Genomic DNA, 56,230 nt, shown 5'->3' with positions numbered 1-56,230 from the left:
GGCTGGCCGGCAACCAGCAGCGGCTGGCCGAGCACCTGGCCGCCCAGGAGGCCCGATGAGCACGCGCGAGGTCGTCAGGGCCTATCACGACGCCCGCTTCCGTGGCGCGGTCGAGGAGGCGGCGGCGCTGGTCGGCGAGCCGTTCTCGTTCAGGAGCCCGTTCATCTCCTCCGCCGACCCGGCCGGTCACCTGGCGGGGCTGGAAGGCTTCCTGCGGGTGGTGACGGAGGTGGAGATGATCAGCGAGCTGTACGGGGAGTCGGAGGCGACGCTGGTCTACGACGTGCACACGGCGACGCCGGCCGCGATCCAGCGCACGGCCGAGCACTTCCGGCTCCGCGACGGGAAGATCAGCGAGATCATGCTGATCTTCGACGCCGCTCCGTGGCAGCCGATGGCGGGCGCGATCAGGTGACCGGCGCGGCGGCCGCCGTCTGGCGCCAGATCCTGCCGTCCCTGATCACCAGGGTCCCGTACGTGGTGACCCGGTTCCCGGCGATCGTCATCAGGGCGTTGTAGAAGATCACGTCGTCGGTCGTCCGCACCGAGACGATCTCCTCCACCTTGGGCTCCGCCGAGAGGTATGCCGTGAACAGCTCCCTGACCTCGGCGGGGCCCCGGGCGACGCGGTCGAAGCGGACGACCGTGGCGTCGTCGTGGTACTGGCCGAGCAGCGCCTCCAAATCGCGGTCGGCGATGGCGGCCAGCTGGCGGTCGAACAGGTCCTTGGCGGTCATGCGGCACCTTCCGGCTGCGGGCGGAACAGGTCGTACGCCACCTGCGCCGCCGCGTACAGGATGATCAGGGGCAGCGCGGCGGCCACGGGAAGCGCCGAGGTGGCGAGCGTGAGCGCCGCCGCGCCGAGGCGGATGACGCCCGCCCGCCGGTCGGACGAGCACAGGTGTTGCAGGCCGAGCACGGCGAGCACCACGGCGGCGGGCAGCCCGACGGACCAGCTCGACGAGGACGGGTGCATGATCGCGTGTTCGATCCCGATGCCGAACGCTACCAGTCCCAGCGAAAGCGGCAGATGCGAGTAGACCCACACCTGTCCGGCCAGCCGGGTACGCAGCACGACGGACTCGTCGGTGTGGCCGAAGTACAGCCACCAGAAGCCCATCGCGATCGCCACCCCGGCCAGGGCGATCAGCAGCGTGCCCGGCGTCACGTCGTGGCCCTTCAGCCCGAGGACGACCGCCGCCACGACCTCGCCCAGGACGATCACCACGAACAGGCCGAAGCGCTCCGGCAGGTGCTCGGTCTGCGGCGGCAGCTTGCCCTGGGCCCCCCTGGTCAGCAGGGGCGTGACGAGGTCGATCGCGAGGGCGACGGCCCAGAACACGTAGCGTTGGGGCGGGTCGACCGCGAGCGAGGCCAGCCAGATGAGCGCCGCGACCGTGAACCCGATGGCGTAGCGGGTGGTCAGGGGCCTGGCCTCGGGTACGTGGCGGCCGGCCCGGACATAGGCCACGATGAGCAGCACCCTGGCCACCGCGTACGCGACAGCGAAAAGCCCGGAGCGCTGGTCGATGTCGCTCACGCTGGCCGCCATGGCCGCCACGGCCAGGATCTGCGGCAGCGCGAGCAGCCGGTGGCTGACGTCGTCGGTGTCGAACCTGTTGGCGTAGAAGACGTAGCCCAGCCAGGCCCACCAGATCGGTACGAACAGGCCCACGAATGCCGGCAGGCTCGTGGGGAGCACATCGGCCAGTTCGGCGACGGCCACGACGAAGACGAGGTCGTACAGGAGCTCGAGCCACGTCGCCCTGCGATGCGTGTCTTCGAACAGCCGTAATCTGGGTGGCTGCCACTGGGTCACAACTACACCTTCCGTTATGTAATTGTGTAATTATGCCCGTGGCCGGGTGGTTACGACACCTTTTTTAGGGTCAGGCAGGCGACGCGGTCCCCCGCCATACCCACCTCCGGGCCCGAGGTCTTGGTGGACTTGGCGTGGATGACCAGCGCGCCGGGCAGCTTGGCCGGGTCGAGGACCCAGTCGTTGCGGGCGGACGAGCGGCCCGCGCCCTCTCCGTCGGTGGTGAAGTCGAGCCAGACCTCGCTGGCCGGGCTGATCTCGCCGGCCTTGTGCTGGTAGTGCGGCCCGGACTCGTCGGGCTTCTTCCCGCAGGGCTTGACGTGGAGGTGGGCGCCGTAGCGGCGGTTGGGGAGCAGGCCCTCGACGACGAGGGTGGTGCGGGTCTGGCCGTCGGCCGACTCGACGTGGGCGCTGCCCTGAGCCCCCTGCGGGACCAGCTTGCGGTCGTAGACGATGGCGGCGGTGTCGGAGGCGGTGAACTCCCCCTCGCCGGACAGCCTGATCGCCCCGCCGGTGGGGCCCTCGCTGGGGCCCATGACCTGCTGGAGCGGGGCGGGCGGGCCCGCGCAGGCTGCGGTGAGCATGATGAGCAGGAGTGCGGGCACGCGCATGAGACCCTCCATGGTTCGAGCCCCTACGGCAGGAGGGCTCCGGGAGGGCACCCACTCTAACGAGTAATCGAGCTACTACGGTGAGTATTCGGCGGTTAGGCGCCGTGTTTCGCCGCGATGTCGTCGATGATCGCCGCCAGCGTGAAGTCGAGGTCGGTGAGCCCGCCCGCGTCGTGGGTGGTCAGGACCAGGTGGAGGGTACGCCAGCGGATGTCGATGTCGGGGTGGTGGTTGAGCTCCTCGGCCTTGACCGCGATCTCGTCGACGATGCGGATGGCGGTGGGGAAGTCGGGCGCCTCGATCGTGCGCCGGATCTCGTCGCCCTCGCGCCGCCATTCGGGCAGGTTCTCGCTCATGGCGCCACGTTACTTCAGCGCCCCCGAGCCGAGCCCCGACTGGATCTGGCGTTGGAAGATGATGTACACGACCATGACCGGCAGGATCGTCATGCTCAGCGCGGCGAACAGGCCCGGCCAGTCCGCCTCGTACCCGGCCAGGGTGGAGATCTTGGCGATGCCCTGAGTGAGGACCCATTTGTCCGGGTCGCCGGCCAGGAGCACGAGGGGCAGCAGATACTGGTTCCACTGGCCGAGGACGTTGAAGATGGTGATGCTGATCAGGCCGGGCCGGGCCATGGGCACCATGATCTGGAAGAACGTCCGGGTGTGCGAGGCGCCGTCGATCATGGCCGCCTCGGCGACGGTTTCCGGCAGCGTCCGGAAGAACGCCGCCAGGAAGAAGACGGTGAAGGGGAGGGAATAGGCGATGTAAACGAGGACGAGGCCGAAGTGGGAGTTCAGCAGGCCGAACTGCTTGACGACGAAGAAGAGCGGCCCGAGAGCCAGGAACACCGGAAAGGCCAGTCCGGCCACGAAGTAGTAGTAGATCAGCCTGTTGCCGATGAACGTGTAGCGGGCCAGCACGTACGCCGCCATCGACCCGAACAACATCGTGCCCGCCGTGCCGAAGAAGACGACCACCACGGTGTTGAGCATGTACTGCCCGATGTGCGCCTTGTCCCAGGCCCGACCCCACGAGTCCAGCCGCAGCGCCCCCGGGAGTTGCAGCGGATCGCCGAAGATCTCGGTGTTGTTCTTGAACGACGCCAGGAACGTCCACAGCAGCGGCAGGACGATCAGCAACGCCCAGACGGCCAGCGCCGCGTGCGAGAGCCCGTTGAGCACGCCGGGCCGCGGCCGGTTTCTGGCCATCTAGAGCTCAACCCTTTCACGCCTGGTCGTACGCAGTGTCAGCACGGCGAAGGTCACGGTGAGGAAGAACAGCGCCACGCCCATCGCGCAGGCGTATCCGACCTTGTTGTAGGCGAAAGCCGTTTTGTAGATGGTGACCGGGAGAATGGTCGTGGCGCCGTCCGGCTCGCCTTTGTCGCCGGCCAGCACCTGCACCAACGCGAATCCGTCGAAGGCTGCGATCCCGAGATAGATCCAGCCGACCTGGATGGTGTCGCGCAGCAGCGGCAGCGTTATCGAGAAGAACAGCCGGACGCGGCCGGCGCCGTCCAGCGCGGCGGCCTCGAAATAGTCCTTGGGAATGGCCGCCATGCCCGCCGAGAACAGCACCACGTAAAAGCCGACGCCCTGCCAGATCATCACCGCGATGATCGACCAGAGGGCGAGGTCCGGCTCGGTGAGCCAGCCGACGGGCTCGGCGCCGAACCTGGCGAGCACGCCGTTGATGACGCCGTCCGCGTCGGGGCGGTAAACCGCCTGGAAGAGCACGCCCACCACGGCGACGGCCAGGACCTGGGGGAAGAAGAACACCACCCGGTAGAACTTCGACCCCCAGACCCCTCTCATGCCGGCGCCGCGCGTGCCGCCGCCCAGGTTCAGCAGGAACGACAGGAACAGCGCGATGACGATCGTCGCGATCGGCAGCACGAGCAGCATGATCCCGTGGTTGCGCAGGGCCTGCCAGAACACCTCGTCGTCGAACAGCCGGCCGAAGTTGTCCAGCCCCACGTACCGCACGATCGAGCTGTATCCGTTCCAGCTCGTCAGGGAGAGCTGGAACGCCTGGACATAGGGGCTGATGACGAAGACCGAATAGAGCGCCACGGGTACGACGAGGAATCCGGCGACGAACCCGTACTTGCGCAGCCGCTCCATCTGCTCACTGGCTCCGCGTCTGCTTGGCGACCGCGTCGTCCTTCTTGATGTCGTCGGCCTTCTTCTGCATGTTCGCGCAGAACTTCTCCGGGGTGATGCGCCCGGCCATGACCACGTTGATCTGCTGGGTGCCGTAGTCGAACAGCTCCTTGTACCAGCCCTCGAAACGCGCGTCGGTGATGATGTTCTGGCCGGCCGCGTCCTGGGCCTTGGCGGCGCTCATCAGTCCGGCGGGCAGGTCGAGTCCGGCGGCGGCGCCGTTCACCACGGTGAGGTTCTGGGTCTTCTCCGTGAATCCGCGCGCGCCCTCCTTGGACAGCATGATGCGCAGGTATTCGAGGCCGCCCTGCGGATTCTTGCCCTTGGCCGCGACGACGAAGTTCTCGCCGACGCCGACCTGGATGGCGCCGTACGGCATCTTGTCGGCGGCGGTGACGTCGGGAATGGGGGCGATGGCGTATTCGAAGTCGTCGGGCTTGTCCTTGGCCATCTCGTTCTCGATCCAGGAGCCCACGGGGTAGAAGAGCAGCTTGTTCTGCAGCTGCTTGACCTGGGTCTGGGTGTGGTCGAGGCCGAAGTACGCTTTGTCGCCATATTTCGCCTGGATGTCCACCCAGGCCGTGACCGCCTGCTTCATCGGCTCGGCGTTCCAGGCGTTGTCGACCAGGTTGTCGATGTCGATGATGACCTGGTTCCCGCCGATCTTGGCGGCCGTGTAGAGGACGTTCCAGAGCTGGTAGTACGGGCCCTTCTGCCCCGGGTACGCGAAGAGCAGGATGCCTTCCTGCTTGGCCTTGTCCCCCAGCGCCGTGAACTCGGCCCACGTCCTCGGCAGCGACCACCCCTTGGACGCGAACAGCTTGGCGTTGTACCAGAGCGCGCGGTGGGAGACGGTGTAGTTCAGGACGAGGTCCTTGCCGTTGATCTTGGCGTTGTCGATCACGGCGGGGGTGACGGTGTCGCGGATCTTCTTGGCCGGGTCGTCGATCGACGGGGCGTCGAAGAGCACGGTCAGGTCGGCGAGGTGGTTCTCGGCGGCCAGCGCGGCCAGGTCCATCGAGTCGGGGCCGGAGTTGTTGAGCACGTCGGGCGCGTCGCCGCCGACGAAGCGCGGGCGTAACTGGGTGCCGATCTGCTGGGTGGCGTTGTGCTTGACCGACACGCCGGGGAACTCCTTCTTGTAGAGCTCCTCGTGCAGGTCCTTGGCGTACGCGTCGCCGTACCCGCCGCTGAAGATGACCACCTCCAGCGGCTTCTTGGGGTCGACGCCGAAGGGGTTCCTGGTGTCGGCGGAGGCGGTGATGCTGGGGGCGGCCGAAGGCTCGCCCCCAGCGCCGCCCGTGGCGCAGGCGCTCAGGAGGCCCGCACCGGGGCCGGCCACGAACGCGGTCATACCGAGGCGGCGCAGCAACTGACGCCGAGTGATCTCGCCCGGAGGGGTCATGAGGGCTCCTGAATTAGGAAAGTTTCCTAAACGTTTGCCCGAACGTACGAACGGCCGCCGACACCCGTCAAGGGGGCGCAATCGAGACGTGACCTTGCCGTGATCCCCTCGCCTGAACAGACCACAGCATCGTGGAAGGGGGACGAGGGCGACAAGTGCCGTTTCACTACTTCCACCACTCGGACGTCTCAAAGGAGCCGGCGGCTTTGGGCAGCGAGTCGGGCGGCACGCCAGGACCGGCATCGACGAACACCCGGACCGCGTCGGACGCCGTCTTGTGGGCGCTCTGGACGGTCCAGTCGTCCTTGATGTGCGCGCCGTCCACGCGGTACCCGCCGCCGCTGCCGTCGGGGCCGGTGGTCCATATCACCACATAGTCGATCTTCAGCCCGAGCCGCTCCATGTTGGCCCTGACGTCGCCGACCCGCTTGCCTCGAGCCTTGTAGCCGTCTACGGGCGCGTCGATGTTCCGGCCGTCAATGCTCGGTGTGGCGTAGGGCTCCCCCGGCGCGGCCGGTCGGCCGATCCCGAAGACGACCTTGCCCTTGTAGTGGACGGGGATGGAGACCGTGCCACACCAGGCGGACGGACAGTGCTTCTTGCGACTGCCCATCATGCCCGCGCCGGGCGGGAACTCTCCGTCCATGATCGGGCCGACCAGCTTGCCCACGTCCTCCGGCGCCACCGGCGCCTTCTTCACCTCGGCGTCCAGCCCGACCGCCCGGAACGCCTCCGTGAACTCCGCCGCCTCGGCCTCCGGGTCGTTGATCGCCACTTCCAGGTAGTCGTCGCCGGCCTTGACCGACACGGCGGCGTTGGCGTACTCGGTGACGGGGCCGCCGAACGGCACCCCGACGACGATCGCGACGGACGCCGCGACCGCCACCGTGGCCAGCCCGAGCCACCGTCCTCTGCGCGGGGAACGCCTTCGCACCGGCACCCGCTCCTCGGCCATGATCGACTCCATCAGCGCCCGCGCCCCCGCACCGGACGCCTGCCCCACCGGGTCCCCGGCCAGATCCTCGTCCCGTACGCGGGCGAGCTCGGCGATGTTCACGGGCTGTTCCCTCCGGATGCTCACAGGCTGCTCCCTTCGATCGCGACGGCATTCGAGTACTCGACCCCGGCCTCGGCCAGGCCCCTGGCGAAGCGTTTTCTGGCCCGGAAGAGCCTGACCCGCACGGCGTTGCGCGAGATGCCGAGGATCTTGGCGATCTGGCCCGGATCGAGCCGCTCCCACGCGACCAGGGCGAGCAACTCCCGGTCGTCCTCGGACAGGGTCCGGAACACCTTGCCCATCTGCGAGAGGTCGTCGCCGGGCAACTCGACGACGAGCGGCGAGGCGGCCAGCTGCTCGCGGAGGGCGGCGGTGCGCTGCTCATGCCGCCGCTCACCGCGCCGCTGGTTCGCCAGCACGTTCCTGGCCACCCCGAAGAGCCACAACCTCGCCTCGTCGCCTTCGGGCACCTGCTCCATCCGGCGCCACGCGACCATGAACGTCTCCGCCACCACGTCGGCGGCGTCGTCCGGGTCTGGGCAGCGGCGTAACGCGTATCCGAGCAGCTGGGGGTATGCCGCTTCGTAGATCGCCTCGAACCGGCTTTCGGGATCGACTCCCATCCGTTCTCCTCACTGTGTGGTTCACCACCACTCACCCCATGTCCGGAATCCCGCCCCCATTACCGGCCACCTCGGCCGGGCGAGCGAGCCGGCTCACGGGCGATCCGGCTCACGGGCGATCCGGCTCACGGGCGATCCGGCTCACGGGCGCGAACGACGAAGGGGCAGCGATGCGAGGACGGACCGCAACCGCGTGCAACGAACGGGCACGCCGGCCGTTGACGGGCGCGCGGCGGATGAGCACGGCCTACGGGCATCCCTGAGGGACCCGGCGCACGAGCAGCACGGCCTACGGGCATCCCTGAGATGGGTCCGCCGGACGAGCGCACCGCACGGGCGAAGGAGTGCGCACCGCCTGGCGTTCTCCGGCGCCGGTGCGGCGAGAAGGCGCACGGCGGCACTCGGCGCAACGCGCACGGCGCGTGGGGTCGGGCGCTCCGACGGCGCAAGGGCGGCGGGTTGAGGGGTGCGCGGGTGGCGAGATGAGGTGTGGCGGCGTGAGGGGTGACGGCGTGAGGGGTGACGGCGTGAGGGGTGACGGCGTGAGGGGTGACGGCGTGAGGGGTGACGGCGTGACAGGGGCGGAAGTGTGGCAGTGGTGTGGTGGTGAGCGGCGATGGCGGGGTGGTGAGGAGCGGGCAGTGCAGCGCTGAGTGCAGGCGAGCGCTGGTGAGGGGTGGGTGCTGGTCAGGCGGATTGGGTGCGGTGGGCGAGGATTTCGGTTATGTGGTCCTCCGCCCACGCCGCCACCGCCGAGATCGGCTCGTGCAGTGAGCGCCCCAGGGGCGTCAGCTCGTACTCCACCCGCGGCGGCACCTCCGCGAACACCTCCCGCGTCACCAGCCCGTCCGTCTCCATGGCCCGCAACGTCTGCGTCAGCACCTTGGGGGTGACCCCGCCGATCCGCCCCCGCAGGGCGGTGAAGCGCATGGGGCCGCGGGAGAGACTGAGGAGTACCAGCACCGACCATTTATCGCCAATCCGATCCAGAACCACCCGGGTCGGACAGTTAGCGTCGAAGACATCGCCAGTATCCATAAGGTACTTATAGCACGATGAAGTAACCAGTATCCAATGGATACTCTTGCGCACATGAAGATCCTGCTCTTTGGCGCGACCGGCATGATCGGCCAGCGCATCGCCGCCGAACTCACGAATCGCAACCACCAGGTGACCGCCGTCAGCCGCAAGGGCCCCGTCAAGGGTGACGTCCACGACGCCGCCACCCTGGCCAAGGGCTACGACGCCGTCGTCTCCGCCATTGCCCCGCCCCGCGACGGCACCGAGCCCGAGCCCCCGTTCCTGGACGCCAACCGCGCGCTCATCGAGGGCGTGCGCGCGGCCGGCGTACGCAGGCTGATCGTCGTGGGCGGCGCCGGCAGCCTCCAGGTCGCGCCGGGGCAGGACCTGGTCGACACGCCCGACTTCCCGGAGATCTACAAAAAGGAGTCCAAGGCCCAGAGGTCGGCCCTCGGCCTCTACCGGGAGGTCGAGGACCTGGACTGGACGTACATCTCACCGGCCGCGGAGATCGAGCCGGGCGATCGCACCGGCGTCTACCGCATCGGCGGCGACACGCTGCTGGCCGACGCCGAGGGCCGCAGCCTCATCTCGGCCGAGGACTACGCGGTCGCCGTCGCGGACGAGCTGGAGAACGGCGCCCACCCGCGCAAGCGAATCACCGTCGCCTACTGAGCCGCCGCTTACTGAGCCGCCGCTTACTGAGCCGCCGCTTACTGAGCCGCCTCCTCCGGGAGCAGCGCCTTCTCGTCGGGCTTGTGGACGAGCACCTTGTCCACGTACGACTTCACGGCCGCCGCCAGCCCCACGTCCGAGCCCGTCTCCTCGGACAGGTACCAGCGGTGGTCGAGTATCTCGTGGAAGAGCTGCGCGGGCTCCAGCTTGCCGCGCAGCTCCGCGGGGATGGCGTCGACCGTCGGCTGGAACACCTCCGCCAGCCACCGGTGCGCCACGATGGCCTCGTCCTCGTGCCGCAGCCCCTTGGCCACCCTGAACCCGTCGAGGTCGTTGAGCAGCCGCCGCGCCTGGTTCTCCTCCACGTCGAGCCCGGTCAGCCGGAGCAGCCGCCGCTGGTGGTGGCCGGCGTCCACGACCTTGGGCCGTACGATGAGCCGCCCGGTGCCGACCTTGCGCCGCACCATCATCTCGGCCACGTCGAACCCGAGCAGGTTCAGCCGGCGGATCCGCTGCTCGACGCGGTGCCAGTCGACCTCCTCGATGATCTCGCTCTGGGTGATCTCGTCCCACAGGCGGTGGTAGCGGTTGACGATGTCCTCGGCGGTCTCCATGGGATCGACGGACGGATGCAGCAGCCCGCCGGCCTCCAGGTCGAGCATCTCGCCGAAGATGTTCGTGTGCGCGGTGTCGATGTCGGCCAGCCGCTGCCCCTCGCTGATCATCGGGTGCATCTCGCCGGTCTCGGCGTCCACCAGGTACGCGGCGAAGGCCCCCGCGTCCCTGCGGAACAGCGTGTTGGACAGCGAGCAGTCGCCCCAGTAGAACCCGTTCAGGTGCAGCCGCACCAACAGCACGGCCAGCGCGTCCAGCAGGCGGGTGAGCGTGTCGGGCCGCAGCGTGCCCGACATGACGGCGCGGTAGGGCAGCGAGAACTGCAGGTGCCGGGTGATCAGCGCCGCGTCCAGCCCTTCCTCGCGGCCGGTGACGTAGGCGACGGGCTCCACGGAGGGCGCGTCGAGGCGGGCCAGGTCCCACAGCAGCTGGTATTCACGCTTGGCGTACCGTTCGCTGATCTCCTTGATCGCGTACACCTTGCCGGACAGCCGGGCGAACCGCACCACGTGCCGCGATATGCCCCGGGGCAGATCGACGAGATGGTACTGCGGCCAGTCTTGGAGGGGGACCTCCCAGGGGAGGCGGATCAGGTCAGGGTCGCCTAGCGCGCCAGTGATCTGCAGGGGCATTTCCACAGGATATGGTGCATCGGTGGACGAGTTTCTCAAGTGGTACTTTTCCGACCGTCCCGTCGTGGCCAGCTCATTGGGGGCCGACGGTTATGATCACACCCTCGGCGACTTCACCGCCTCCGCCTGGACCGCCCGCGAGCGGGAAGAGGCCCGCTGGCTCGACCGCCTCTCCGGGCTCCAGCCGGCCACCCTCGACGACGCCATCGACAGAGATCTGGTCCTCTCCCAGCTGAGAGGCTCGACCGCGCTCGCCTCCTGGCCCGAGTGGCGGCGCGACCCGGCCGTCTACCTGTCCGCGATCTTCGCCTCCATGTACACGCCGTTCCAGCGGCGCCTCAAGCCGGAGCCCGAGCTGGTGTCCTCGGCCCTCTCCCGGCTGGCCGAGGTGCCCGGCGTGCTGGCCGCCTGCCGCGCCAACCTCGACCCCGAGCTGGCCGCCCCGCTGCTGGTCAAGCGCGGGCTCGGCCAGGCCCGTACCGGCCGGAACTTCCTCACCCGTACGATCCCGTCCCTGGTCGAGGACCCGGACCTGGCCGCCAAGCTGGCCGAGGCCGCCGAGCCGGCCGCGCGGGCGTTCGACGAGCTGGTCGCCTTCCTCGAGGGCTTCGAGTGCGGTGGCACCTGGCGGATGGGCGAGAAGCTCTACTCCACGCTGCTGCGCGAACGCGAGATGCTCGGCTACGGAGCCGCCGAGCTGCACGAGAAGGGCAAGGCCGCCTGGGCCGAGCTGGACGCGCGGATGCGCCAGGTGGCGCTGCGGGTCAACGGCGGCGAGGACTGGCGGGCGGCGATGGAGTCCCTCATGGACGACCATCCGCCGACCCTGGCCGACATGCGGGCCGAGTACGCGGCCGAGACCCAGCGGGCCAGGGAGTTCGTGCGGGAGCGGGACCTCGTCACGTTCGCCGGCGGCGAGGAGTGCGACGTGCTCCCGTCCGCCGAGTACACCCGTCCCGTGCTGTCCGTCGCCCACTACCTGGCGCCGCCCCCGCTGAGCGCCTCGCGCAGGGGCGTCTTCTTCGTTCCCTACACGCCCGACGACTTCACCCCCGAGCAGGTACGCCAGCGCCTGCGGACGAACTCGCGGGCCCAGATGCCCTCGATCGCCGTGCACGAGGCCTACCCGGGGCATCACTGGCACCTGTCGTACATGGCGGGCAATCCCCGTACCGTCAGGAAGGTCTTCCGCACCCCGTACTTCACCGAGGGCTGGGCCCTGTACGTGGAGAAGCTCCTGCACGAGCAGGGCTACTTCGACACCCCCGCCACCGAGCTGGCCCACCTGGACTGCCGGATCTTCCGCGCCGCCAGGATCGTCGTGGACACCGCTTTGCACTGCGAGGACATGTCGATCGAGGAGGCGGAGACGTTCATGGCGACCAAGGCGTCGCTGTCGCCGGGCACCGCTCAGGGCGAGGTGAACCGCTACTGCGCGTGGCCCACGCAGGCGCCCTCCTACCTCACGGGCGCGATCGAGATCGACCGCATCCGGGAGTCGTTCCAGGGGTCGCTGAAGGAGTTCCACGACCGGATCGCCGGGTCGGGCGGGCTGCCGCTGGGCCTGGCGGAGCAGGCCGCGCTCTCATAGGCGGCGAGGGAACGCCGGGGGGTTCAGCGCGCGCTCGATCACCGCGTTGAGCTGCTCGTTCGTGAGGATGGCCGGCTTGCCCACGCTGAGCCCCCGGACGTACACCTCGCACAGCCACTCCAGCAGCCGGGTGGCCTCGAACGCCTCCTCCAGCGTCGCCCCGACGGTCACCCCGCCGTGGTTGGCCATCAGGGCGGCCTTCTTGCCCTCCATCGCGGCCCGGACGTTGGCGGCCAGCTCGGGCGTGCCGTACGTGGCGTACTCGGCCACCTTGACCACCCCGCCGAGCAGCAGCGCGTTGTAGTGCACGGGCGGCAGCTCGGTCATCGTGGTGGCCACGATCGTGCCGAACACCGAGTGCGTGTGCACGATGGCCCGGGCGTCCGTGGCCGCGTAGACGGCCAGGTGCATGGGGGTCTCGCTGGACGGCTGCAGGTCGCCCTCGACGAGGTAGCCCTCGACGTCCACGACCGGGCAGATCTCCGGGGTCAGCCGGTCGAGCGCCACGCCCGAGGGGGTGACCGCGACCAGATCCCCCTCGCGCACGCTCAGGTTGCCGGACGTGCCGATGACCAGGCCGAGCTCGACCGCGCGCCGGCCGTACTCGCACAACTGCTCGCGCAGGCTCATGCCCGGCAATTTAGTCGGTCGTCCGAATTCCAGCAATGGGTGTCACAGGCGATCGAGCGCCTGGAGCATGAGGCGCTCGACGTCGACGCGCCTGAGCCGGCCCGGGTAGAGGAGCAGGTGCAGGCTGAGGCCGTCGACCAGGGCGAGCAGGTGCTCGGTCAGGTCGTCCAGGTTGTCGTCGGTGCGCAGCTCGCCGGCCGCGCGCGCCTGCGCCAGCAGGTCGCGTACGGCGGCGCGCAGCTCGTCCGCCTCCGTGCGCTGGACCTCGGCCAGGCGCTCCGAGGCCAGGCTGCGGCTCCAGAAGCTGACCTCCAGGCGCGACTCCTGGGTGCGCTCGGCGTCCAGCGGCAGGTTGTCCAGCAGCAGCTCGCGCAGCGCGGCCAGCCCGCTCGCGCCCTCGACCTTGCGGGTCAGCCGGTCGCGGATGCGCTGGTGCGACTGGCGCAGCGCCGACAGCAGGATCTCGTCCTTGTCGGCGAAGTAGTGGGCGAGCACGCCGTTGGAGTATCCGGCCTCCTTGGCGATGGCCCGCGTGGTGGCGGCGTCGATGCCGTCCCTGACGATCACCCGGCGGGCGGCTGACAGGACCTCGCGCCGGCGCTCGTCGTGATCGACGATCTTGGGCATCGGCTCCTCCATTGACTTTTTATTCGGACGTCTGTCTATTTAGACTATGACCGTCGCCACCGTCGGCGTCCACATCGTCGACATTCTCGCCAGGCCCATCGACCACATCCCCGAGGGCCAGGACACCGTACTGGTGGAGCAGATCCGCCTCACCGCCGCCGGCGCCGCCGCCGGGACCGCCGTCGACCTGGTCAAGCTGGGCAACTCCGTGGTCACCATGGGAGCCGCCGGCGACGACGAGCTGGGCGACTTCCTGGTGGCGGTGCTCACCAAGCGCGGCGTCGACGTCTCGCGCCTCGTGCGCAGGGCGGGCGAGCAGACGGCCGCGTCGATCCTGCCCATCAGGCCCGACGGCGGGCGGCCCAGCTTCCACGTGCCGGGGGCGAACCTCAGCGTGACGTACGCGGACCTCGACCCCGAGGTGCTGCGCGGCGTGCGGGCGATCCACCTGGGCGGGATGGACGTCACCTTCGGCCTCGGGGACCCGGCGTTCTTCGCCCTCCTGGACGAGGTACGCGCGTCCGGCACCATCATCACCATGGACCTCCTTTCGGAGATGCCCGACTTATTGGGAATGGCCCGCGCTTTCCTGCCGCACGTGGACTACGTGCTGCCGAACGAGTCGCAGGCCCTCCTCATGACCGGCGCCTCCGACGTCGGCGAGGCCGCGCGGACCCTGCTGGCCGACGGGCCGCGCGGGGTGCTCGTCACGCTGGGGGCCGCGGGCAGCCTGGTGGTCACTCCGGAGGGTGCGGAGCCGGTGCCCGCGCTCAAGGTGGACGTCGCGGACACGACCGGCTGCGGGGACGCGTACTGCGCGGGGTTCCTGACGGGCCTCCTGCACGGGCAGGACGTGCTGACCGCCGCCCGCTGGGGCACGGCCGCCGCCGCCCGCGTCGCCACGGGGCTCGGCTCGGACGCCGGCCTCATCGATCTCGACTCGACTCTAAGGACTCTCGGATGACCGACGCAGAACTCCGTCAGCGCGCACTGAAGGTCCTCCCCGGCGGCATGTACGGGCACCTCAACGCCGCCCTCTTCGCCCCCGGCTTCCCGCAGTTCTTCGAACGCGGCGAGGGCTGCCGCCAGTGGGACGTCGACGGGCGCGAGTACATCGACTTCATGTGCAGCTGGGGCCCGGTCGTGCTCGGCCACCGCCACCCGCGCGTGGAGGAGGCCGCCGCCCGGCAGGCCGCGCTCGGCGACTGCCTCAACGGCCCCGGCTCGATCATGGTGGAGCTGGCCGAACTGCTGGTGGACACCGTGCCCAGCGCCGACTGGGCGATGTTCTCCAAGAACGGCACCGACGCCACCACGCAGGCGCTCATGGTCGCCCGCGCCGCCACCGGCCGGACCAAGGTCCTGATGGCGCACGGCGCCTACCACGGGGCGGACCCCTGGTGCACGCCCTCCCTGGCGGGCACGACGCCCAACGAGCGGGCCGACCTGGTGGAGTTCACCTACAACTCGCTGGAGTCGCTGGAGGCCGCGGCGGCGACCGTGGAGGGCGACGTGGCGGCGATCATCGTGACGCCGTTCAAGCACGACTCGTTCGAGGACCAGGAGCTGGTGGAGCCCGCCTTCGCGCGCGGCGCCCGCGCCCTGGCCGACCGGCTCGGGGCCGCGCTGGTGATCGACGACGTGCGGGCCGGGTTCCGGGTCGACCTGCGGGGGTCCTGGGAGCCGTACGGGGTGCGGCCCGACCTGACCGCCTGGTCGAAGGCCATGGCGAACGGCTACCCGATCGCCGCCGTCACCGGCACGGACGCGCTGCGCGGACCGGCGCAGACGCTGTACTCGACGGGGTCGTTCTGGTTCTCGGCGGTCGCCATGGCGGCGGCCAAGGCGACCATCGAGACGCTGCGCGACACCGACGGCATCGGCGCCATGGAGCGCGCGGGCACGCAGCTCCGCGAGGGGCTCTACGCGCAGGCCAAGTCCCATGGGTTCGTGGTGAACCAGACGGGGCCCGTGACGATCCCGTGGCTCAGCTTCGACGGGGACGCCGATCTCTCCGTCGCGATGTGGTGGAGCGACGCCTGCCTGCGGCACGGGGTCTACCTGCATCCGTGGCACAACTGGTTCATGTCGGCCGCGCACACGGAGGCCGACGTGGCCAGGGCGCTGGAGGGCACGGACCAGGCGTTCTCGGAGACCCGTGCCCACTTCGGCTAGGCGGAGGTGAGCTTGGCGATCTCGGCCACGACGGACGGCCAGAGCGCGCGCGGCAGGTCGTGGCCCATGCCCGGGTAGGTCACCAGCCGGGCGCCCGGGACGGCCGCGGCCGTGGCGTGGCCGCCCGCGACCGGGACGAGCTGGTCCGCCTCTCCGTGCAGCACCAGCGTGGGCACCCGCACCCCGGCCAACCCGAGCGTGCGGTCGCCCGAGGCCATGATGGCGGCGAGCTGCCGGGCCGTCCCCCCGGGATCGAAGCAGCGGTCGAACGCGAGTCCGGCCAGCAGGGTGATCCGGTCGTGGTCCAGCTCGTATCCGGGCGAGCCGATGACCGACCAGGTCCGCAACGCCTGTGCCAGGACCGCTTCGCGGTCGGCGGGGGGCGTGGCCATGAGGGCGGCGAGCGCGGCCTCGGTGGGCGGGGCCACCGAGGGGCCGGGAGTGGACATGATCGAGGTCAGGGTCAGCACCCGGTCGGGGTGGCGGATGGCCAGGGCCTGGGCGATCATGCCGCCCATCGACGCCCCGACCACGTGGGCGGCCGGCCAGCCCAGCGCGTCCATGAGTCCCGCCGCGTCGTCGGCCAGGTCGTCCAGCAGATACGGCGAGGGCGCCCCCATCGCGGGAACGCCCTGGTCGTGGAAGTGCGTGGACAGTCCGGCGTCGCGGTTGTCGAACCGTATGACGTGGTGTCCCTGGTCCGCCAGCAGCTGGCAGAGCCCTTCATCCCAGTGGATGAGCTGCGCGCCGAGCCCCATGATGAGGAGCAGGGGGCGTCCTTCGTGCGAGCCGAAGCTCTCGTAGGCGATTTCGATGCCGTTCGCGGCTACGCGGGTGGTCACGTGGACCAGAATGACATTCTGGTCCACGTCCGTAAAGTTCAGCCCTTGAGGAGATTGCGGACGCGGTCGCTGGCGAGCGCCACGCCGCCGCCCACCGCGGCCACGGCGCTGGCCACGACGGCGCCGGTGCCGGCGCTCCACTCCCCCGCCTCCGGCGCGGGCGGCACGGCCGCGGCGCCCACCGGGGGCTCGGCCGGGTTGTCGTCGTGCTCGGACCAGGCGCCGGTCGAGAACGGGACCGGGTAGTTCTTCTTGCCGGGACCGTTGCCCCACTTGGTGATGACGTAGTCGACCTTGATGTGCCCCTGGCCGCCGACGCCGTCGACGCCGAGCGTCTCCATGTTGAACGTGCCGCCGGTCAGCTCCGCGAACGTCTTGCCGTCCAGGTCGAGCATGACCCCGTTGTTGGAGGGCACACCCGGGCCGCGGTCGCCGACGAAGAAGGGCAGTTTCTTGCCGTCGTGGATCACGTAGCCCTCGGTCATGAGCGGCCAGCTCGGGCTGGCGGCCAAACCTTTCTGCATGGGCTTGCCGCTGGCGGGCAGACCGGTGTCCCCGGCGCGGCCGGAGGCGTCGTCCCAGAAGTACGAAGCGGTGGTCGAGCCCTTGAGCAGGACCTTCTCGTCCGTGTTGGAGTCGGCGTGGGCCGCGGTGCCGGCGATGGTGAGCGCGCCGACGGTGGAGGCGGTGAGCAGAGCGAGGGTACGCAGGCCAAAACGTGCAGACATGGAAAAGTAAAGTCCTTCGCGAGGGGGCAGGGAGGTTGCGCTCGCTTGAAAAAGGGCGTAGCAGGGCAAAGCACCTGACAGGGGGAAAGCTACGCGGAGCGCGAAACGAGCCTGAGAAAGGGACCGCTCAGAGGGCGGTCGTCATCACGCTGTGTGGATGTTCTACGTGATCATTCAAGATATGCATACGTCCTCTCCATCTCGCCTACCGGGTTAGCTGACGGGTTCGGACGTGGAGATGCCCTACCGACACGCGGTCGGATTCACCCCAGGGAGGTGGGTCCCCGGCTCCCGAGTGATCGGGATTCGGCGCCAGCCGGCTGGTCCCCTCTTGGTAAGGTCCACGCCACCGGCTGGTAAGTGGGCATCACTCTAACCACGTATTCCGGACAAACACAAACAGTTCGTCATGAATTGGTGTAAAGATCTACCTGCCCCCGGGCATAGAGAAAGGGGGCACGGCGTTGCCGCACCCCCTTGAAATTTCCGGCCTCAGCCGCCGCTCTTGCGCCTGAACGATCTTTTACTCGCAGCCGGACCGTGCGTCCCGTGGATCTTCGATGGGTCGCCGCCCTTGCCACCCGCGCCTGAGCCCGCGTGCTGGCCGCGCTTGCGCTCCAGCGCCTCGCGGAACTTGCGCTTCATCTCGTCCTCGGGAGTCTCGCTGACTTCCGACTCCGGTGTATCCGCCATGAGGACCTCCATGGTGTTGGGGACTATCACAGCTTCGCACGACGCCGCTTATGACGCGAAACTGGCCTCAACTCTGCTCTGCGGCGTGGCGGGCACCTCCAGCCGCCTGGCCGGCATGGCCACCAGCGCCACCAGGGCGAGCAGCGCACCGGCCACCCCCAGCGACGGGATGACCGCCGCCGCGGCGGAGGCGTGCGCCGCGGCCAGGCCGTGCGCGGGCGCGTCCGCGGTGACCGTCGAGGTGTAGAGGGTGCCGCCGACGGCCAGCGCCACCGAGCCGCCGATCTGGCGGAAGAAGGTCAGGTTCGCCGAGGCGATGCCGATGTACTGCGGCTCGACGGACTGCTGGGAGGCCACGGTCAGGCCGGACAGCATCGGGCCCATGCCCAGCCCGATCAGCAGCATCCAGCCGGCCAGCAGCAGGCCGTCGGTGTGCGCGGTCAGGTTCAGGCAGAGCAGGGCGCCCGCGACCAGCAGGAACGGGGAGGCGACCAGCCACGGCTTGTAGACCCTCGTCCTGGACATGAGCGCGCCCATGATGACGCTGCCCACGACCATGGCCAGCGTCATCGGGTAGATCCTCAGCCCCGACTCGGTGGCGCTGACGCCGAGGGATTCCTGGAAGTAGCGCGGCAGGAACACCACGCCGGCGTACATGCAGAAGGCCGTGAAGAACGACGTGGCGTTCACGAGCGTGTAGGTGCGGTTGCCGAACAGGTGCATGGGCATGATCGGGCTGCCCGCCCGCCTCTCGACCAGCACGAACACCGCCAGCAACGCGGCCGCGAGCACGATCGGCCCGGCCACGGCGGCGTCGGTCCAGGTGTGGCCGTCCAGGCCCTTCTCCGTCAGGCCCAGCAGCAGCGCGCTGATGGCCACGGTGAAGACCGCGATGCCCGCGTAGTCGGGGCGCCCGCCGCCGCCCACGCCCGGCCGGTTCGGCAGGCGGCGCGCGACGATCGCGATCAGCACGAGCCCGAGCGGCACGTTCACGTAGAAGGCCCACCGCCAGGTCGCGTGGTCGGTGAACAACCCTCCCAGGAACGGCCCGGCCAGGTACGTCAGCCCCATCACGCCGCCGAGCGCGCCCTGCACGCGGGCGCCGTTCGTACCCGGCGGGAACATCTCCATCACCAACGCCATCGACAGCGGCAGCAGCGCGCCCGCGCCGAGGCCCTGCAGCGCGCGGAAGGCGATGAGCTGCGGCATGTCCTGCGCCGCCCCGCACAACGCCGACCCGGCCACGAACACCACCATCCCGATCAGCAGCAGCGGCTTGCGCCCGTGCTGGTCGGACAGGCGGCCGTAGAGCGGCACCGTCACCGTCGAGGTGAGCAGGTACGCCGTCACCACCCAGACGTAGAGCGTGGTGCCGCCCAGCTCGGCGGTGATCCGCGGTAACGCGGTGCCGACGATCGTCTGGTCGAGCATCGCCAGGAACATCCCACCGAGCACCGCGAGCAAGAGGAGCCCTTGAGGCTTTATGTCATCATTCACATGTGAAGAGTGATATGTAAGTTCTGACATGTCAAGTCTTCGATATGCTGGCGCGCATGTCCCTTCGGATCGCGCTTCTCGGGCTGCTCGAGGCCGTGGGCCCGGCGAGCGGGTATGACCTGGCCAAGAAGTTCGAGCACTCGCTCAACCACGTCTGGCAGGCCGGGCACACGCAGATCTATCCCGAGCTGGTGAAGATGGCGGCCGACGGCCTGGTGGCGGCCTCGTCGGAGGGCGCGAGGGGCCGCAAGATCTACACGATCACCCCCGAGGGGGCGCGGGAGCTGCACACGTGGCTGGTGGAGCACGAGCCGGTCTTCGTCGTACGCAACGAGACCGCGCTGCAGGCGTTCCTGCTGCCGCTGCTGTCCACGGAAGAGGCGATCGCGGTGGTCGAGCGGATCAAGGCCGGTTACGAGGCCCGGCTGGTGGTCCTGGACTGCCAGCCCGGCGACGGCTCCGGCCGCTACGCGCTGCGGCTCGGGGTGGCCCAGGTCCGCACCGGCATCGAGTGGGCCGAGGAGACCCTGGCCGCCCTCAGGGGCCTCAGGTAAAGGGGAACCACTCCGTTCCTGGTGTTGGGTTGGAACGGCCCAGGAAATAGACCCCGCATGCCTGCCACGATCGCCACGTCCGCAGTCCTGTCATGAGTCTCCTAGGCCGCGACCTGGCGATGGACCTCGGGGGCGCCCGCACCCGGATCTACGTCAGGGGCAAGGGCATCGTGCTCGACGAACCCTCCGCGGTGACGATCGACGGCCGTACCGGCAAGGTCATCGGGTACGGCGCGGACGCGACGGGCGACGAGACGTGCTGGCCGGTCAGCGGCGGCCTGCCGGCCGACGGCGAGCTCACCCGGCGGATGGTCAGGCACTTCCTGGGCAAGGTGCACCGGCGACGCCCGCTCGCCAGGCCGCGCCTGGTCATGGCGCTGCCGGACGACTCCACGCCGATCGAGCGCGCCACGCTGCGCGACGTGGCGTACGAGGCGGAGGCCAGGCAGGTCCGGCTGATCCCGCACTCGCTCGCGGCGGCGCTCGGCGCGGGCCTGCCGGTCCGCGACTACGTGGGAGGCATGGTGATCGACATCGGGCGCGACTCCGCCCGGATCGCCGTGCTGTCCGGCGGGGAGGCCGTGGCCACGACGGCGGTCCCGAACGGCGGCCGGGCCGTGGACCGGGCCATCGCCCGCCTGGTCGAACACGAGCACGGCCGCACCCTCGACGAACGGGAGGCCGAGGCGGCCAAACACCACGCCGGCGCCGACGGGAACCCGTCGCACCGCCACGTGACCGTACGCGCCCGGGACCCGGAGACCGGCCACGAGCACGATGTGCGGCTGCCCGTGGAACGGATCCGGGAGGCGGCCGGTCCGGCGATCGAGTCCATCGTGTGGGCGGCGATGGAGACCGTCCAGCGCTGCCCCGCCGAACTGACCGCCGACCTCGGGGAACGTGGCGCGGTGCTGGTGGGGGGCGGCGCGCTGCTCGCGGGGCTCGCGCAGCGGCTGCGAGAGTCCCTGGGCATGCCGGTACGGCGGGCGGAACGGCCGCTGGAGTGCGTGGCGCTCGGCCTCGGCACCTGCGTGGACGACCTGGGACTGCGCGCCCGGCTCCGCCGGCATAAGTGATCATTCTGTTTTCGGCCTTTTCCGGGTGGCCCCGGGCGATCTCCGATATGGTCCGATCGTGCGCGCCTGCCGTCACGGCTTATCCGCGGTGCTCTTCTGCGTCGCGGCGATGACGGCCTGCACGGCGGCCACCGAGCTGCCCACTCTCGAAGACGCCGCCCGGCAGCTCGACTCCGACGGCGGCGCCCTGCTCAGCTCAGTCGGCCTCCGGCTCTCGCCCGGGTCGCCGGTTGACGCCGACTCGTGCGTGCCGGGGCAGGTGCGGCGGTACTTCCGCGCCGAGAGCGACCTCGCCTCCGCCTCCGAGGGGCTGCTGGATCGGCTCCAGGCGATGGGGTACGCCAAGGTGGTCGACGACCTGGACCTGCGGGATGGGGATCAGGACGTTTCCGTACTGCGCAATCCTGAGACGCGGCTGACGTTCGAACTGACCGTGCTCTCGGGCGACAAGCCCGGTGTCCGGGTCATCGGCAAGACCACCTGCTACGCAACCGACTGACCCCACCACCCGCCCGCGTCGCCGCACGCGCCCGCATCCCCGCAGGCGCCTGCACACCACCGCAACCGCAACCGCATGGCCGTAGTGCCGGGCCCCATGGCGGCGTGGGTCCCGGGACGACGGTGGGCCGGCCGCCGGGAGGTGTCACGGGGTGGACAGGGCCTCGGTCGGGGAGAGGCGGGAGGCGCGGATGGCGGGATAGAGGCCGGCGGCGGCGCCGATGGCGAGGGTGGCGGCGAGGCCGCCTACGGTGGCCCAGGCCGGGACCACGGAGGGCCACCCGCTGTACAGCGCGTACCCCATCGTGACCCCCGTCCCCAGGAGGATCCCCCCTCCCCCGCCCAGAGCCGACAGCAGCAGCGACTCCGCCAGGAACTGGGTGCGGATCTGCCCCCGGGTGGCCCCGAGCGAGCGGCGGAGGCCGATTTCGGCGCGGCGTTCCAGCACCGAGATGACCATCGTGTTGGCCACCCCCACCCCGCCCACGAGCAGGGCCACCGCCCCCACCCCCAGCAGGAGGTTGGCGAACGCCTGGCTGGTCGCCTGCTTGGCGGCCAGGGCGTCGGACGGACGGGAGACGTCCACCTCGTTGGGCGCCTCCGGGTTGGCGGTGCCGGCCAGCACCTCGCGGACGGCCTCCAGCTTGGACTCCTCCGAGCGGGTGTAGAGCGCGGTCGGGTGCCCGTCGAAGCCCAGCCTCGACTCCGCCACCGGCCAGCCCACCAGGACGCCGCTGTCCAGCTCGGTGGCGAGCGCCACCGGGTTCATGACCCCGACGACCGCGAAGCGGACGCCGCCAATCACGACCTGCGTGTCGGGCCCGATCGAGCCCACGCCGAGCCGCTGGGCCGCGGAGGAGCCGAGCACGGCGGCCGGGTAGCGTTCGGTGGCGGCGTTGAGCCAGGTCCCGCTCCGCAGCGTCGCGCCGACGGTGGCGGGCAGGTCGAGGCGGGCCGCGTACGTGGTCATGCCGCCGGTCTGGGCCTCGGGGATCTCCTCCGAGCGGTAGACCTTGGCCTCGCTGATGCGCCCGATCGACGAGACCGCCTGGACGGGGCCGATCCGTTCGATCATCGCCTCCGCGTCCTTCGGCATCTGCGCGGCCTCGCCCATGAGCGTGGTGCCGGACGAGACCGTGAGCAGGTTGGTGCCGAGCGCGGAGAGCGTACGGTCGAGCTCGGCGCCCGACGAGGACGAGAGCCCGACCACGCTGACCATGGCCGCGATGCCGATGGCGATGCCGAGCGCCGACAGGAAGGCCCGCAGCGGCCGCGTGCGCAGGCCGACGGCCCCGACACGCATGACGTCGCGGGGCCGCATCCTGGCCGGGGACAGCTTCGGCCGGGCCGCTTCCATGACGGCCATCACACCGCCTCCAGCGGGACCCGCGCGGTATCGGAGATGATCCGGCCGTCGCGCATCCGTACCTGTCTGGGCAGGCTGGCGGCGATCTCCCGGTCGTGCGTGATGATCACGATGGTGGTGCCGCCCGCGTTCAGCTCGTGCAGCAGCTCCATCACCCCCGTACCCGAAACCGAGTCCAGGGCCCCGGTCGGTTCGTCGGCCAGGAGCAGCGGCGGGTCGCCCGCCACCGCCCTGGCGATGGCCACGCGCTGCCGCTCGCCGCCGGACAGCTCGTGCGGCTCGTGGTCCATCCGGTGCCCGAGCCCCACGCGTTCGAGCGCCTTGGCCGCGCGACGGCGCCGCTCCGGCCTGCTCAGGCCGGTGTAGACGAGTCCGTCTGCCACGTTGTCCAGCGCCGGGACCTTCGCGGCGAGGTGGAACGACTGGAACACGAACCCGATCGTGGTGGCCCGCAGCGCCGACAGCTGGTTGTCGGAGAGCTTGGAGACGTCGTACCCGTCAATGTGGATGGTCCCGGACGTGGGCCGGTCGAGGGTGCCGACGACGTTGAGCATCGTCGACTTGCCCGAGCCGGACGGCCCGACGATGGCGGCCAGCTCGCCGTGCTCGATGCGCAACGACACCGACCGCAGCGCCGCCACCCCGCCGGGGTACGTCCTGGAGACGTCCGTCAGCGCGATCATGGGGTACGTCATTTCGGCATCCCCACGGTCATGCCCTCGGTGAGCCCGTCACCGCTGACCTCGACCCGTCCCCCGGCGAACAGCCCCGTCTCGACCTTGATGTAGCGGGACCCGCCCCCTTCGACGACCTCCAGGCCGTAGCCGCCCTCCCGCAGCGCCACCAGCGCCGCGACCGGCACGGTCAGCACGTTCTTGCGCTGGGAGGCCGTGAACGTCACGTCCACCGCCGCCTTGTCCAGCCCCTTGGCGGACTTGGAGTCGCCGATCGAGACGAGGGCCTCGACCCGGGTCTCCGGCTCGGAGTTCTGGCCCTCGCCCGGCTTGACGACCGTGGCCACCTCGGTGACCTTGCCCCGTACGTTCTTGCCGTCCGGCAGCGTGACCTGGACCTTGGCGCCCTTCTTGGCCATCCGCTGGTCCTCGGCCTCCAGCTCGACCGTGATCACCTTGGACGTGCCCGTATAGGTCAGGACCTTCTGCCCGGGGGCGGCCGGCTGGCCCTCCTCGGACTCCAGGCTCTCCACCCGTACCTTGCCGGGGGCGAAGACGACCCGGCCCAGCTCTACCACGCCCGTCTCGTCCAGGCCGCGATCCTCCTGCCACTCCTTGACGGCCTCGGCGGTGTCGTAGGTGTACTCGTCGTCGACCGTGAAGCCGTCGTAGCCGAGCTTCTTGAGGTTGCGCTCCAGGTTCTCCACGTCCTTGCCCTCCATGCCGGCCTTGAGGTCGCGGTAGGCGGGCGTGTCGCCGTACAGGAGCATGACCGGCTGGTTGTCCACCCGGTACAGCGACCGGCCGCGGGTGATCTGGGCGCCGCTGTCGGGCAGCCAGGTGATCGTGCCGGGCTTCCTGCTCACCGCCGTGGTCACGGGGCCGTAGCCGAGCTCGCCGTCGGCGTCCCTGGTGTCGTTCAGGGTCTGCCTGGTCACCGGGGTGGTGGCGGGGGGCAGGGCGCTGGCCGACTGCGTGGGCTCGGCGCCGCCCTTCAGCAGGCCGGCGCTGTTGATCGCCACGAACCCGCCGCCCGCGGCGACCAGCACGATCAGCAGCCCGGCGACCACCTTGCCCCGGCCGCGCCGGCGGCCCGGCCGGGAGGGCGGGGAGCCGGGCTCCGCCTTCCCGTCGATGGTGGCCATCCCCATCACATGCCTCCCATGCCCGCCTCAGAGAGCTCCTTCTCGCACTTCTGCTGGGCGGACTTGAAATCGGGGTCCTCGCCGACCTCGGCGTTGATGCGCACCATGCCGCCCTCGGGGTCGGGGTAGGACTCGACGCCGTTGTCACGCATGCACTGGGCGACCTTGCGCAGTGCCTCGGCCCTCTGGGGGTCGACCTTGCCGCCCTGCCCGCCCATCATCGGCGCGTACTGCTTGCACGCCTGCTGGGCCGCCTCGACCTTCTCCCTCGGAACGCTGCCGTCGAACTTCATCATGATGCCCTTGCCGGGCTCGGGGTCGGGGACGTCGACGCCGTTCTCGCGCATGCACTGGGCGAATTTGAGACCGCGCTCGTGCGGGTCCTCGCTGGGCTTCGCGCTGGCCGCGGCCTGGGTGCCGGTGCCGGACACCGACGCCACGTCGGAGCCGCCGCCGCCGTCGCCGGAGCCGCAGGCGGCCAGGGTCAGGGTGAGCGCCAGGGCCATCGCGCTGAGGACTGGTCCTCGCATGGGTGTTCTCCTCCGTCGAATGAACGTGGTTCGAGGGGAGATGCAATAGGGGCCGCTGTTTCCTCAGCGTTTCCGTCCGCGGCTTATTCGGAGCAAATGCCGTCTGCGCCACACTCGGCTCCGTAAGCAGAGAAAGGGTGCACGATGCGGGTGCTGGTGGTTGAGGACGAGCCGCTGCTCGCCGACGCGATCGCTGAGTGGCTGCGCGAGGAGACGCACGCGGTCGATCTGGCGCACGACGGCGAGGCGGCGTTGGAACGGATCGCGGTCAACGACTACGACGTGGTCGTGCTGGACCGCGACCTGCCGCGCGTGCACGGCGACGACGTCTGCAGGGAGCTCGTCGCGTCCGAGCGGGACGCGCGGGTGCTGATGCTGACCGCCGCCGTCCAGCTCGACGACCGGGTGACGGGGCTCTCCCTGGGGGCCGACGACTATCTGTCGAAGCCGTTCGCGTTCCCCGAGCTGGCCGCGCGGGTCCTGGCGCTGGGACGGCGCTCGCGGCCGGCCGTGCCGCCGGTGCTGCGCAGGGCCGGGATCACGCTGGACCCGGCGCGCAGGGAGGTCTTCAGGAACGGGCGGTTCGTCCCGTTGTCGAAGAAGGAGTTCGCCGTCCTGACGGAGCTGATGCGGGCGAACGGCACCGTCGTCTCGGCCGAGCGGCTGCTGGAGAAGGCGTGGGACGAGCACGCCGACCCGTTCACGGGCGCGGTCAGGCTCACCATTCTCAAGCTGCGCCGCAAGCTCGCCGACCCGCCGGTGGTGGAGACCGTGCCGGGGGTCGGGTACCGGATCCCATGAGCTTCCTGAGGCGGCTCGTACGGCCGCGGCCCACGCTGCGGCTGCGGCTCACCCTGTTGTACGGCGCTCTGTTCATGCTCGCCGGGCTGACCCTGCTCGGCGTCACCTACCTGCTGTTCAACCAGCAGCTGACGCAGTCTTTCGAGAGCCGGTTCATCGCCCCGCCGGGCAAGTCCAAGCAGCTGTTCCTCGTCCAGGACGACGTCAAGCTCTCCGGCGACGCGGCGTACGAATGGATGCGGCAGCAGGAGCTGGAGCTGCGCGGCGCGGCCATCACGTCGCTCCTCACCCAGGGCCTGATCGCGCTGGTCCTGGTCGGCGCCGTGGCAGTGTGGCTCGGCTGGGTGGTCGCCGGGCGGGTGCTGGCCCCGTTGCATCGGGTCACCGAGACGGCGCGCAAGATCGCCGCCGCGCCCTTGGCCGAGCGCGGGCTGCACGAGCGGATCGCGCTGGAGGGTCCGGACGACGACGTCAAGACGCTCGCCGACACGTTCGACACCATGGTGGAGCGGCTGGACCAGTCCTTCGACGGGCAACGCAGGTTCGTGGCGAACGCCTCGCACGAGCTGCGCACGCCGCTGACGCTGAACCGGGCGCTGGTCGAGCTGGCCATGCATCGCCGTACGGCCTCGGCGGAGATCAAGGAGCTGGGCGAGAGCCTGCTGGAGATCAACGTCCGCCACGAGCGGCTCATCTCCGGACTGCTCCTGCTGGCCAGGTCGGAGCAGGAGATCACGGACCGCTCGCCGGTGGACCTCGCCGACGTGGTGACGCACGTGGTCAGGCAGACCGCCGCGGACGCCCGCGACTCCAAGGTCACCGTGTACGAGGTCACCGCGCCGGCGCCCACCGTCGGGGACGCCCTGCTGCTGGAACGCCTGGTGCACAACCTGGTCGAGAACGGCATCCGGCACAACCTGGACGACGGGACCGGGTGGGTGCGGGTGGTGAGCCGGGTCGTGTCCGGCGAATCGGGCGGCGCGGGCGGCGCGGGCGGCGCGGGCGGCGCGGGCGGCGCGGGCGGCTCAGGCGGCTCAGGCGGCTCAGGCGGCTCAGGCGGGAGAGCCGAGGTCGAGGTCAGCAACACCGGGCCGAGCGTGCCACCGTACGAGATCCCGCAGCTCTTCAAACCCTTCCACCGGCACGGGGCCGAGCGCGTGATCACGGCCAGGAGCGCGGGGCTGGGGCTGTCGATCGTACGGTCGGTGGCGGTGGCGCACGGCGGAGACGTCCGTGCGGAGCCCCGGGAGGGCGGCGGCCTGGTCGTGACCGCGTCGCTGCCGCTCGCCGTCCATTAGCTCGATACTGTCGGGTGTCATGGAGATCTGGATCAATCCGGCGTGCTCGAAGTGCCGCTCCGCGCTGTCCATCCTGGACGCCGAGGCCGCCGAGTACACCGTGCGCCGCTACCTGGAGGACCCGCCCGACGAGGCCGAGATCCGCGCGGTCCTGGCCAGGCTGGGCCTCGAACCGTGGGACGTCACCAGGACCGGCGAGGCGCGGGCGGCCGAGCTCGGCATGAACACCTGGCCACGCGACGCGGACGCCCGCGACCGGTGGATCAGGGCGCTGGCGGAGAACCCGATCCTGATCCAGCGGCCGATCATCACGGCCGACGACGGGACGACGGTGGTCGCCCGCTCCGAGGACGCCGTCCGATCCGTACTCCCCTGACCCGTTCCCAGCGGATCGCCGCCAAGCACGCTCAGGCCTGCAGAGGCGCCGCCACACACTTTGAGCCCCATCCCCACGGAAGCACAGGTCGTCCCGCTCGCAGGGGCGAGCGGCGAGGACCACGGCGCCGACAGCGGGCCGACGGCGGGCGCAGGACCGACCTCTAGTCGTTGACGGCGCGGGGCGCGGCGGTGTGCAGCCTCGTCCCCGCCGCCGCGGATGGCGGTGCGACCTTACTCCCGCCGCTGCAGACAGCGGTGTACGACCTTGCTCCCGGCGCCGTGGGTGGGACGGTGTGCGACCTTGCTCTTAGCGCCGCGGGTGGGCACGGCGTGCGACCTTGCTCCCGGCGCCGCCTCGGCCGCGACGAAGGTGAAGCTTGGTTCGGGCGCGATCCTACGACGGCCCCCGTGCGGATCGCTTGGTCGTCAGTTGACGCAGTCCTGCGTCTTGAGGCCGAGTGCCAGCTCGTAGACCTTGCCCTTCGAGAGCAGGAACGAGTAATAGGCCTTGGAATTGCCGGGGGCGCTCACGTACGGGTATCCGCTCGCCGCGGTCTTGACGCCCGGGTACGCCTTCTTGATCTGCTTCATCGTGGAGCCGAGGCCGATGCCCTCGGGCGTCTTGACACCCTTCGCGGCGAAGATCAGGGCCACGCCGCGCTTCTTGGAGATGTACAGGCCCACGTTGTCCTTGCCGCTGGGCAGGGCCTTCAGGTCCCAGCCCGCGCACGAGCCCGCCTCGCCGGCCCTCTTGAGGACCACCGCTCCGGTCGCCTTGGCCTGCTTCTCGCTCATGCCGAGCTTGACCTTGCCGTAGCCGTACGGCCCCAGCGTGGTCGCGGCGGACTCGGCGAACGCGGGCGCGCCGGCGGTGAGCAGTGCCCCGCCTGCCAGGACCGCCACAAGCACCTTCATCACGATGATCTCCCCTGTGTCGAACGGTACGCATGCTTCGAGTGGTGGACCCGGCCCAAAGTTCATGCGCTTTCGTCACGAATGCGCCACACCGGCGGCGCGAGCAGGGTCGCGACCGTGAGGAGCACTGCCGCGACGGCGCCCACAGTCAGGACGGGCCCGCTGCCCAGCAGCGCCGCCGCGGGTCCCGCCAGGCCCATGCCGACGGGCGCGGTCACGAGGGCGCCGAGCATGGTGACGGAGGTGGCTCGAGCGACGAACTCCTCGGGAAGGTGGCGCTGGATCGCCGTGGTCTGGAGGACGTTGTAAACCACCAGCTCCATGCCGGCGGCCGCCGCCGCGAGCGCCAGTAACCAGAGCGGGGCGGGGATCGCCAGCAGCGCCGGGAGCGGTGCGATCAGCAGGAAGAAGAGCAGCGCCGCGGCCACAGGCCGCCCCGGCCGCCAGCGGGCGCCGACGAAGCCCCCGGCCAGCCCGCCGACCGCGTAAGCGATGCCGATGGCCGACCACGCGGGGGCGCCGCCGAGGTGCTGGTCGGCGACGTACGGGCCGAGGACCAGGATCGGGGAGACGACGAGCACGTTCGTGAGTGCGCTGTGGATCGTCCACATCCACAGCCACCGGTGCCGGGAGAACTCCGCGAACCCGCCGCCGATGCCGGCCAGCACACCGCCGCTCGGGCGCGGTCGTTCCGTCTCGAGGGGCAGACGATACAGGAAGGCCGCGCTCACCAGGAACGTCAGCGCGTCGACCAGGATGGCCCAGCCCGGCCCGACCAGCGCCACCAGAGCTCCGGCGGCACCCAACGCCAGGATCGACGCCGCGCTCCTGGAGATCGAGATCAGGGAGTTGGCCGCCTGCACGTGCTCCCTGCCGGCCAGCCCGGTGACGAGGCCCGCCGCGGCCGGGGTGAAGAACGCCGATCCCGCGCCGGCGATCAGCTGCAGGGCGATCAGCATCCAGAGGTGCGCGGCGCCGGTGAGCAACAGGACCGCCGTGGTGCCGTGCGCGGCGAAGCGGGTCAGGTCGGCGAGCAGCATGACGGTCCTGCGGGAGAACCGGTCGCCGACCGCGCCGCCCAGCAGGGTGAGGAGGATGACGGGAAGCCGGGTGCTCAGGATCACGATCCCCAGGTCTGCGGGTGATCCCGTGAGGTGCAGAACGGCGAACGCGATCGCCAGCGGGGTCAGCGAGTCGCCGAACGCTGAGGCGGTCTGGCCCAGGTAGTAGCGCCGGAAGCCTTTGACCGCCAGCGGCGCCAACATCGAACGCGAACGCGAACGCGCCGAGGCTCCCCGACCACCGGCGTCCGGCCGCCCACCCACGCCGAGCCGATCGCCGACATCAGCCCCATCGCCGGCATCAGGCCGAACGCCGGCGGCAGGCCGAACGTCTGTGGCGGCTGAAGCATGGGCATCGGAATGGACGGCCGTAGCGGTTGAAGCACCGGCATCGAAACGATCGGACGTGGTGGGTTGAGCTCTGGCCGGGTCGAGTGGTTGGGGGTCGGTTGTGGATTGGCGGGTGCGATCGGACACCGTGCCCCCTTTCGACGCGCGTGTGGCATCGGCACTCGTGCCTGGTCGCCGGTGCCGGTCCGAAGATCCGGGGACACTCTGCCAGGCGCCACCGACAGTTCCGGGGTGGTCAGGCCGGGGCGTAGTGCGCGTTGACGGCGGGCTGGCCGGTGTAGTTGGGGCCGGCCTGGTCGTCCGCGCCCAGGTAGCGGTACGGGAGGTCGAGGCTTCTGCGGCCCCGGCAGCTGATCCTCCTGGCGCGCCCGTCGTACGTCATCCCCTGCGAGCGCAGGGCGGCGGTCAGGCTGCGGCCGGCAGGGGTGCCGTCCGGGAGGCGGATGCTGCGGGTGTCGAAGTTCGCGACGAAGAGGCCGTCTTCGGTGAGCCAGCCGGCGACCTTCGCCAGGAGCGCAAGCTTGTCGCCGATGTAGTGGAGGCCGTGCACGCAGGTGATGAGGTCGAACGGGGCGTCGGGGTGCCAGGTGGCGGCGGAGGCGGCGATCAGTCGCAGTCGCGGCGGTCTCGGCGGGCAGGCGAAGAAGTCGACCAGGTCCACGCCCACGATCTCGGCGTCCTGTCCGAGCAGTGCGGCGGCCTCGTTGAGGGCGTTCGCCGTGCCGCAGCAGAGGTCCAGCCAGCGCGCCGGCCGGGCTCCCGTGGCGCGGAGCACGTCGATGACATCGATGCCGAGCTCTCGGTTGTAGGAGGGGAGGCGGCGCTCGCGGTTCATCAGGCTGTTGGCCACGACGGGCGAGTCCTCCAGCTCGTCCTCCGTGGTCAGCGGCATGATCGCACCCTCCTGGCCGGGCCCGGGGTTACCGGAAGGTTTCCGACAGATCCGGAACTTCGCCACAAATCCATATGCAGTCGCTATCGTACGTAACGATCAACCGCCCCCGTCTCAGGAGTCACTTCTCTCATGCCGCAAGTCGAACCGCTGCGGGAGGATGACCCGGCGACAGTAGGGGCATACCGCCTGTTCGGCCGGCTGGGCGCGGGCGGCCAGGGGACTGTCTACCTGGGGCAGACTCCGGACGGGAGCCCCGTGGCGGTCAAGGTGCTGCGCGAAGGTGCGGGGTTCGACGACAGGCTGGCGAAGGAGATCGCGGCAGCGCGGCGGGTGGAGCCGTTCTGCATCGCGCAGGTGCTGGACGCCTCGCTGACCGGGCCACGGCCGTTCATCGTGACCGAGTACGTGGACGGCCCCTCACTCCAGCAGGCAGGCCGCCACAGCGGGGCCGACCTGCAGCGGCTCGCGGTCGCCACGGCCACCGCGCTGGCCGCCATCCACCAGGCGGGCATCGTGCACCGCGACTTCAAGCCCGCGAACGTGCTGCTCGGTCCCGGTGGGCCACGTGTCATCGACTTCGGCATCGCGCGCGCCATGGACGACGCGCTCACGCACACCAGCAGCATCGTCGGCACGCCCGCGTACATGGCGCCCGAGCAGCTGGCGGGGCAGTCGGTGGGACCGGCGGCGGACGTGTTCGCCTGGGCGTCGGTCATGGTGTGGGCGGCCAACGGGACGCCGCCGTTCGGGCAGGACACGCTGCCGGCCATCATCAACCGCATCCTCCACAACGAACCCCAGCTCGGCGACCTCCCGCCGCCGTTGCGGGGCATCGTGTACGACTGCCTGGCCAAGGATCCGCAGGCCCGGCCGACGATGCGGGACGTCATCCTGCGGCTGCTGAGCGGGCAGAACTCCGCAGGGGGTCAGGGGCCTCAGGCGCAGGTTCAGGTTCAGGCCCAGCAGTACTTCCAGACGCCAGGGCAGGGTCCGATGCCCGGAGTCCCTCAGGGGGCAGGGCCCGATCCGATGCCAGGATCCGTGTGGAGCCCGGTGCCAGGCCAAGGGTCGGTGCCGGGCTATGGGTCGATGCCAGGTCAGGGGCCGGCGCCCGGTCAGGGGCCGGTGCCAGGGCGAGGTCAGGTTTTCGGGCCTGGGAATGGGCCGGTGCCCGGGCCAGGGCAGGGGCCGATTCCCGGGCCGGGGCAGGGGACGGGGCGGCGGAGGGCGGCGGGGCGGGGGGTTGTGCTTCCGGTGGCCGTGGGGGTGTCGGGGGTCATGGTGGTCGCGCTGGTCGGCGGTGTCGTCTGGCTCGCCCCCTGGTCGAAGCACCCCGGCCAGGCGTCATTGGCCGCCGATCTGCCCAGTCCGTCCGCCACCACCCGGACCACGGACCCCCCGGCCAAAAAGACGTCGCCCCGGAAGACCCCCAAGACCACCCCCAAACCCACCCAGAAGATCACTCCCAGGGCCACCCCCACACCCACGACACCGTCGGCGACGCCCACTCCCAAGCGCACCACGGCGCGCCCGAGTGCGACTCCCACCCCCACCAAGACCACCAAGAAGCCGGTCACCAGCGCCAGGACCAGCATCCTCGAGATCGAGCTGTTCGGTGGTCCCGGCCAGAGCCAGGGAAGCGGCTGCTACATGCCGCCGGTCCACTTCCAGACCAACGTGGAGTCGAGCCGGCAGAAGGTGTGGGTCTCCTACACGTGGCTGTTGGACGGCAAGGCGGTCTCGCGGAACAGGTCGTGGGTGTCCGAGGGCGGGTACACCGCGTTCGCCACCTCCGGCCAGTACATGCTCAAGGCCGGTCGCCACACGCTCGCTCTCAAGGTCACCTCCCCGTCGGCGACGCAGAAGAGCCTGTCGTTCAACGTCTGCGCCATCCCGACATGATGCCTGACGCCATCGGCCCGTACCGGGTCGTCAAGCAGCTCGGCGAGGGCGGCCAGGGCGTGGTCTACCTGGCCACCGCCCCCGACGGCACCCGGGTCGCCGTCAAGGCGCTGCACGAGGGGCTGCCGGGCGACGGCCGGTTCGCCAAGGAGATCGCGGCCGCGCGGCGGGTGGAGCCGTTCTGCATCGCGCAGGTGCTGGACGCCTCGTTGGGCGGCCCACGGCCGTACATCGTGACCGAGTACGTGGACGGCCCCTCACTCCAGCAGGCCGGTCTCCACAGCGGGGCCGACCTGCAGCGGCTCGCGGTCGCCACGGCCACCGCGCTGGCCGCCATCCATCGGGCCGGCGTCGTGCACCGTGACTTCAAGCCCGCGAACGTCCTGCTCGGACGCGACGGGCCGCGCGTCATCGACTTCGGCATCGCCCGCGCCATGGACGCCGCGCTGACCCGTACCAGCAGCGTCGTGGGAACGCCCGCATACATGGCGCCCGAGCAGTTCATGGGCGCCGCCGCGGGTCCGGCGGTGGACGTGTTCGCGTGGGGGGCCGTCATCGTGTACGCGGCCACGGGCGCCCCGCCGTTCGGCAACGACTCCGTGCCCGCGGTGCTCAGACGGATCCAGTACGAGGAGCCGCAGCTCGGCGGCGTGCCGGAACCGCTGCGCTCGATCGTGTACGCCTGCCTGGCCAAGGACCCGACGGTTCGCCCGGCCATGCACGACGTCCTGTTCCAGCTCATCGGCGGTCAGGCGCCCCCGCCTCCGGGGCGACCGGCTCACCTGGCCGCCCCAGCCCCGCCGCCCCCGCGCTCAGCATCCCCCGGCTCAACTCCCTGGGGGCCAGGGCACGCGGGCCCAGCGGCGTCTCCAAGCCCACCGGCGTTTCCAGGCTCAGCGGCGTTTCCAGGGGCGGGGGCCTCTCCAAGCCCAGCTGCCTCTGCAGGCCCAGCCTCGTTTCCGGGCCCAGCCGCGTTTCCAGGAGGCCCCGCGCACGTTGCCGTCCCTGGTCAGGCGCCGTTCCCTGCCGGCCCCCATGGACCGGTTCAGGGCCGGGGGGCCGCGCAGCATCCCGGCGGGCGCTTTCCCCACCAGCCCCCGCTTTCCCACCTGCAGACCAACCCCGGACGGGCGGCCTCCGGCAACGGGCGCATCCTCGCGTTCCTGGCCGGCGGGACCGCGGTCGTCGTGACCGGCGCCGTGGTGGCCGCCTGGGCCTGGGCGCCATGGTGGCCCGGCCGTGCCACCACCGCCAACATCGTCACGGCCGCCACCCCGAGCGTCTCCGACCCGGACGCCGGGGCGAAGGAGTCCGTCAAGACCTCGCACCCCACCAAGACCGCCAAAACTCCCAAGCCCCCGAAAACCCCCAAGACCTCCACGACCCCCAAGGTCACCACCACGACCCGTCCCACCGCCGAGCCCACCGTCAGCCGAACGTCCAGGCCCACCACCAAGCCCAGCACCTCCAAACCGACCGCGACCAGCGGCGGCGGGGTGAAGTCGGTGACCTTCAGGTACGAGGGCTACAAGCTGAGCGACTGCTGGCGCAACGACACGAACATCTGGGCGACGGTCTCGGCCACGGGCACCTACAGCTACCGATGGCTCGTCAACGGCCAGAACCAGGGCAGGCAGGAGGGCACGGCGTCGTCGAAACCCCTGCTGCCGTCCATCACCTGGAAGGGCGCCGGCACGTACACCATCGTCTTCGAGGTGGTCACCCCGACGAGGTTCAGGAAGAGCGCCACGGTGAAGATCTGCAGCAACAGCGAAAGCTGGGGCGAGGAGTGGCCGGACTAGTGCCGCGTTCCTCAAAGGGTGCAGGTGAACCCGCAAGAAGCTCAGCTCCCGCGGTGGTCGGCCGCCGAAGTTCGACAAGACCGACTACCGCGCGGGATCAACCGGCTCAAGAGACACCGGCCGGTGGCCACTCGCTACGAGAAACCTGCCGTCCCCGTCGCAGCCATCAGCGGGTGGCTGTGGCCGGCGCACGCGAGGCGGGCCCCATAAAGAGCCCACGAGCATGGGCCTGCGGTCACTCCCCGGCTGCTTCGAGGAGGATCTGCGCCAGTTCGCGCGGCTGGGAGAACATCGGCCAGTGGCCGGTGCTCATCTCGACCAGCCGCCAGTGCTCGCTGGTCAGCAGCTTGGCCACATCGTCGCTGAGCTCGGCTCCGGCGAGCAGGCATTGGATGTACGTCGCCGGGAGTCCGTCAAGTGGCCGTGCCAGCACGGCGGGCTCGGTCAGCGTGGCTCCCGGGTGCGGCGTCGAGCCATCCACGATCCGTGCGATCTGCTCATCGGTGAGGCCCTGCCCGTCGTAGTGGGCCGCGGGCACGAGCGGCCAGAATCCTCCGTTCTCGGTGATCGATGCCTTCACCATCGCCCCACCGTCCGGCCAGGCGGAGACGAACGCCTCGCCATCGGCCGGAACGCTGGAATCGACGAAGACCACGTGGGCCAGCCGGTCACCGATCCGCTCCGCGGCCTGACCGACCGGGATGCCCGCGTAGCTGTGGCCCACCAGGACGACGTCGCGCAGATCCCGGCCTTCGACCTCGTCAACTATGTCCTGGACGTGGGTCTGCTGCCCAGCCCGCACGCCCCGCTTGTCGGCAAGACCGGACAGCGTCAACGGGTGAGCGCCATGGCCGGCCGCGCGCAGATATGGCACCACCTCGTCCCACGCCCACGCCCCGAGCCGCGCGCCTGCAACCAGTACGAAATTCGCCATGGCTGCACCGTAACGAAGCAGCCTGAGCCTTGCACATTTCGATACGCGCCCTGGCCTCAGCCCCTGACCAGGAGCTCCTCGAACGTGGTCGCGGGGTGCCCGGTGAGGGTGGGGATCGCGTCGCTGACGCCCTCCAGCTCGCCGGCGGCGATGGCCTCGTACGTCGACACCCACGCCGCCACCTGCCAGGCGGGCGCGTTGTAGCCGCGGCGGGACTCGTACGCCTCGTCGACCGTCTCCGCGTGGTACGTGATCGCGCGCCCGGTCGCCCTGGTCAGCGTGGCGGCCACCTCGTCCAGCGTCAGGGCCTGCGGCCCGGTGAGGTCGTAGGTCGCGCCCTCGTGCGCGCCCGGGTCCAGCAGGACCGCGGTCGCCGCCTCCGCGATGTCGTCCTGGGCCACCGCCGCGACCCGCCCCTGCCCGGCCGGGCCGCGGATCACGCCGTCCTCCCCCACCATGCCCGGCAGGAAGTCGGCGTACAGGTTGTCACGCAGGAAGGTGAAGCGCAGGCCGCTGTCGCGAATGTACTGCTCGGTTACCCAATGGTCGCGCGCCAGCGTGAACGTGGCATCCGGGGCGGCGCCGTAGAACGAGATGTACACCAGGTGCGCGACACCGGCGTCGCGGGCGGCGTCCACGAACGTGCGATGCCGGTCGAGGCGGTCGGCGCTCTCCGACGCGGACACGAACAGCACGGTCGAGGCCCCTTCGAGCGCCCGCCGCACCGCGCCGCGATCGCCGTACTCGGCGCTGACCGCGGTCGCGCCCGCGAGCGGGGCTACGCGATCGGCCTGCCGTGAGACGAGCCGCTGCTCGACCCCGGCGGCGGCGAGCAGCGCGGCCACCCGCCTGCCGAGGCGGCCGGTGGCACCGGTGGTGACGATGAAGCCCATACCGTCACCCTATTGCGCCCGGAGCTGTCAACCAGGCGCACCCGCGCCCCGTCTCCTCATGGTCCCCATCCGTCGCAAGGAGTCGCCGTGCGTGTTCTGCTGCTCGTCCCAGCCGCCACCCTGTTGCTCTCGTCCGCCGCCGCCCGGGCCGACGTCGTGGAGTACGCATGCAAGATCAGCGCCACGGGCGAGACACAGGACGTGAAGATCGAGGTCGAGCTGACGGTGCCCACGGACGCGCAGGTGGGCAAGGAGACGGCCATCGGCTGGCACGGCTCGTACGTCGAGGGCTCCGAGTTACGCGCACCCGCCACGGGCCTGGAGGACGGCCTCAAGCTGTACGCGTACGCGGGCATCAGCGGCATCGACAAGCTGACCTCGGCCACCGGCGTCGCCGAGATCGGGCCGATCACCCCCGCGGCACCCGTCCGGCTCCCCGCGACGACGGTCAACCTGAAGACGACACCCAAGAACCCGGGCACCGGCACCGTTCATGCGGCCTCCATCAACTTCGGCACCACCTCCAGCGAGCGCGCGATCGAGTGCGAGATCAAGAACAAGAACGCCCGGACGGAATACCCCCTCGTCATCCCCGGAACCGGCAAGACCACGAGCCCCAGCCCCGGAACCGGCGAGACCACGAGCCCCAGCTCCAGCCCGTCCGAAACGCCTGCGAAGACCAGGACCCCGGCGGGCGCCGCCGACACGGGTGGCGGTGGTGAGGCGGGGCCCGACGGTCGGGTGCTGGTGGCGGTGGGGTCCCTGCTCGTCCTCGCCTCCGCAACCGGCCTGGTCCTGCGGCGGCGCAGGCTTGTAGCGGGCTTGTAGCGGCCCTGTAGGCCCCGGGCTGATCGTTACGGCAGAGGGGCGCGAGAAGCCCCTCGTCCCGCACAACGAGGGAGAGTCCCATGGTCAAGACCGTTCGCCGGTACGCCAAGTACGCCATCAGCACGCTGTCGACCGCGGTTTTCGTCCTCAACGGCTGATACCCGGGTGTCCCCCACGCGATCCGGGACACGGGGACACACTGCACCATCGCGACAGGAGGGCGAGGCGTGTTCGGCACAGCGGTGCGGCAACTGGGCTACGCGTGGACGATGATGTCCGGCCGCAGGTTCCGGATCAAGGACGTGCGGGCGCTGGTGGAGGACACGCGGGCGACCATGGAGGCGTTCGGATCGCCCGGTGAGGGCTCCGACGACATGCTCGCCGCCGCCGACCCGGAGATCCAGGAGGACCTCACGAAGCGGCGCCTGCGCCGCACGATCAGGCACGCCCGCGCGGAGGTCCCGTACTACCGCGGTCTCGAGTCGGACGATCTGGCCGGCATCGCCCCCACCCCGAAGCAGGCACTGCGCGGCATGTCCGCCGCCTTCGTCTCCGAGCTGGCCCGTCCCGCCGTGCTCGCGCACACGACCGGCACGACCGGCAGCCCCACGCTCGTGTGGTTCTCCGCGTACGAGATCGAGCTGATGTCGTCGATGGCGGCGCTCGCCGCGATGCTGAACGGCGGCCTGCGCTCCGAGCATCTGTGGGCCAACGCCATCAGCTCCCGTTCCATCGCCCAGATCGTGGCCGAGCGGGCGGTGCCGATGACGGGCGCGGGCTTCGTGCACCTCGGCATGATCGACCCGCGCGCCACCCTCGACCGGCTGGCCACCCCGATGCACGTCCCCGGCAAGCAGCCCCTGATCACGCACCTGAACGTGACCGCCTCCTACCTGGCCGCGCTGGTGCAGGAGGCCGAGCGCGGCGGCTGGAGCCCGCGCGACTTCGGGCTGGTCGAGGTGACGTCCGGCGGCGAGGTGCTCACCGACGCGCTGCGCCTGCGCGCCGAGGAGGCCCTGGGCGCCAGGGTCTACGACGGCTACTCCATGACGGAGATCGCGCCCGTCACCGGGCGGGTCTGCGCCGACGGCCACCTGCATCTCCCCTCCGACCAGGGCCTGGTCGAGGTGCTCGATCCGGTCACCATGGAGCCCGCCGGGCCGGACGCGCTCGGCGTCCTGGTCGTCACCCCGTTCTCCACCTTCCGCGACACCACGCTGCTGCTCCGGTACGTCACCGGCGACCTGGTCAGAACCCTGCCCGAGCCGCCCACGTGCGCGCTGGCGGCGATCCCGGCGACCTCCCGCGTCCTGGGACGCGCCGTGGACGGCGACGTGACCACCCGTGACGTGCTGGACCTGCTGCAGGCCGAGCACGCGCTGCCGCTGCCGACCAGGTTCGCGGTCGAGGACGGGATCCTGCACGTCGTGTCGGGCAAGGACGACCCGGCGCTGCTCGGCCGGCTGGAGGAGCGGGCCGCCGCGACGAAGCTCAAGGGCATCGTGCTGGTCGAGAGCCCCGACGACCTGCCGCGCCCCTGCCACGTCCGGGCGGACCTGATCGAGCAGAGCTTCGAGCACGCCGCGCACCTCCCGATCGGAGTCCGATGACCGCGCACGTCCTGGGCCTGCACGCGCTCATCGCGCTCACCGTCGCGCTGGCGGCCCTGTTCCTGTCCCGGTACGAGATCCCGCGCCCGCCGGTCGGCAAGTTCGTCGGCTCCGACATCGCCGTCATGATCGTGGCGCTGGTGGCGATGCCGTTCGCGTACCTGCACATCCCCGTCGGCGTGGTCGTGACGGTCTTCGGCGTCGTGGTGTTCACGATCGCCCAGCTCACGCTGGCGCCGGTGCTCGGCGGGCGGGCGGCGGCGATCGCGGCGGCACTGCTGGTCGGCGGCGACGTGGCCGCGTACTTCGCCGGCTGGGAGCCCGCCGTCCTCGTGCTGAACGACGTGGCGGTGATCCTGCTCGTCGTCGGCGTGGTCAACCTCTGGGTCCAGACGGCCGTCACCCCGGCCCAGGTGGCCGCCCTGGCCGCCGCCCTGACCTGCTACGACACGCTCGCCACCGGGCTCAGCTCGCTCACGCTCGACTTCGTGGCTCGGCTGGACGGGCTGCCGTTCGCACCGGTGCTGGCCACCCGCTACGGCGCCGACGCCTCGCTCGTCGGGCTGGGCGACTGCCTCATGCTCACGTTGTGGCCGCTGGTGGCGTACAAGAGGTACGGCAGGCGCGCCGGCTGGCTGGCCGCCGGGATCGACGCCGCGCTGCTGGCCGTCGCGGCCACGGCCTTCCTGGCCGGGAGCGGCGCGATCCCGCTGCTGACCCCGCTCGGGCTGCTCATCGTCGCGCAGTGGCTCTTCTGGCGCACGCGTCCCGTCCCGGCGCCGTCGCGGCCGGTGGTGGAGCGGGCGCTGGGCGACGTGATCCCGGCGGGCGTGTGGGTGGCGCTGGCCGACGGCGAGATCGTGGGCGAGGGCCCCACGCCGGGAAGCGCCCGGCGCGCGGCACGGCAGGCGGGCCTCGAGACCGTCCCCGTGGTGCGGCACCGCCCGGCCGAGTAGGGCACCCTCAGGTCAGTCCCGGTCCGTGCTCAGGAAGGCCTCGACCTGGGCCCGTTCCGGCCCGCTCTCGAACAGCTCGGCCGACTCGCGCCACACCGCCGCCGCGCACGGGTGCTCCCCCAGCTCGGCGTACGCGCGGCCGAGCTCCCTGAGCACGCGGGCCCGCCAGGTCGGCGGCCCGCCGGGCCCGAGCCCGTCGCGGGCGGTGACCAGCAGGCCGAGCGCCTCCGAGGCGCGTCCCTGCCGCAGCCGGACCTCGCCCAGCGCGTACGTGGCCAGCGCCTCCCCCAGCCCGTCCCCGCACTCGCGGAAGAGCGACCTGGCCCGGTCGAGCGCCTCCACGGCCTCCTCGAACCGCCCGAGCGCCCCCAGTGCCTCGCCGAGCCTGCGCAGCACCTTGCTGGCCGCGACGCGATCCCCGATCGTCTCGCTGACCACCAGGCTCTCCTGGTAGCGCGACACGGCCTCGGCCACCTCGCCGCGCAGGTAGCAGGCGGTGCCCAGGGCGCGCAGCAGGTCGCCGCGGGCCCGCCGGTCCTCCCCCGCCTTGGCCAGCCGCTCCTGGCAGAGCCGCACCGCCTCGCCGTACCGGCCCAGCTCCATGTGGATGTAGACGGGCCACGTCCAGGCGTAGTCGAGCCCGCCCTCGTCGCCCAGCTCCTCCAGCAGGGCGATGGCCCGGTACGCGTCGTCCAGCCCCTCCTCGAACAGCCCGGCCCCGTGGAGGCAGGCCGCCCGGTTGATCAGCGCGTACGCGGCCCCGTGCGCGTCCCCGATCCGCAAACAGTCCTGATATATCCGGCGGAAGTGCTCTCCCGCCGCCCCGTAAACCCCTCGCGACAGCGGCACGGCGGCCAGCAGCAGCTCGGCCCGCAGCGCGATCCGCTCGCTCGGCGCCGCCGCGATCACGAGCCGCTGCAGCCGCTCCACGTCGTCGAAGAACCCCTCCAGGTTCAGGTACGCCGACAGGTGGTGCGCCAGCTCGGCCGCCTCCTCCGCCATCCCGAGCTCGACGGCCGCCGACACGCTGTGGACGAGCGTCCTGCGCTCCGCGGCCAGCCACGCGATCCCCACCCCGTCGCCCGCCCCGGCCGGCGCCTCCGCCTGCGGGTACGGCGGCGCCGTCGGGATGGGCAGGTCGCTGGTGGCCGCCCTGAGCCGGCGCAGGCACTCCAGCACGTGCCGGGTCAGGGCCGCCCGCTGCTCTTCCAGGTCGTCCTCGACCCGGGCCCGCTCTTCGGCGTACACGCGTAACAGGTCGTGCAGGCGGTAGCGCGGCTGCCCCGCCCCGTCGACCTCGCCGGAGCCGAGCATCCCCCTGGCGACCAGCGTCTCCAGCGCCGCGTCCGCCTCCAGCCCGGACGAGCCGAGCAGGGCCGCCGCCGACCACTCGGCGATGCTCCCCAGGTCGGCCAGCCCGAGCAGCCGGAACGCCCGCCGCGCCGGCTCCGGCAGGGCCGCGTAGCTCTCCCCGAACGTGCCCCGCACGTCCAGCCCGCCCACGATCAGCTCGTCGAGCCGCCGGTCCTCGAGCCTGCTGACGAACACGCCGACCGGCCAGGAGGGGCGGATCGCCAGCCGCGCGCCGGCCACCCTGATCGCCAGCGGCAGCAGCCCGCAGGCCTTAAGGATCGCCCGCGCGGCCTCAGGCGCCGCGCGGAAGCGCGCCCCGCCCGCCACCTGCTCCAGCAGCAGCCGGGCGTCGTGCTCGCCGGGCAGGTCGAGCTGCAGCTGGGTGGCCCCCTCCAGGGCGGGCAGCCGCGACCTGGACGTCACCAGCACGCAGCTGCGCGCGGTGCCCGGCAGCAGGTGGCGCACCTGCGTCTCGTCCTGGGCGTCGTCGAGCACGATGAGCACGGCCATGTCGGCCAGGCGCTGCCTGAGCAGGCTCGCCCGCTCCTCCAGCGGCCCCGGGACCAGCGTGCCGTCCACGCCCAGCGAGCGCAGCAGCTCGCCGAGCAGGTCCTCGGGCCGCCGCGGGCCGGCCGCGTCCCGGCCCAGCCGCAGGAAGACCTGCCCGTCGGGATAGTCGGCGCGTAACAGGTGCGCCGCGTGCACGGTGAGCGTCGTCTTCCCCACTCCGGGCAGCCCCGACACGACCACGATCGGCGGCGACATCCGCTCCGGCCGGGCCCGCGCGGCGGGCAGCAGCTCGTCCAGCTCGGCCTTGCGGCCCACGAAGTCGGAGGTGTCGGCGGGCAGCTGGCACAGCGGCACGCGCGGGGCGACCGTGGCGCTGGGCGCGGGGTCGCCGGCCAGCAGGGCGGCGTGCAGGTCGGCCAGCTCGCGGCCCGGCTCGATGCCCAGCTCGGTGCTGAGCACCGCGCGGGCCTGGCGGAAGGCGTCGAGCGCCTCGCTGCGCCGGCCGGTCTTGTGCAGGGCCAGCATGAGCTGGGCCCACAGCCGCTCGCGCAGCGGGTGGGCGGCGACCAGCGTGCGCAGCTCGACCACCAGGTCCTCGCCGCCGAGCTCCAGCCGGACGTCGATCCACTCGGACCTGGCCAGGAGAAGCTGCTCCTCCAGCTCGGCGATCCTGGGCTCCATCGCGCCGCCGAGCCGGCTGTCCTCGGCGGGTCTGCCCCGCCACAGGGACACCGCCGCCTTGTAGGCCTGCTCCGCGGCCTGGTGCTCGCCCGCCTGCCGCGCGCGCCGCGCCCGGCGTACGACCTCCTCGAACGCGAGCAGGTCGAGCTGGCCGGGCGACAGCTCGCACGCGTACCCGGAGGGCTCCGTGCGCAGGCGGAGGGCGGTGCCGCTCACGACGCGGCGCAGCTGGGAGACGTACGTCTGGAGGTTCGCCACCGCCGAGCGCGGCGGGTCGTCCCAGACGGCTGCGACCAAGCGCTCGGTTGAGATCACGACATTGGGATGGAGCAGCAGGACGCTGAGCACCGCGCGCTGCTTGGCGCTCAGCCGAACGGGCCCTTCTGCGCCTTGTACGCGCAAGGATCCCAGAATCGAGAAATCCATCGTGGCAATCTCCCCGAGGCCGTCCGGACCCACGACGCAGTACATCCCTTGCCGGATGTTTTGGCAACCGCCGACCTTGACGGGTCTAGTTTGATGTCATGGGATATCTGCCGATCGGCGAACATGGGCTGATCGGCGACCTGCGGACGGTCGCCCTGGTCGGCACGGACGGCACGATCGACTGGTACTGCTGCCCGCGCTTCGACGCGCCCAGCGTGTTCGGCTCGATCCTGGACACCGAGCGGGGCGGCTGTTTCGAACTGGCCGCCGACCTCGACATGCGGACCAAGCAGTTCTACATCCCCGACACGAACGTGCTGGTCACCCGCTTCTTCGCGGACGAGGGGATGGCCGAGGTCCAGGACTTCATGCCGGTCGTCGAGGAGGAGACGCACGAGGCCGACCGGCACCGGCTGATCAGGCGGCTGGTGTGCGTACGCGGCTCGCTGCCGTTCCGCGTGCTGGTCGCGCCCCGGTTCGACTACGGCGCGCGGGAGCACACCGTGCGCATGCACGACGACCGGGCCACGTTCGAGTCATCTGGGCTCTCCCTGACCTTGACCTCCACCGTGCCGCTGGAGAGCGACGGGCGTGACGTGCGGGCGCTGTTCACGCTCTCCGAGGGCGAGCAGGCCGTCTTCGCCCTCGACCGGACAGACGTGGGGCTCGGCCCGAAGTCGTGCGCGCTCGCCGAGGCCGAGCAGGAGCTGGCCGACACGGTGCGGTTCTGGCGGTCGTGGCTGTCCGGCTCCCGTTACCGCGGCAGGTGGCGGGAGATGGTGCACCGCTCGGCGCTGACGCTGAAGCTGCTCACGTACGCGCCGACCGGCGGCATCGTCGCGGCCCCCACCACGAGCCTGCCGGAGCAGATCGGCGGGCCGCGCAACTGGGACTACCGCTACGTGTGGGTGCGCGACGCGGCCTTCTGCGTGTACGCGCTGCTCAGGCTGGGCTTCACCGAGGAGGCCGAGGCGTTCATGAGCTTCCTGTCGAAGCACGTCACGCTCGGCCGCGGCGACCCTTCGGGCCCGCTGCAGATCATGTACGGCATCGACGGCCGCGTCGAGTTCCCGGAGCGCGAGCTCCCCCACCTGGAGGGCTACCGCGGATCGGCCCCGGTACGCGTGGGCAACGCCGCCGCCGGCCAGCTCCAGATGGACATCTACGGCGCGCTCATCGACTCGGTCTACCTGTACGACAAATGGGGCCAGCCCATCTCCAGCGACCGCTGGGACGAGCTGTGCACGCTGGTCGACTGGGTCTCCGACAACTGGGACCAGCCGGACGAAGGCATCTGGGAGACCCGCGGCGGGCGCAAGAACTTCGTCTACTCGAGGCTCATGTGCTGGGTGGCCATCGAGCGGGCCATGCGCATGGCGATCCACCGCGGGCTCCCGGCCGACATACCGCGCTGGCGCGAGGCCCGCGACGGCATCTACCGCCAGATCATGCGCGACGGCTATTCGGGCACGCTGAACGCCTTCGTCCAGCACTTCGGCGAGGACGTGCTGGACGCGTCGGTGCTGATGATGCCCCTGGCCAAGTTCGTCTCGCCCATGGACCCGAAGTGGCTGTCCACGCTCGACGCGCTCGCCGAAGGGCTGGTCTCCGACTCGCTGGTCTACCGCTACGACCCCGAGGTCAGTCCCGACGGGCTGCAGGGCGCGGAGGGCACGTTCTCGATCTGCACGTTCTGGTACGTCGAGGCGCTGGCCAGGGCCGGCCGGGTGGAGGAGGCCCGCCGGGTCTTCGACAACATCCTGAGCTACGCCAACCATCTGGGCCTGTACGCCGAAGAGATCGGTCGCTCAGGGGAGCAGCTCGGGAACTTCCCCCAGGCGTTCACCCACCTGGCGCTGATCAGCGCCGCCTTCAACCTGGATCACGCCCTGGGTTGACGCGGTCCGCTCCGGCAAACTGGGCGGATGACGTCGAGTGATCACGAACCGGCCACGCCGTTCGAGGAGCGGTTGTGGGCCGCGCACCGGGACGGGCAGGGCGCGCTGTGCCTGAGCCTGCTCCGCGACGCGGACCTGGCGCTGCCGATCACCGCCGCCGCGGCGGCCGGGACCGAGGCCCCCGCATGGGCGACCGCCGCCGACGCCGAGCGGACGTGGCTGCTCGCCTACACCTCCGTGGAGGCGATGCGGCTGGCCACCGGGGGCGTCGCCACGCACTGCCGCGTCCTGTCGCTGGTCGAGCTGGCGGCCGGCTGGCCGGACCCGCGGTGGGGGCTGGCGATCAATCCGGGACTGACGGCCGCCTTCCTGCTGGAGTCGGGGACGGTGGCCAGGCTGGCGGTGCCCACGCTGCTCCAGGACCTCACGCTCGATCCCGCCTCGGGGGTGCCGGCGGTGCAGAAGCTGCTGTCCCCCGCCGCCCTCCATGACCTGCTGACCGGGGGCGAGCCGCGCGTCTCCGGTTACTGCCATCACGCCCTGGACGTCTCGCACATCGCGACGCCCGTCGTGCTCGCCGAGGCGCTGGGGCAGCCGGACCTGCTGACCGAGAACGGCTCGCTGAACATCCTGCGCTGGCGCCCCGTGGGCCTGGCCGGTTACCGCACCCCCTACGGCGGGACCGACGAGGAGCGCAGGGCCGCGGTGGCGGGCTGGGTGGTCGAGGAGCCGCCGTTCGTGGGGATGGGCCTGGTGCCGAACGTCGATCACGTCATCCGCGAGTACAAGGTGTACGGCGTGGGCCTGCCGCACGGCGCGGAGATCTGGGAGCTCACCTCCAGAGGGACGGAGCACCGGCGCGCGATCTACCACGGCGATCTGGGGCGGTGGCTGCTGATCGGGAGGCGGGCGGCATGAGCTGGCACTTCTACCGGGCCCGCTGGCAGGGCGTGGACTACGTGGCCAGCCCCGAGCCGCACTCCCTGGAGCTGTGGATCCGGCTGCGCAGCCCCGAGCCGGCGGACGGGTTCGAGGAGGTCGAGCCCGGTTGCCACGTACGCCCGGTGCCCGTGTCCGAGTGCGCGGCCCTGCACTTCGTGACGACGGTGTGCACCTGGCGGGGAGAGCGGTTCCACGTGCACGACGAGCGTGACGGGCGGCTGCTGCTCGAATACCTGGGCGGGTCCGCGCCCGCGGCGGTGGAGCTCGGGCTGGAGCGCGTCGAGCGAGGCGTGTACCGCCTGTGGGTGCCCCGGGCCGAGGTGACGGATCTCCACGAGCACGCCGAATCACTAAATGTCGCGAAACAACACTTTTGAACACAGTCTTGTCTCATGGTGTTCATGTGACGGAAACTAACTAGAAACGTGGAAGTTTCGTAAGAGGATTTCCCGTAGGGGAGGCCTGGCTTCAGGGGGTGTCATGGAGTCGCTCGACCAGCCCGATTCGGCGGCGATGAGGGCATACGCCGACGAGCTGCGCGACATGTTCCGGCAGATCCAGGACGCGGGCATGGAGCTGCATGCCCAGGCCAGAGCGGTCCAGGTCACCGAGAAGTCCCGCGACGGCCTGGTGTCGGTCACGGTCGGCCCGCGCGGCGAGCTCGTCCGGCTCGACCTGGATCCGCGCATCTACCGGCGCCCCGAGGCACGGCAGCTGGCCGACACGATCGTCGAGACGGCTCAGCGGGCGGCGGCCGGCGCCAGGGAGCGCATCACGGAGATCCTCGAACCGGTGATCCCCCGGGCGGAGCTCGACGCACACCTCGACGGCGACGTCGAAACCGCCCTGGCGCAGCTCGCCGAGCGGATGGAGGGTGAACGATGAGACTCTGGGACGGCACGCAGATCATCAAGCCCAACGTGGACCGTGGGCTCTCCGAGTGGTCGGCGATGGCCGAAGACCTCGAACGCGAGTCGGCGAAGCTGGTCGCCCAGGTCCAGGAGGCCCTCGACGCCGCTCCGTGGGGCCCCGGCGCCGAGGGAGAGGCGTTCAGGGCCGCCCATTTCCGCAACGACGGCCCCAACCAGATGCTCCTCCAGTGCACCAAGCTGGCCGAGCAGATCACCGCCGCGGGATGCGGGGTGCGCACAGCCGTCGACAACACCCTGAAGATGGATCTCGACATCAAGCGCGACATGGCGGCCGGACTGGTGCGGGAGATCTGAGGCCCAGGACGTGACGGTCAACGCCGGCACCGGCGTCCACGGCTCCGGCAGCCAGAACGGCGGCGGCCTGGCCGCTCAGCGACCCGCGGTCCGCATCGACAGCGACGTCCTGCCCGTGTGGGAGACCGAAGTACTGCCCGACTGGGTCGTCTACTGGCTGATCCCCCTGCTGTCGGCCGGGCAGAAATGGCCGGGCGCCAGCGAGAGCGGGCTGTCGAAGCTGTCCGCGGCGTACGACAACCTGGCCGAGGGATCCGTCAGCTCCGCGCCCGCGGCAGGCGCGGCCACGCGCGTCCTCCTGGACGGCTGGGTCTCGCCCGCGACCGCGAACTTCGTCACCAGGGCCACCTTCCTGTACGGCCACGAGGGCGGGCTGTCCGGAGTGTCCGGGAACGCGCGGGCCTATTCGCAGCAGGCCAGCAACTTCGCCGTCGAGACGCAGTACTCCAAGCTCTCCATCAACGTGGCCTTCTGGGTGACGGTCGTGGCCATCGCGATCGCCCTCTTCGTCGCCTTCTTCACCGCCGGCTCCTCCACCGCGATCATCGGGCCGTACGCGGCGGGGGCCCGCGCGGCCATCACGCGGATCCTCGTCAGGCTCATGACCCTGGGCGGCAGGGAACTGAGCGTGCGGCAGCTGGCCAGGGTGACCGCGCTCAACGGCGCCACCGGACGCGGCCTCATCGCCAGGCTGCTGGCCTCGCCGATCGGCCGGGAGCTGATCGAGGAGATCGGCGAGGAGTTCTTCATCGACGCGGCCGCCCAGTACCAGCAGCTCCAGATGGGCACCGTACAGAACTGGGACGTGAACAAGTCGGCCGCCTCGATCATCGGCGCGGGCAGCGGCGCGGTCTTCGGCACGGCGCTGGCCGGGCCCGTGTCCCACGTCACCAGCCACGTGCCGGGTTTCGCGGGCCGCGCCCTGACCACGGGCCTGACCAACACGATCGCCTCCCCGGCCGGCAGCTTCATCGCCAACGGCGTGGTCTACGACCAGTGGCAGAACCCGTTCACGGCCGACTCCCTCCTGGGCGGCTTCATGGGCGGCGCCGGACGCACCGGGACGATCAGCCCGTTCAATCCCGAGGTCTACACAGCGCTGGCGCACCCGGTCACCTCTCTCGCCTCCGCGTACGACATCGCCGCGCACACCGACGCCGGCCGAGCGGCGGGCGGCCCTCCCGGGGGCACGGCGGACGGGAACACGACGGGCGGCGGCCCCACGAACGGCGGCCCCCAGCCCGGCACGCCCGCGACCGTGCGCCAGCCCGATCCCGCGGCGCCCGCCACCGTGAGGTCGGGCGGGCCGGCGACCGCACCGGCGGCCCCGAGGCCCGACGCTCCGGCGACCCCGAGGGCCGACGGCGGCCGGGACGGCGACGGCCGGCGCGCCCCCGCCGCGCCTGAGCCGGACGCCGCCTCGCACCGGCGGGGCTCCAGGGACGGCGGCCCGGACCAGGCGGACCCGAGTACGGCGGCACCCGACCAGGACGACGCCGCGCAGCAGCCCTCGCCGACGGGACAGGCGCCGGACGGCACCACCGCGCCCGACGCCAACCGGGCCCAGCCCGACAGTGGTCCCGCCCAGCCCGACGCCAACCCGGCACATCCGCACAACAGCGGCCAACCCGATGCCGACCCGGCCCAGCCCGACAGCGGCCCCGCCCAATCCGACGCCAACCCGGGCCAACCCGACAACAGCCCCGCCCAGCCGGACAGCCAGACCGCGCCCGACGCCCAGACCGCGCCCGATGTCCAGGCCGCGGCCGGCTCGACGACGCTCGCCGACGACGGCTCCGGGCACCCGGTCACCTCCCTCGACGGGTCGGCCCCGGCCGGTCAACCCGTGCCCGCCGCCGTCCGAGCCCGTACGGCGCTGATCGGCGCGCTCACCACGAACTTCCCCAACGCCGTCGTCGGCCCGGAGGGCGACCTCCTCATCTCCACCGCCGAGGGCGTGCGCGCGATCTCCGCGGCCACCATGAGCCGCATCCGCTCCGCGCTGGACATGCGGGCCGAAGAGGTCTCGGACGTCTCTGACCTGCAGGCCGAGGCCACCGCCCTGCTGACGATCGCCCAGGCCGGGGAGCCGACCGGCACCGCGGCGGCGGCCCCGGCGCCCGACGACGGCCCCGCCGCCCCGGCGTACACGAGCAAGCCGGGGACGGTCACGTCGCGGCCGATCGCCGGCACCAGGTACGTGACCGACGGCCGCCAGGGCCCGGACCTGGACCTCGACGAGGTGCGGAGCTCGATAGGCAACTGGCTCGCCCGCCACTTCCTCGACCAGGGCGTCAAGCGCTTCACCTGGTCGACGGACTCAGAGGGCCGCCGGACGCTGGCGGTCCACACGGAGACGGACGGCATCCACCACTTCCGCCCCGTCATCGGCGGCCTGCCCTCGGACCTGATGGGCCAGACCGAGGTCAGGTCCGGCAGGAGCCCGGACGACGCCCACCTGGTGCACTTCAACCCCCGCGTGGCCTCCGACCAGCTGTCCAGGGTCTGGCTGCACGAGATCACCGACACACTGCAGGAAGTGCGGTCGGCCGGTGAGGGCAGACGGCAGGGCATCCTACGGCGCGGACGCGGCGGCGAGGCCACGCAGGACGCGTGCGTCTCCGCCTTCCACAACGAGCTGTCGTTGCTGGCCGGCAAGTGGCACCAGGCCCAGACGCTCCCGGAAAAGCGGCTCCTCGCCGTCGACATCGACGGTGTGGCCCGCCAGCTGCGCGAACGCGGCCAGACCCCGCCCCTGCCGCCGTGGGCGGCCACCCAGGGCACCCGGCCGTCCCTCGCAACCCCCTTACTCGGCCCCAACCCGTCCCTTGAGGACGTGCAGGCCGTCATCGACGCGCTGGTCCAGGCCGAGCAGGCGCTCCAGATCCAGATCCGGTCGAAGACGGACAGCGCCGAAGCGGCGCGCAAGAAGGCACGCCAGGCCACGCGGCAGGCGCGCAAGGCATTGAAGCAGCACGATCGGGGCCGCTTCGAGCGGGCGCGCAAGGCACGGCAGGAGAACCGCGCGCACCGCGCCACGCAGGCGCGGCACACCAGGATCGCGCGGGCGTATGGCCCCGCCCTGGCGCAGGCGACGCAGACGAGGAAGACCTACGAACAACTGCTGTCGGCGATGCGCCGGGCAGGACCGCCCTCCCGGCCCGGCGAGGTCGGCATGGCCTCCATCGCGCGATCGCTGGCGACCGAGGCCGCGCGGCGCCACCAGGGCTATCTGGACGCGCTGTCAGCGGCGCTGCCGCAGCAGGACACCCTGTCCGCGGCCATGCCGACGGGCCCGCTCGCCCATCTCACCGCTCTCACCACCGCCGTCAACAAGGTCCTGGCAAAGAACACGATCGGCTACCAGTTCAGCACGGACGAGCTGGAGCGCGCCCTGCGCGCCGACTTCCACAAGCTCGTCTCCCCCGACGGCGTCGTGCTGCGGGTGGGCCGCGGCAGCAAGGCGGCGGAGGTGCGGGTCAGGCTCTCCCTCTCCGACCTCGTCGAAGTGCTCGACCAGAACGTCAAGGCGTCGGAGACGATGGTGGGCCTGTTCTTCCAGGCGGGCCGGACGGTCACCGCCACCGAGTCCGGCAGCGGCGGGCTGCCCCTCGGCTTCAACACGGCCGTCCTGGCGCAGCTCATGCCGGAGGGCGAGTGGGCCAGGACGGTGACCGAGCTGCTCGCGGTCGGCGTCGGGGTCGCGGCCGGGCGCAACTGGTCGGCGACGGGCGGCGCGGGGACGTACGCGCAGGGCGGCTCCGTCTCCGACAACAGGAGCGAGTCGCTGCTGTTCGACGCCGCCGCGACGTACACCGTTGACATCCGCACGCCGAAATCGGACGGCTGGCAGGACGCCACCGTCGTGAACTCCGGCGCGCCCGGCGACGCCTCCGGGCAGCGGTTGTGGGTCTCACACTCCTTCACCGACCAGACAGCGCGCAAACTGGCCTGGATCGACGACGCCAAGCGCAACGCCAAGCTCCCCCACCACGTCCTCACCAGCATGACCGGCCTGGAAGGCGCTCTGGACACGATCGCCGCGACGCTGGGCGGGCTCTACGACCAGGTCGGCGCCGTCCCCCACGACCAGCTGCGGACCTTCGTGACCGAGGAGCTGCCCCACCGGCTCCGCGACGCGGTCAACGGCGATCTGGAGCGCGTCTTCACCAGGGGCGGCAAGCCGCACGCGAGGGTACGCGCCGAGACCCGGGTCGTGCTGGTGGCGAGCGAGCCGCTCGGCGGGGCGAGCGCCGAGGAGTGGGAGGAGGAGGTGCTCGTCGACTTCGCCGCGACGCCGGGCGGGGCGTCGTCCGGCGGGTCGCTGGAAGCGAGCGTCTCGGCCGGGTTCAACCATCCCGCGCTGCAGGAGGTCGACGGATTCGGCAGCTACGAGCCCAGCATCGGCCCGCGGGTCAGAGGCTCCAGGGCGGCGTCGCGGTCCTACTCGGCCACCGCCAACCAGCAGGCGATCCACCCGAGCGTGCACCGGAAGACCAGCCCCAAGCAGGCCTACCGGCTGGCGCTGGAGACCACGTTCATCGTGGAGGAGTTCGGCAAGCCGCCCGTCACCCTCCGGCCGGTGCGCAGCACGGCGGTGGTCAGCATGCGGGAATCGGCCGCCTACCGCTTCGGCCTGCCTGTCGACCACGCGGCGCTGGTGTATCACGACGGCCGGCCGCTGCTCGACGCGGACGGCAACCAGGTCCTGCGTGGCGACCCGCGCCCCGGCCCTCCCCCCGGCCGCAAGCCCGAGCTGCCCTCGTGGCTCGGCGACGAACCGGGCCAGATGCGGGGCGTCGGCCCCGGTCTCGTCCAGGACATCGACGGGCTGGACCCGGTCAGGAAGAAGGTGATGGACCAGCTCGCCGAGCGCGGCATCATCCCGAAGACCGTAGACGGGGTCCGGAAGTACGCGGCCAACCCGCTCGCCCGCGCCGCCCAGATCCTCAACCTGCAGGAGGTCACCGAACAGCTGTCCGAGCACCGGATCAGGTCCGGCTACGACACCCTGGCCCAGGAGGGCATCACCGTCGACCTGGTGACGCACGACCTGAACGGCGACCCTGAGCACCACATGCTGCACATTTCGCTGAAGCAGGACTTCAAGAAGTACCGCTACATCGGCTACACGGACTCGGAGACGGTGGTCAACCTCGACATCGGCTCCGACACCTCGGCCCGGGCCGTCAGCCAGTCCAGGACGTACGGCGGCGGCGCCTCCGTCGCCGAGAGCGACGGCCCCGGCAAGGGGCACGACGGGCTGTCGCACGAGGTGGGGGTCAACGCCGGCGGCAGCAGCACCCGTACGGCGGGTTCGAGCGTCGGCAGCACGGTCAACGTGGTGAGCCTGCACGAGAGCACCGGCCCGGTCGCGATCTTCTCCTTGAGCCACGACCTGCAGGTCGATCTCGTGCACAACGGGAAGACGATCGATCTGGCGTCCGGCAGGGGCTCGGCCAGGCTGCTGTTCGCGGCGGACCTCCTCCCCGAGGAGAACGGCTCGGCGCCCGCGCCCATCGGCAAGGTGTCGCAGAAGGTGCTGTCCAGGGCGAAGCTCGTCCACCTGGACATGCACGGCAGCCTGGAGGCCGCGGCGAAGGAGGTACTGCCGCGGAGCATGCGCCCGGACTCGGTGGCGTACCAGATGTACAGGGCGGTCCTGGGCGTGCGGAACCTCGTCTCGCACCCCAGGATGCTGACGAGGCTGCTCACCACCGGCCTCGCCGTCCGGCCCGGAGGCCTGCCCACCCAGTCGTCCATGACGGTGACGGGCGAGGTCGGCGACATGGAGGTGCTGGGCGTCGTCGACCATGTGAAGGGCGAGATCCTCTTCGGGCTCGGCAGCGCCGGCGTGTCCTGGGGCGGGTCGTCGGGTCACTCCGTCGGCGCCTCGACGAACGTCTCCGACCTCGACGATGGCGGCGCGTCGAGCGACGGCGGCTCGCTCTCGCTGCCCTCCCGGTCGGGAGGCACCTCCGTCTCCACCTCGGTCCTCGACATCTGGGGCAACGAGGGGCTCTCGATCGACTTCGGCCGCCAGATCCTCCTGCGGGCCCCCGTGGACCTCACGCTCACCGGCTCGGAGAGCGCGGCGGACGCGTTGCCGGTGGGCGACCGGGTCCCCATCGGCGAGAACGGCACGGCCAACGCCCAGGGCACCGGGCTGTACCTGCTCTCCGAGGACGACGCGCTGGTGATGTACGCCGAAGGCGAGCTCCCGCTGCCGGGCCCCCTGGTGGGCGACGCCGTCGAGCGGTTCCTCAACGGCAGCATGAAGCTCGACCCGAGCATGGCCGTGCCCCTGGTCCAGCGGTACATCATGGACGTCGCCAGGGCGCGGGCCGCCGGCGAGGACGTGGGATACGCCGCGCGGCACACCCCGCAAGCCCTGCTGGAGAAGATCCAGGAGCTGACGGGCCTCGGCCCGGCGGCCGGCACGGCCCAGCAGGGGAACGAGGCGCAGCAGCTCGACCAGACGCTGAGCGAGGCGGCGGACCTGATCGACCGCTCCAGGGATGTCGTGGTGGCGCCCATGTACGACAGGACAGTGGGCCTGGGTACGGCGGAGTCGCTCGACCTGACCGACGACCAGGGCAATCCCGTCGACATGATGGACGCGGTGCTGAACGCCGTGCGCGCCGCCTACCCCGAGGCGGTGGACGGCAGCCCGACCCTGGCCGACGAGCTGAGCGTCGACTTCTCCAGCGACGCCGCGCTGATCCACGTCACCGACATGTGGTCGCGGCAGGGCTACGAGAAGAGCTACCACGTCAAGGTCGGCGCGCAGACCTCGCAGGCCGAGGAGGTGACGGTCACGGCCCGGCTGGTGTACGACAACCCGGAGGACTCCCGCCGGGGCACGTTCCTCACGCACACCTCGCAGGCCGGGGTCATCGTCCAGCGCTACCGCTACACCGACCTGTCGCACTCCGAGTCGTACAACGGCGCCTACTCGGCGGGCCTGAACCAGGGCAGCGCGGACAACGGCGACGGCCACGGCGTCGGGGTGTCGACGGACCGGGGGCGCTCGTACTCGGGCTCCGTCAACCGGCAGGGTACGCGGCTGCAGCGGATGGCCCAGTTCAACGGCGTCAACCGGGTCCGGCAGGAGATGACGCTGGTCATCGAGGTCACCCGCAGGCCGGTGCGCGCGGGCAGGTTCCGGTCCGCGGCCCGTCGGGCCGCCGACGCGATCCGGCGGTTGGTCCGCGTCGCGCCCCCGGTCAAGTACCGCGCCGTACTCGTGCGGCGCATCCCGACCGGCATGATCCAGCTCCTCGCGGAGGATCCGGGGCCGGTCACCATGACGACGGATCCCCGGCTGGTCGAGCTGCGTCCCGGCCACTTCCCGGACAGGCTGCGGGAGCACCCCGGCAAACCCACCCTTTTGGAGATCATCACCGCGCAGTTCTCGAAGATGGTGGGTGCCGCGACGGTCGCGGAACGCCGCTCGGAGCTGGTCAAGCGGCTGTCCCATGACGCCCTGCTGACCGGGTTCGAGCGGATGGCGGGGCCCGCCGGCCTCGTCGTGCCGGTGGCCAGGCAGAAGTTCAAGGATCAGGGCGCGCAGGTCACGATCCGGACCCGCCTGTCGGACTTCACCATCATCGCCGGACCGTTCGACGCGGAGAAGGGCGAGGTCGACAGGGCGGCCGACGCCCAGAACGCGACGGTGTCCCGTGGCCACGCGCTGCCCGTCGGCGCGAGCGGCAGCATGAACGACGGCGACACCGGCCTCGACGGCGGGGTGCGGGCCGGCGAGCAGGCGTCCGAGAGCGTGTCGGACCACCACGGGGCGCGCCGCGAGCGCAGCAAGTTCGAGCAGGCCAAGGCCTACGTCGTCCGGCTCAGGGTGGACTACGACCTCACCTTCGAGCACGTGGCGCGGCTGCGGGACGGCAACGACCACCCTGTCGGCGATCCCGTCCACATGGCGGGGGCCACCAGCGGCGAGATCGACGTGACGCTCTTCGAGGAGGAGATCGCGGAGCTGCGCTCCCGGGTGGAGGCGAATGTGCGGCTCGCGCCGCCGGTCGACCACCGATTGGCGACGTTCTGGTTCGCTCCGGCCCGGGGCCGCTCCGGTCTGATCCAGATCCTGCAGGACGCGCGCCTGGCCGCCCGCGAACGCGGCATGGTGGCCCGGGTCGCGATCCGGGAAGCGGACGGGATCCACTGGTACCTGGCGGCCCCCGACGGCTCGGTCCACAGCGAGGAGAGGCCCGACGGCGAGTTCGCCGAGGCGTTCGCCACCCTCCCGCCCATGCTGCTGGACGCCGCCGACCAGGCGGGCGTCGACCTGCGCCACGTCTTCATGAACTCCGTGGAGCCCGGCACGTTCGTCCATCAGGTCAGGGCCGAGCTGATGGCACGGGGCGCCCTGCCCACCGACGTCGACAAGTCGGCGTGGCCCGCCGACCGGGAAGCGGCGAGCCCGACGACGGGCGGGAGCATCGCCCAGGGGGTGACGCCCGCCACGGTGCCCTCTCCCGCGATCGAGGGCACGCTCTTCAGCCGGTCGGCCCGGCCCGAGGGGGTTCCCGACGTGGCCCTGGACGAGCTGCGCAACCAGGACATCACCCTCGGCGACCTGGGCGGCGCCGCCGCGCACGTCGCCTGGCACGGCGACATGATGACCGTCCAGGCCCCCACCGCGCCCGACCAGCACGTCCGCGTGCTGATCGGGGAACCGGGCGAGGGGCTCGACGCCTCCACCGAGTTGCGCGCGGGCACGCCGGACGACCCGCACATCATGCGCTTCTGGCCGCGCGTGCACCCGGACGTGGTGTCGTCGGTCCTGGTGCACGAGCTCTCGCACGTCCTGCAGGAGACGCTGGCCGCGGCGTCGGGCGCGCCGCAGGGCGTCATCAGGACCTCCTTGTCGGAACACCAGGCCGAGGGCACCGACCACTGCCTGCTCCCCCGCCTGAACGAGCACGCCCACCTGTCGCGCAAGTGGCACGCGACCTCCGACCCGGCCACGCGCGCGCGTCTGGCCGAGGCGATAGACACCATCGCGGCCGATCTCGAACGCCGCGGCCACACCCCGCCCGCGCCGCCCTGGGGAACCGGCCCGCGGGCTCCGGCCGCCCCTCAGCCGCTGGGCCGGCTCGCGAGGCTGCTCAACGGGGGAGGCCCGATGGGGCTGGACACCTCGCCGGCCGGGCTCGGCAGGCTGGCGCAGACCGCCGGCGTCGCCGAGGTGGCTCCGGCGGGACCGGCGGGCGAGTTCACGGTGTCCACGAGGAACGGGGCCTTCACCGTGGCGCTGGCCGACGCCGCGCCGGGCGCCACGGACGTGACCGTCGACTCGCGCGAGCCGGGGCGGCTGGCGCTTTGGGTGCCCGCCGACGGCGGCGGGCGCGGGGTCGTCGCGGTG

At 71.3% G+C, this 56,230-nt stretch carries 49 protein-coding genes, 1 pseudogene and 1 riboswitch (1 of these 51 cut by a window edge); of the genes and pseudogenes, 23 read left to right on the top strand and 27 right to left on the bottom strand.

What is annotated here, in order from left to right; translation table 11 throughout:
- On the top strand, positions 1–59 hold the end of the coding sequence (locus ACFKCF_RS32835; protein ID WP_394499156.1) for a MarR family winged helix-turn-helix transcriptional regulator. 481 nt of this gene lie to the left of the window's left edge; 59 of the gene's 540 nt are visible here — the last part of the coding sequence; its start codon lies beyond the left edge, outside the window; its stop codon occupies positions 57–59.
- Complete coding sequence (locus ACFKCF_RS32830) at positions 56–415, top strand: nuclear transport factor 2 family protein (RefSeq protein WP_394499155.1); 360 nt, start codon at positions 56–58, stop codon at positions 413–415. Before ACFKCF_RS32835 ends, ACFKCF_RS32830 begins: the two co-directional genes overlap by 4 nt.
- Here the strand turns inward: ACFKCF_RS32830 and ACFKCF_RS32825 are convergent.
- From ACFKCF_RS32825 to ACFKCF_RS32780, 10 genes are all read right to left on the bottom strand, one after another.
- A complete protein-coding gene (locus ACFKCF_RS32825) occupies positions 408–737 on the bottom strand; it encodes a nuclear transport factor 2 family protein (RefSeq protein WP_394499154.1) in 330 nt (109 codons plus the stop codon). The two genes, ACFKCF_RS32830 and ACFKCF_RS32825, sit on opposite strands and share 8 nt — an antisense overlap.
- A complete protein-coding gene (locus ACFKCF_RS32820; protein WP_394499153.1) occupies positions 734–1,819 on the bottom strand; it encodes a low temperature requirement protein A in 1,086 nt (361 codons plus the stop codon). The genes ACFKCF_RS32825 and ACFKCF_RS32820 overlap by 4 nt, the downstream gene beginning before the upstream one ends.
- 50 nt (positions 1,820–1,869) lie before the next feature.
- Positions 1,870–2,430 carry a superoxide dismutase family protein gene (locus tag ACFKCF_RS32815; RefSeq protein WP_394499152.1) on the bottom strand — a complete coding sequence of 187 codons (561 nt, stop codon included), beginning with the start codon at positions 2,428–2,430 and terminating at the stop codon, positions 1,870–1,872.
- 95 nt (positions 2,431–2,525) lie between these two features.
- A complete protein-coding gene (locus ACFKCF_RS32810; protein ID WP_364847473.1) occupies positions 2,526–2,786 on the bottom strand; it encodes a 4a-hydroxytetrahydrobiopterin dehydratase in 261 nt (86 codons plus the stop codon).
- 9 nt (positions 2,787–2,795) lie between these two features.
- The gene (locus tag ACFKCF_RS32805; RefSeq protein WP_394499151.1) at positions 2,796–3,641 is read right to left on the bottom strand and encodes a carbohydrate ABC transporter permease; all 846 of its coding nucleotides are present in this window, start codon (positions 3,639–3,641) and stop codon (positions 2,796–2,798) included.
- The gene (locus ACFKCF_RS32800) at positions 3,642–4,556 is read right to left on the bottom strand and encodes a carbohydrate ABC transporter permease (RefSeq protein ID WP_394499150.1); all 915 of its coding nucleotides are present in this window, start codon (positions 4,554–4,556) and stop codon (positions 3,642–3,644) included. It lies immediately after the preceding gene.
- Between the two features lie 4 nt (positions 4,557–4,560).
- Positions 4,561–6,000 (bottom strand): N-acetylglucosamine/diacetylchitobiose ABC transporter substrate-binding protein, encoded by a 1,440-nt coding sequence (gene ngcE / locus ACFKCF_RS32795; protein WP_394499149.1) that lies wholly within the window; start codon positions 5,998–6,000, stop codon positions 4,561–4,563.
- A 166-nt stretch (positions 6,001–6,166) separates the two neighbouring features.
- Complete coding sequence (locus ACFKCF_RS32790; RefSeq protein ID WP_394499148.1) at positions 6,167–7,081, bottom strand: hypothetical protein; 915 nt, start codon at positions 7,079–7,081, stop codon at positions 6,167–6,169.
- Positions 7,078–7,620: an RNA polymerase sigma factor gene (locus ACFKCF_RS32785; protein WP_394499147.1), complete on the bottom strand. Its 543-nt coding sequence runs from the start codon at positions 7,618–7,620 to the stop codon at positions 7,078–7,080. The genes ACFKCF_RS32790 and ACFKCF_RS32785 overlap by 4 nt, the downstream gene beginning before the upstream one ends.
- A 687-nt stretch (positions 7,621–8,307) precedes the next feature.
- Positions 8,308–8,658: a winged helix-turn-helix transcriptional regulator gene (locus ACFKCF_RS32780; protein ID WP_394499146.1), complete on the bottom strand. Its 351-nt coding sequence runs from the start codon at positions 8,656–8,658 to the stop codon at positions 8,308–8,310.
- 54 nt (positions 8,659–8,712) lie between these two features.
- Here ACFKCF_RS32780 and ACFKCF_RS32775 point away from each other — a divergent pair, with 54 nt between their 5' ends.
- Positions 8,713–9,315 carry an NAD(P)-dependent oxidoreductase gene (locus ACFKCF_RS32775; RefSeq protein ID WP_394499145.1) on the top strand — a complete coding sequence of 201 codons (603 nt, stop codon included), beginning with the start codon at positions 8,713–8,715 and terminating at the stop codon, positions 9,313–9,315.
- A gap of 38 nt (positions 9,316–9,353) precedes the next feature.
- On the opposite strand, the gene ACFKCF_RS32770 is transcribed toward ACFKCF_RS32775, so the two are convergent.
- Entirely contained in the window at positions 9,354–10,562 is a 1,209-nt protein-coding gene (locus ACFKCF_RS32770) for a DUF4032 domain-containing protein (protein WP_394499144.1), read from the bottom strand.
- A 22-nt stretch (positions 10,563–10,584) separates the two neighbouring features.
- On the opposite strand from ACFKCF_RS32770, the gene ACFKCF_RS32765 reads away from it, so the two are divergent.
- Entirely contained in the window at positions 10,585–12,153 is a 1,569-nt protein-coding gene (locus tag ACFKCF_RS32765; RefSeq protein ID WP_394499143.1) for a DUF885 domain-containing protein, read from the top strand.
- Here ACFKCF_RS32765 and ACFKCF_RS32760 read toward each other — a convergent pair.
- Positions 12,148–12,783, bottom strand: coding sequence for a class II aldolase/adducin family protein (locus ACFKCF_RS32760; RefSeq protein ID WP_394499142.1), 636 nt, complete (start codon positions 12,781–12,783; stop codon positions 12,148–12,150). The genes ACFKCF_RS32765 and ACFKCF_RS32760 overlap by 6 nt on opposite strands.
- A gap of 42 nt (positions 12,784–12,825) precedes the next feature.
- Positions 12,826–13,410: a TetR/AcrR family transcriptional regulator gene (locus tag ACFKCF_RS32755; RefSeq protein WP_394499141.1), complete on the bottom strand. Its 585-nt coding sequence runs from the start codon at positions 13,408–13,410 to the stop codon at positions 12,826–12,828.
- A 46-nt stretch (positions 13,411–13,456) separates the two neighbouring features.
- On the opposite strand from ACFKCF_RS32755, the gene ACFKCF_RS32750 reads away from it, so the two are divergent.
- Positions 13,457–14,374 (top strand): carbohydrate kinase family protein, encoded by a 918-nt coding sequence (locus ACFKCF_RS32750; RefSeq protein ID WP_394499140.1) that lies wholly within the window; start codon positions 13,457–13,459, stop codon positions 14,372–14,374.
- Entirely contained in the window at positions 14,371–15,585 is a 1,215-nt protein-coding gene (locus ACFKCF_RS32745) for an aminotransferase class III-fold pyridoxal phosphate-dependent enzyme (protein WP_394499139.1), read from the top strand. Before ACFKCF_RS32750 ends, ACFKCF_RS32745 begins: the two co-directional genes overlap by 4 nt.
- On the opposite strand, the gene ACFKCF_RS32740 is transcribed toward ACFKCF_RS32745, so the two are convergent.
- From ACFKCF_RS32740 to ACFKCF_RS32725, 4 genes are all read right to left on the bottom strand, one after another.
- Positions 15,582–16,427, bottom strand: a complete 846-nt coding sequence (locus ACFKCF_RS32740) for an alpha/beta fold hydrolase (RefSeq protein ID WP_394499138.1) — start codon at positions 16,425–16,427, stop codon at positions 15,582–15,584. The genes ACFKCF_RS32745 and ACFKCF_RS32740 overlap by 4 nt on opposite strands.
- Positions 16,428–16,465: 38 nt before the next feature.
- A complete protein-coding gene (locus tag ACFKCF_RS32735) occupies positions 16,466–17,155 on the bottom strand; it encodes a hypothetical protein (protein WP_394499136.1) in 690 nt (229 codons plus the stop codon).
- Positions 17,156–17,342: 187 nt separating this feature from the next.
- A riboswitch (cyclic di-AMP (ydaO/yuaA leader) is annotated at positions 17,343–17,477 on the bottom strand.
- A 170-nt stretch (positions 17,478–17,647) separates the two neighbouring features.
- Positions 17,648–17,848, bottom strand: a complete 201-nt coding sequence (locus ACFKCF_RS32730) for a DUF5302 domain-containing protein (protein ID WP_394499135.1) — start codon at positions 17,846–17,848, stop codon at positions 17,648–17,650.
- Positions 17,849–17,896: 48 nt separating this feature from the next.
- A complete protein-coding gene (locus tag ACFKCF_RS32725) occupies positions 17,897–19,345 on the bottom strand; it encodes an MDR family MFS transporter (RefSeq protein ID WP_394499134.1) in 1,449 nt (482 codons plus the stop codon).
- 56 nt (positions 19,346–19,401) lie between these two features.
- Here ACFKCF_RS32725 and ACFKCF_RS32720 point away from each other — a divergent pair, with 56 nt between their 5' ends.
- The 3 genes from ACFKCF_RS32720 to ACFKCF_RS32710 all read left to right on the top strand — a co-directional run bounded on the left by ACFKCF_RS32720 (position 19,402) and on the right by ACFKCF_RS32710 (position 21,474).
- Entirely contained in the window at positions 19,402–19,899 is a 498-nt protein-coding gene (locus tag ACFKCF_RS32720) for a PadR family transcriptional regulator (RefSeq protein ID WP_394499133.1), read from the top strand.
- 92 nt (positions 19,900–19,991) lie between these two features.
- The gene (locus ACFKCF_RS32715) at positions 19,992–20,975 is read left to right on the top strand and encodes a rod shape-determining protein (RefSeq protein ID WP_394499131.1); all 984 of its coding nucleotides are present in this window, start codon (positions 19,992–19,994) and stop codon (positions 20,973–20,975) included.
- A gap of 58 nt (positions 20,976–21,033) precedes the next feature.
- The gene (locus ACFKCF_RS32710) at positions 21,034–21,474 is read left to right on the top strand and encodes a hypothetical protein (protein ID WP_394499129.1); all 441 of its coding nucleotides are present in this window, start codon (positions 21,034–21,036) and stop codon (positions 21,472–21,474) included.
- Between the two features lie 144 nt (positions 21,475–21,618).
- Here ACFKCF_RS32710 and ACFKCF_RS32705 read toward each other — a convergent pair whose 3' ends face one another.
- From ACFKCF_RS32705 to ACFKCF_RS32690, 4 genes are read right to left on the bottom strand one after another with little or no spacing between them, the layout of a single operon-like run.
- Complete coding sequence (locus ACFKCF_RS32705) at positions 21,619–22,839, bottom strand: ABC transporter permease (RefSeq protein ID WP_394499128.1); 1,221 nt, start codon at positions 22,837–22,839, stop codon at positions 21,619–21,621.
- A complete protein-coding gene (locus tag ACFKCF_RS32700) occupies positions 22,839–23,534 on the bottom strand; it encodes an ABC transporter ATP-binding protein (RefSeq protein WP_394499126.1) in 696 nt (231 codons plus the stop codon). Before ACFKCF_RS32700 ends, ACFKCF_RS32705 begins: the two co-directional genes overlap by 1 nt.
- Complete coding sequence (locus ACFKCF_RS32695) at positions 23,531–24,664, bottom strand: efflux RND transporter periplasmic adaptor subunit (protein ID WP_394499125.1); 1,134 nt, start codon at positions 24,662–24,664, stop codon at positions 23,531–23,533. Before ACFKCF_RS32695 ends, ACFKCF_RS32700 begins: the two co-directional genes overlap by 4 nt.
- Complete coding sequence (locus tag ACFKCF_RS32690) at positions 24,664–25,188, bottom strand: hypothetical protein (protein WP_394499124.1); 525 nt, start codon at positions 25,186–25,188, stop codon at positions 24,664–24,666. Before ACFKCF_RS32690 ends, ACFKCF_RS32695 begins: the two co-directional genes overlap by 1 nt.
- Before the next feature lie 144 nt (positions 25,189–25,332).
- Here ACFKCF_RS32690 and ACFKCF_RS32685 point away from each other — a divergent pair, with 144 nt between their 5' ends.
- From ACFKCF_RS32685 to ACFKCF_RS32675, 3 genes are read left to right on the top strand one after another with little or no spacing between them, the layout of a single operon-like run.
- Positions 25,333–25,989, top strand: a complete 657-nt coding sequence (locus ACFKCF_RS32685) for a response regulator transcription factor (protein WP_394499122.1) — start codon at positions 25,333–25,335, stop codon at positions 25,987–25,989.
- On the top strand, positions 25,986–27,287 hold the full coding sequence (locus ACFKCF_RS32680; protein ID WP_394499121.1) for a sensor histidine kinase: 1,302 nt from the start codon (positions 25,986–25,988) through the stop codon (positions 27,285–27,287). Before ACFKCF_RS32685 ends, ACFKCF_RS32680 begins: the two co-directional genes overlap by 4 nt.
- Positions 27,288–27,306: 19 nt before the next feature.
- Positions 27,307–27,663 carry an ArsC/Spx/MgsR family protein gene (locus ACFKCF_RS32675; protein WP_394499120.1) on the top strand — a complete coding sequence of 119 codons (357 nt, stop codon included), beginning with the start codon at positions 27,307–27,309 and terminating at the stop codon, positions 27,661–27,663.
- A gap of 428 nt (positions 27,664–28,091) precedes the next feature.
- Here ACFKCF_RS32675 and ACFKCF_RS32670 read toward each other — a convergent pair whose 3' ends face one another.
- The 3 genes from ACFKCF_RS32670 to ACFKCF_RS32660 all read right to left on the bottom strand — a co-directional run bounded on the left by ACFKCF_RS32670 (position 28,092) and on the right by ACFKCF_RS32660 (position 30,884).
- Entirely contained in the window at positions 28,092–28,580 is a 489-nt protein-coding gene (locus ACFKCF_RS32670; protein WP_394499273.1) for a hypothetical protein, read from the bottom strand.
- Between the two features lie 62 nt (positions 28,581–28,642).
- Positions 28,643–29,845 (bottom strand): MFS transporter, encoded by a 1,203-nt coding sequence (locus tag ACFKCF_RS32665; RefSeq protein WP_394499119.1) that lies wholly within the window; start codon positions 29,843–29,845, stop codon positions 28,643–28,645.
- Positions 29,846–30,227: 382 nt separating this feature from the next.
- A complete protein-coding gene (locus ACFKCF_RS32660; protein ID WP_394499118.1) occupies positions 30,228–30,884 on the bottom strand; it encodes a class I SAM-dependent methyltransferase in 657 nt (218 codons plus the stop codon).
- 132 nt (positions 30,885–31,016) lie between these two features.
- Here ACFKCF_RS32660 and ACFKCF_RS32655 point away from each other — a divergent pair, with 132 nt between their 5' ends.
- Together ACFKCF_RS32655 and ACFKCF_RS32650 are read left to right on the top strand one after the other, a co-directional pair.
- On the top strand, positions 31,017–32,789 hold the full coding sequence (locus tag ACFKCF_RS32655) for a protein kinase (protein ID WP_394499117.1): 1,773 nt from the start codon (positions 31,017–31,019) through the stop codon (positions 32,787–32,789).
- The gene (locus ACFKCF_RS32650; RefSeq protein WP_394499116.1) at positions 32,786–34,591 is read left to right on the top strand and encodes a serine/threonine protein kinase; all 1,806 of its coding nucleotides are present in this window, start codon (positions 32,786–32,788) and stop codon (positions 34,589–34,591) included. The genes ACFKCF_RS32655 and ACFKCF_RS32650 overlap by 4 nt, the downstream gene beginning before the upstream one ends.
- A 235-nt stretch (positions 34,592–34,826) precedes the next feature.
- Here ACFKCF_RS32650 and ACFKCF_RS32645 read toward each other — a convergent pair whose 3' ends face one another.
- Both ACFKCF_RS32645 and ACFKCF_RS32640 read right to left on the bottom strand, forming a co-directional pair.
- On the bottom strand, positions 34,827–35,525 hold the full coding sequence (locus tag ACFKCF_RS32645; protein ID WP_394499115.1) for an alpha/beta fold hydrolase: 699 nt from the start codon (positions 35,523–35,525) through the stop codon (positions 34,827–34,829).
- Between the two features lie 56 nt (positions 35,526–35,581).
- A complete protein-coding gene (locus ACFKCF_RS32640; RefSeq protein WP_394499114.1) occupies positions 35,582–36,418 on the bottom strand; it encodes an SDR family oxidoreductase in 837 nt (278 codons plus the stop codon).
- Positions 36,419–36,505: 87 nt separating this feature from the next.
- Between ACFKCF_RS32640 and ACFKCF_RS32635 the strand changes: the two genes are divergently transcribed.
- From ACFKCF_RS32635 to ACFKCF_RS32625, 3 genes are all read left to right on the top strand, one after another.
- Positions 36,506–37,246, top strand: coding sequence for a hypothetical protein (locus tag ACFKCF_RS32635; protein ID WP_394499113.1), 741 nt, complete (start codon positions 36,506–36,508; stop codon positions 37,244–37,246).
- Between the two features lie 227 nt (positions 37,247–37,473).
- A complete protein-coding gene (locus tag ACFKCF_RS32630; protein ID WP_394499112.1) occupies positions 37,474–38,856 on the top strand; it encodes a phenylacetate--CoA ligase family protein in 1,383 nt (460 codons plus the stop codon).
- A complete protein-coding gene (locus tag ACFKCF_RS32625; protein ID WP_394499111.1) occupies positions 38,853–39,812 on the top strand; it encodes a hypothetical protein in 960 nt (319 codons plus the stop codon). The genes ACFKCF_RS32630 and ACFKCF_RS32625 overlap by 4 nt, the downstream gene beginning before the upstream one ends.
- Positions 39,813–39,824: 12 nt before the next feature.
- On the opposite strand, the gene ACFKCF_RS32620 is transcribed toward ACFKCF_RS32625, so the two are convergent.
- The gene (locus tag ACFKCF_RS32620) at positions 39,825–42,758 is read right to left on the bottom strand and encodes a BTAD domain-containing putative transcriptional regulator (protein WP_394499110.1); all 2,934 of its coding nucleotides are present in this window, start codon (positions 42,756–42,758) and stop codon (positions 39,825–39,827) included.
- A gap of 122 nt (positions 42,759–42,880) precedes the next feature.
- On the opposite strand from ACFKCF_RS32620, the gene ACFKCF_RS32615 reads away from it, so the two are divergent.
- The 6 genes and pseudogenes from ACFKCF_RS32615 to ACFKCF_RS32590 all read left to right on the top strand — a co-directional run.
- On the top strand, positions 42,881–44,680 hold the full coding sequence (locus ACFKCF_RS32615) for a glycoside hydrolase family 15 protein (RefSeq protein ID WP_394499108.1): 1,800 nt from the start codon (positions 42,881–42,883) through the stop codon (positions 44,678–44,680).
- Positions 44,681–44,707: 27 nt separating this feature from the next.
- Complete coding sequence (locus tag ACFKCF_RS32610) at positions 44,708–45,598, top strand: SseB family protein (protein WP_394499107.1); 891 nt, start codon at positions 44,708–44,710, stop codon at positions 45,596–45,598.
- On the top strand, positions 45,595–45,999 hold the full coding sequence (locus ACFKCF_RS32605) for a hypothetical protein (RefSeq protein ID WP_394499106.1): 405 nt from the start codon (positions 45,595–45,597) through the stop codon (positions 45,997–45,999). Before ACFKCF_RS32610 ends, ACFKCF_RS32605 begins: the two co-directional genes overlap by 4 nt.
- Before the next feature lie 103 nt (positions 46,000–46,102).
- The gene (locus ACFKCF_RS32600) at positions 46,103–46,507 is read left to right on the top strand and encodes a YbaB/EbfC family nucleoid-associated protein (protein ID WP_394499105.1); all 405 of its coding nucleotides are present in this window, start codon (positions 46,103–46,105) and stop codon (positions 46,505–46,507) included.
- Complete coding sequence (locus tag ACFKCF_RS32595; protein ID WP_394499104.1) at positions 46,504–46,848, top strand: hypothetical protein; 345 nt, start codon at positions 46,504–46,506, stop codon at positions 46,846–46,848. Before ACFKCF_RS32600 ends, ACFKCF_RS32595 begins: the two co-directional genes overlap by 4 nt.
- 10 nt (positions 46,849–46,858) lie before the next feature.
- Positions 46,859–56,230: pseudogene (locus ACFKCF_RS32590) on the top strand (hypothetical protein); the annotation flags it as partial.

Source organism: Nonomuraea sp. JJY05, assembly GCF_043496855.1.
GTDB lineage: Bacteria > Actinomycetota > Actinomycetes > Streptosporangiales > Streptosporangiaceae > Nonomuraea.
The sequence above is the reverse complement of the archived record's forward strand: the minus strand, read 5'-3'. Positions and strand labels throughout refer to the sequence as shown.

Bases quoted from the DNA above. Each gene is read 5' to 3' on its own strand.
- ACFKCF_RS32830 (WP_394499155.1), top strand. From the start codon at position 56: ATGAGCACGCGCGAGGTCGTCAGGGCCTATCACGACGCCCGCTTCCGT.
- ACFKCF_RS32825 (WP_394499154.1), bottom strand. From the start codon at position 737: ATGACCGCCAAGGACCTGTTCGACCGCCAGCTGGCCGCCATCGCCGAC.
- ACFKCF_RS32815 (WP_394499152.1), bottom strand. From the start codon at position 2,430: ATGCGCGTGCCCGCACTCCTGCTCATCATGCTCACCGCAGCCTGCGCG.
- ACFKCF_RS32810 (WP_364847473.1), bottom strand. From the start codon at position 2,786: ATGAGCGAGAACCTGCCCGAATGGCGGCGCGAGGGCGACGAGATCCGG.
- ACFKCF_RS32805 (WP_394499151.1), bottom strand. From the start codon at position 3,641: ATGGCCAGAAACCGGCCGCGGCCCGGCGTGCTCAACGGGCTCTCGCAC.
- ACFKCF_RS32800 (WP_394499150.1), bottom strand. From the start codon at position 4,556: ATGGAGCGGCTGCGCAAGTACGGGTTCGTCGCCGGATTCCTCGTCGTA.
- ngcE (WP_394499149.1), bottom strand. From the start codon at position 6,000: ATGACCCCTCCGGGCGAGATCACTCGGCGTCAGTTGCTGCGCCGCCTC.
- ACFKCF_RS32785 (WP_394499147.1), bottom strand. From the start codon at position 7,620: ATGGGAGTCGATCCCGAAAGCCGGTTCGAGGCGATCTACGAAGCGGCA.
- ACFKCF_RS32780 (WP_394499146.1), bottom strand. From the start codon at position 8,658: ATGGATACTGGCGATGTCTTCGACGCTAACTGTCCGACCCGGGTGGTT.
- ACFKCF_RS32775 (WP_394499145.1), top strand. From the start codon at position 8,713: ATGAAGATCCTGCTCTTTGGCGCGACCGGCATGATCGGCCAGCGCATC.
- ACFKCF_RS32770 (WP_394499144.1), bottom strand. From the start codon at position 10,562: ATGCCCCTGCAGATCACTGGCGCGCTAGGCGACCCTGACCTGATCCGC.
- ACFKCF_RS32760 (WP_394499142.1), bottom strand. From the start codon at position 12,783: ATGAGCCTGCGCGAGCAGTTGTGCGAGTACGGCCGGCGCGCGGTCGAG.
- ACFKCF_RS32755 (WP_394499141.1), bottom strand. From the start codon at position 13,410: ATGCCCAAGATCGTCGATCACGACGAGCGCCGGCGCGAGGTCCTGTCA.
- ACFKCF_RS32750 (WP_394499140.1), top strand. From the start codon at position 13,457: ATGACCGTCGCCACCGTCGGCGTCCACATCGTCGACATTCTCGCCAGG.
- ACFKCF_RS32745 (WP_394499139.1), top strand. From the start codon at position 14,371: ATGACCGACGCAGAACTCCGTCAGCGCGCACTGAAGGTCCTCCCCGGC.
- ACFKCF_RS32735 (WP_394499136.1), bottom strand. From the start codon at position 17,155: ATGTCTGCACGTTTTGGCCTGCGTACCCTCGCTCTGCTCACCGCCTCC.
- ACFKCF_RS32730 (WP_394499135.1), bottom strand. From the start codon at position 17,848: ATGGCGGATACACCGGAGTCGGAAGTCAGCGAGACTCCCGAGGACGAG.
- ACFKCF_RS32720 (WP_394499133.1), top strand. From the start codon at position 19,402: ATGTCCCTTCGGATCGCGCTTCTCGGGCTGCTCGAGGCCGTGGGCCCG.
- ACFKCF_RS32715 (WP_394499131.1), top strand. From the start codon at position 19,992: ATGAGTCTCCTAGGCCGCGACCTGGCGATGGACCTCGGGGGCGCCCGC.
- ACFKCF_RS32705 (WP_394499128.1), bottom strand. From the start codon at position 22,839: ATGGCCGTCATGGAAGCGGCCCGGCCGAAGCTGTCCCCGGCCAGGATG.
- ACFKCF_RS32700 (WP_394499126.1), bottom strand. From the start codon at position 23,534: ATGACGTACCCCATGATCGCGCTGACGGACGTCTCCAGGACGTACCCC.
- ACFKCF_RS32695 (WP_394499125.1), bottom strand. From the start codon at position 24,664: ATGGGGATGGCCACCATCGACGGGAAGGCGGAGCCCGGCTCCCCGCCC.
- ACFKCF_RS32690 (WP_394499124.1), bottom strand. From the start codon at position 25,188: ATGCGAGGACCAGTCCTCAGCGCGATGGCCCTGGCGCTCACCCTGACC.
- ACFKCF_RS32685 (WP_394499122.1), top strand. From the start codon at position 25,333: ATGCGGGTGCTGGTGGTTGAGGACGAGCCGCTGCTCGCCGACGCGATC.
- ACFKCF_RS32680 (WP_394499121.1), top strand. From the start codon at position 25,986: ATGAGCTTCCTGAGGCGGCTCGTACGGCCGCGGCCCACGCTGCGGCTG.
- ACFKCF_RS32675 (WP_394499120.1), top strand. From the start codon at position 27,307: ATGGAGATCTGGATCAATCCGGCGTGCTCGAAGTGCCGCTCCGCGCTG.
- ACFKCF_RS32670 (WP_394499273.1), bottom strand. From the start codon at position 28,580: ATGAAGGTGCTTGTGGCGGTCCTGGCAGGCGGGGCACTGCTCACCGCC.
- ACFKCF_RS32665 (WP_394499119.1), bottom strand. From the start codon at position 29,845: ATGTTGGCGCCGCTGGCGGTCAAAGGCTTCCGGCGCTACTACCTGGGC.
- ACFKCF_RS32660 (WP_394499118.1), bottom strand. From the start codon at position 30,884: ATGCCGCTGACCACGGAGGACGAGCTGGAGGACTCGCCCGTCGTGGCC.
- ACFKCF_RS32655 (WP_394499117.1), top strand. From the start codon at position 31,017: ATGCCGCAAGTCGAACCGCTGCGGGAGGATGACCCGGCGACAGTAGGG.
- ACFKCF_RS32650 (WP_394499116.1), top strand. From the start codon at position 32,786: ATGATGCCTGACGCCATCGGCCCGTACCGGGTCGTCAAGCAGCTCGGC.
- ACFKCF_RS32645 (WP_394499115.1), bottom strand. From the start codon at position 35,525: ATGGCGAATTTCGTACTGGTTGCAGGCGCGCGGCTCGGGGCGTGGGCG.
- ACFKCF_RS32640 (WP_394499114.1), bottom strand. From the start codon at position 36,418: ATGGGCTTCATCGTCACCACCGGTGCCACCGGCCGCCTCGGCAGGCGG.
- ACFKCF_RS32625 (WP_394499111.1), top strand. From the start codon at position 38,853: ATGACCGCGCACGTCCTGGGCCTGCACGCGCTCATCGCGCTCACCGTC.
- ACFKCF_RS32615 (WP_394499108.1), top strand. From the start codon at position 42,881: ATGGGATATCTGCCGATCGGCGAACATGGGCTGATCGGCGACCTGCGG.
- ACFKCF_RS32610 (WP_394499107.1), top strand. From the start codon at position 44,708: ATGACGTCGAGTGATCACGAACCGGCCACGCCGTTCGAGGAGCGGTTG.
- ACFKCF_RS32605 (WP_394499106.1), top strand. From the start codon at position 45,595: ATGAGCTGGCACTTCTACCGGGCCCGCTGGCAGGGCGTGGACTACGTG.
- ACFKCF_RS32600 (WP_394499105.1), top strand. From the start codon at position 46,103: ATGGAGTCGCTCGACCAGCCCGATTCGGCGGCGATGAGGGCATACGCC.
- ACFKCF_RS32595 (WP_394499104.1), top strand. From the start codon at position 46,504: ATGAGACTCTGGGACGGCACGCAGATCATCAAGCCCAACGTGGACCGT.